We start from the raw sequence: 47,027 nt of genomic DNA, 5'->3' as shown, positions 1-47,027 counted from the left end.
CGTCATGGACGGTGATGCGGTACGCGCCGGTATGCAGCTCGACCGCGCCGGATCCTAAAAATATCCCCTCCGCCGGGGCGGGCAGGAAGGCGACCTCCAGATAGCTCTTGCCATGGGCGGGGTGATAGGGTGCGCCCGGAAAGGCCACATCGTCGGATTGATAGGCCTGAAGCCGCGCGTCCAGCGCCGCCTGAATTTTGCGATAGCTCATTGGTAGCTCACCTCATAGAGAATGCCTGCGCCGGTATCGACCGCGACCGCCTGCAACAGGGTGAATGTTTCCGCGCCGATGATCAGGTCATCGTCAGCCTTCGGCGTTACATCCTCGCATTCGATCAGCGCGTGATGCAGCGACGGGTTAATCGGCGTGCCGGTGGCGTTGTGGGCCTCGCTCAGGCTTTTTTCCGTCCGAACCAGCCGGATCGAGGTATCGCTCGTCGTCTCCGCCGCCCCGCTGCCGGGCTCATAATCGCCTTGTGTCTTCTGGCGGAGCGTGGCGCTCAGTGCCACCTCGCCGATGGTATCGAAGAGATCGCGCACCATCTGCCGGATTGTGTCATTGCGCATGGCTCACCCCCGGATCATCTGGCTGTCGGCGACGCGCGCGCCGATCTGTTGCAGCAGGCGGAAGATAAAGCTCATGCGCTTCTTTCCCTCCTCGTAAGACACCTCAATCGGGCCGATCTTCTGGCGCGCAATGCGCCGTTCATCAAGGCCCGCCGGGTCACGCAGGAAAATATCGGCAAGCTCCAACGCGGCGGTCCGAAGCGCGTGGGGGATCCCCGTCATGGCCCGCCCGTCCCGGTCATAGGCACTGCTCCTCGGCCATTTGAGGCCCTGATCCCAGTCCAGCACCATCCCGGGATAGAGATAGCTGTCGATATGCAGGGCCGCCCGGATCAGCGCCTGTTCGCGCTGTCCTTCCGGGGCGCTGGTCCAGTCGTCATTGGCGAGCGCGGTGAAATGGCTGTCCGCCTCAGCCAGCGAGACATATGTCGTCGCGCCCGCCACGCCGCTGCCGGTTTCGGTTATCAAGGTCATGGATGTGTTCCTGCTAATGCGTTTAGAAAAAGGGGAGCGGCGACAGTTCGCACCGCTCCCCGGTCCGGTCAGCCAGCGAGACGGACCGCCAGTTCCGGGCGGACCAGCGCGACACCCCAGAGGATGTCGAACTCCCAGACCACCTGCTTGTACTGGCGCGAGACTTCCAGGCGCAGCGAGATGCCCGTCGCCGGATCGGTCATCGACAGGATCTGGCTGCCGAGCCCCATGTCCTGCGTACTGTGGGCCAGCGGCCGGTTGGCGAAGGCGAAGGCGTCACGGTTGAACACCAGATTGACCACATGATCATCGACGAAGGTCATTGCCGCGTTATCCGCAGGGGCGGAGGTAATCGCCGGGGAGATGGTGAGGGTCGATTCCGTACTCGAGAGCTCCGTCGCCGCCAGCACCGCATATTGCTGGGTATCGCCGTCGATGGTGAAGATATCACCGACGGACGGCTTGGTGGTGAAACCGTCGGCGATGAGCGTCGAGCCCGTCTGCGATCCGCCGTCCACCAGCGGGGTGCCTTCCGCCCCGGTGACATGGGTGGCGACATGATCATCGCTGTACCAGTCGATGCCGTATTTGCGACCGATCTCGCCTTCGATCTTGGCGGAGCTGCTGCCTGCCCGGTCCGCATCGGCAAAGGCCGCGAGATCGAGCGCGTTCGATTCCGCATCGAAATCGAGCACGCCATAGCGGAATTCCTTGGGCGCCTTCTGCTCCATCAGAAGCTTGCGCGCCGCCGTCGCGGAACTGGCATCGCTCGCAAAAGGCGTCACGCCCGCCGTGCCGACGAGGCCGAAAATGCCGGTATATTTGGCATGGATCGACTGGTTGACGGCATTCGCCAGCGCGCGGATGGCGGCACTCGCCTGCACGGGCATGAAGTTTTCGCGTGCCTCGACCTCCATCATCTCCTTATCGGTGAGATAGAAATCGGCCTTCTTCCAGTTGGAAAGCTCGATCTGCACTTTCTCCAGGGTCGAGCTGGTGGGCGTTGGTGGGGTGGTGCCCGGCGTCACGTCATCCGCCGTGAGATCCGAGGGCAGGATCACATCGATGGTGTCGCCCTTCTGCGCCGCGTCGGCGCTGAAATCACCATTGACAAGGCGGGGCATCACGGTCTGCTCGCGCAGGGCCATCAGGCCACGCGCCAGAATTTTCGGCATGGCGGCCGAGATATCATTTGCCATTTTCGTAGTCTCCAAAATGAGGGGTTATGAGTTCGAAGAAGCCCATCCCGGGCCTTTGCCGCCTCGCGCGGACTTGGGACTTTACAGGGAGACCGACACCTTCCCGGCGGCGATATCCTCGATCCGGGCATTCAGCGCCCATTGGTTCTGTCCATTGATGGTGGCGAGATTGACGGGAACCCCGCTCGGGTCCATGCCGCTCCCCTTGCTGCCGGTCGGGTTGAAGGCGCGGGCAAAAACGGGGGAGCTCCGCATCTCCGCCACCAGATCTTCCACCGTCATGGCCACCCCTTCCGCCGTCTCCCGGAAGGAGCCATCGGTATCCATTATTCGCAAGACCGGTGCGCCCTCTTCCTCAATCAAGGTGACGGCCGCGCGGATATGCGGCATCAGCAATTCGACACTGCCCCCCGCCTTGAACAGGGCCTCCGTCGCGCGGGTCGTGATCAGGAAGTCGGCGTTCAGCTCTTTAAGGCGGGCAATCTCAGCGTCTTTCGCGGTCAGGAGCGTGTCAAACTGTTCGGTAAATTCCGCGGTAAGCGCCTTCTGCCTGTCGGCCCAGGCGGTCTCGGGATCGGGACCGAGCGCCTGCCAGGCTTTCAGCTCTTTTTCAAAGGCTTGCGCATTGCCGCGCTCCTTCTCCAGCGCCGAGAGCAGGCCGGACACATCCAGCTTCTCGGCAAGCACGGGATTGAGCGTGAAACCCTCCTCCCCCGGTTGGTAGAGCCCGCGATACGGCTCCGGCACCGCGTTTAGATCGGTCACGTCATTGGGAAAATCAAACATGGAAAACCTCAATAAAAAAGCCCCGAAACGGGGCCCTGATGGATGACATAAAATTTCGAAACAGTTATTTTGCGGCGGCGTTCACCTTGAGACTGTCGGAGAGAAGCCCGCGCGCCTTCGCTTCGCGGATCAGCTCCTCCCCGCTCACATCGCCGAGGCGCCGCGCCTCCAGAAGGAAATCAAGATCGCGCGCGCTATTTTGCGCCGCGCCCGATTTGGTGCTGACGCCGATACTGCCGGTGAGCGGCATTTCCAGCCAGCCCGCAAACAGCGACAGCATGGCGTTGAGGCTATCCTCCAGATTCATCGCCATGGCGGATAGCGGAGAGAGCGCATCGGCGGCATCCAGCGCCCGACCCGTTGCCGTCTCCCTCTCTTTTGGCGTTTCAAATTGCAGGCCGAACAAGAGCATGGCTTTCTCCAATGCCTCCAACTCCCGCGCGCCCGCCTCCAGCGCCGCGCCGGAGCTTTCCACATAGTAATATTTGCCCTCGCTCTCGCTGGTGGTCAGCACCTTGTTGGGGCCGACCTCGATCGGGCCGTCGATCTCCGGATTATAACCGCTCGCCGCCAAAATCGGGAAGGACGCGACATTGAGGGCGTTGCGCTGATCCGATCTGATCTGGTAATGCTCCAGATTGAGGAAGGCCAAATCCTCAAGCGGCGGCTCGGCTTGCAAAAAGCCCGTCCGCGCGGTGTACAGGGTGACGAGCGGGATGCGGCCGAGGGTATTCTCCCCCGCCTCCACCTCCTGCCAGACGCCTTTTTTATCCTGCCGGTAGAGACGCCAGCGGTCGGGCTCGATCACCCGGATCTGCTCTTCCTCCCGCTCCTCAAACCCGTGATAGCGGAGCGCTTTCTCGCGGATGCGGATCTGGGTCAACACCTTGTCGCCGCCCCGGCTGTCCCATTGCGCCGCAATCAGCTGATCGGCGCGGATATGCACCGCATAGGGCCGCGCGCCGCGCTCGCGTTCCTCGGCCAGGGACTGACCGCCCGCCGCCGCCGGGAAATCCACCAGCACATGGGACAGGCCGGAAACCATCGCATCCTCGAACCAGTCGCGGGCGAAGACATTCAGGCCCCGCCCCACAAGATCGATATTGCGCAAAATTGCCACCAGTTCGCCCGGCATATCCTCGGATATAATCAAGGGTTCCGCAAAGATGCGGCCCACAAGCTTTGTTACCGTGCGGCGGAAATGATTGCGCAGCACCGAGCGGCTCGCCCGCTCCGTATAGATGGCGCTGTTTTCCGCCGGGTGGCGCGGCAGATAGCGCGTGCCCGCCGCCCGCATGGCCAGCGTCCCGCCCATCAGCGCTTTGGGCAGCGCCCAGCGCGTCGCCATCGCATCATACAGCTGGGAGGAAGTGGAAGGATCGATCATGAGTACATATCCCGTTGTGATTTCTGTGAAACTTGGGTGAGCGCATTAAACGCCTCGCACACCGCATCGACCTGATCGTCATGGCGGCCGGTGGGGAAATTCTCCAGCTCAGTGAGAAATGCCGCGTTCCACGGCCCCTCGACCAGCTTGACATTCCCCGCCTCGGCCTGCGACGAAAAAGGCATGGCCCGGACGATCTTGCTGCCCGTCACCGGCTGGCTTTTCACCCGGAAGCCCGCCAGCAGCCGGACGAGCGCCAGTTTTTGCGCCTTGCCCGCCTGCCCCGGATCCTGCGGCAGCGCAATCTCCGTCTCCCGCCCGTCACTGCCCGCGAGATTATAGATGGTGCGATCGACCTCGTTCGGCGTGCCCTGCAACCGCTCCACATGCTCGACATAGAAGACCCCGCCCGTGTCCCGGGCAAGCCGCGCCCCAACGGTCCAGTCGGGCGAGACCCCGGCTTCTTTTTGGCTCGCCGCCAGATCCCAGCCGCGCACCCGTCGCGCCTCCAGCGGCGCGGCCGTGACAACCGGAAACCAGCTCCGGCGAAAATAGGCGCCCGCGGCGGGGCGGATTTTCCAGTTGCCCTTCAACAGCCGTTCGCGATCCACCGTGGAAAGCGCGGCGAGATTGGCGCGATAGCCCGGATCCCGCTCCATCAGCACCCGGTTATCCTCGATCGAGGCGGCGATAAAGGTCACCGACTTCGCGACTTGTCCCGGATGTGCCGCCTCCAACGCTGCCTTGTCATCGCCCCAGACGAGATTGTCCTCGCTGCGGACGAACCAGCGGAGCTGGCCCGACCGCGCCGGAATCGGATAGCCCGTCTCCGGGTCGAGCCACCAGCGGATAAAATCGGCGACCCAGCTGTCCGCATCGGGGTTGCAGGTTCCCCGCACATAGGGCCGCGCCCGCCCGGTGGAGCGGTTACGGCTCAACAGATAGAAGAACTGGCTCTCGGTGAAATGGGTCAGCTCGTCAAAGCCGATGAAGGCAAGTTCCGATCCCTGCCAGTCATATTTGTTCTTCTCATGCTCCAGATGGCCAAAGCTGATCGACGCCCCGCTCGGGAATTTCCAGGCAAGCTCGCTCTCCTTCGCCTGCCCGCCGAGGGTGCCGTAAAGCGCGGCGGACGCATCCCAGAGCCCGCCCTCATTCTTCACCTGCTTCGAGGTGCGGCGGAAGATGACGGCCTTGAATTCCCCCTGCACCACATGACGGAGCGGCTCCATCAGCAGGGCAAAGCTCTTGCCGCCGCCCGCCGCGCCGCCATAGATGGCGATATCGGCAGCGGTGCCAAGGAACATTTCCTGCGGGCCCGGTTGGGGTTTAATCACGGCCATTTTCCGGCAAATACAGACGCGGCGGCAGGAAGCTGCGCTTGCCCTTGTCATTGGCCGCGCCGTCGCCATATTGCGCGGGCGCGAAATGCGCCATCAGCCATTTGCGCGTATCGATCCGCAGCTTGGAGCGGGCGATGTCCTCCTTTGGCTCCGCTTCCTCTCCGTTGTCATTGGCGCCATCGGCGATTTCGAGAATTTCCCCGGCAAACACATCGGCGACGAAGCGGCGGATGGTCTCCTCCTCCTTCTTCTGGAAGACCGATCCCAGCAGCGCGACGATATCGTTGATCCGCCCCGCCTGCTTGATATCCTCCAGCAGTGGCAGGGCGGCATTGCGGCGCCAGATTTTGTTATGAAGGGCCGATTTCAGCAGATCGATGGTCGTCATTCCAGAAGCCTCAAATTTTTGATAAATACGATGTATTTCTATCATTAGGTGTTTTTACACCCGGATCAAATTCGCCATTGAGGCGTTTCAGCCAGAAAAGATTTCCTCCTCTCAGGATTTATATCCCGGATTCATGAATTTATCTGTTGTTTTTGTTGGAAAATTTACAAAAAGAAAGGCCCACAGAAATACTTTCATTTCCATGGACCCATTTTCCGACTATGGCAATTAGAATAAAGTAATGTTCCCGTACAGTCAAGTATTTTCTATCAGTAAGTGTTTTTAGATTTTCCCGTAGAGTTCCAGGGCGTCCAGAATTTGCGCGCGCGCATATCCGTTTCGCTTGCGCCGCGCCCGGTCCACAGCCCGGCAACTCTGCCCGAAAACAATCACATCAAGCACAGCGGCGAGAGATAGCCCCGCCTCCTGCACCGCCACTGCCCAGCGCGTAAAGCGGCGCATCACATCGAACAACCAGTCCTCCGTATTGCCGGTGCCCGGCGGTTGCCAGCAATAGGTCTGCGTTCGCATGCCGAGGCCCGCCGTGCGCAAATGAAAGCCCCGCGCGATCAGTTCCGCGACCCGGATCTGATCGTCCGTCAGCATGGAAAACAGGCGTGGTTCCCGCGCCTTGTTCTCTGTCTTTCTAAGTCTGCCCGAAGGATTGGCACAGGGCCGGGGTCGTATTCTTGCCCTCCTGTCACCGGGGGCCGGCATGACGTTGTGATCCGTCGATTGCGGCACCAAAGGAGTTTCCTGCACCGTGCGAACATCAGTCTGTTTGGATGTCATTGTTCCTCTCCATCATATAATGCTGATTTGTTGCGTTACTCGTAATCCAGCCACGGAGGGCATTCTGCCGTTCCTGTGGTGCCGTGGAAGTAGTCGGAAATGCAAATGCGCAAATATATGCTTCGGAGACCGACGCGCCGCGCGTAAAAAGAATGGTATGGTTGGTTGGGAAAAAATGAAGAAACAGTACGAACTCACATATCATAATAATTACAAATGCGGCTTTGTCATAATATTAATTCTATTTATAGTGTAAAACATTCTATTTATTTCGTCAATAGTTAGAATTCAAACTGCGTCGGCAGGGTGCAAATCCCGCCCGGCAAAGGGTCCGGAATTTATTTCCCCGACAACGCTTGACGCTTCCAAGGTAAATTGCCAGATTAACAGTAATACAATGGTAATAACAAAGAACTACAGAGCACCTCATGGAAATCCGCAAAGACTTTATCGACAGCATCGGCAATACGCCGCTTATCCGCCTGACCGCCGCCTCGGAGGCAACAGGCTGTGACATCTACGGCAAGGCTGAATTCCTCAATCCCGGCGGATCGGTGAAGGACCGCGCGGCGCTCGCCATTGTGAAAGACGCCGAGGCGAAGGGCCTGCTGAAACCCGGCGGGCTGATCGTCGAGGGGACGGCGGGAAACACGGGGATCGGCCTCGCGCTCGTGGCCAACGCCAAGGGCTACAAGACCGTCATCGTCATGCCCGAAACCCAGACCGACGAGAAAAAAGCCCTGCTCAGATACTGCGGTGCGGATCTGCGTCTCGTCCCGGCGAAGCCCTACAAGGACCCGGATAATTATATCAAATACTCCGGCCGGCTGGCGGAAGAGCTGGCGAAAACCCATCCCGGCGGCGCCATCTGGGCCAACCAGTTCGACAATGTCGCCAACCGCCAGGGGCATATCGACACCACGGGCCCGGAAATCTGGGATCAGACAGACGGCAAAATCGACGGCTTTATCTGCGCGGTCGGCAGCGGCGGCACGCTTGCCGGGGTGGCGACGGCGCTCCGGGCGAAAAACCCCGGCGTCAAGATCGGCCTCGCCGATCCCATGGGCGCGGCGCTCTATAACTACTACAAGAATGGCGAAATGAAATCCGAGGGCAGCTCGATCACCGAAGGCATCGGTCAGGGCCGCATCACCGCCAATCTGGAGGGTCTCGATATCGACATGCCGTTCCAGATCGACGATGTCGAGGCGCTCGACGTGCTCTATGACCTTAACATCCATGAAGGGTTGCAGATGGGCCTTTCCACCGGCATCAATGTCGCCGGTGCCATCCGCATGGCGAAGGAAATGGGCCCCGGTCACACGATTGTCACCGTTCTCTGCGATACCGCGCAAAAATACTTTAGCAAATTGATGGACATTGATATGCTGAAAGAAAAGAACCTGCCGGTCGCCCCCTGGCTTACCGGCAAAAGCTGACAACCCGAGCCGGAGCCTGCCATGACGTTACCCCTCTTTCGCGACGACGCTTACCTCACCCGAACGTCGGCGGTGGTGACCGGCGTCAATGAGCGGGGCGGCATAATTCTCGACCAGACCAACTTCTATCCCACCGGCGGCGGACAGCCCGGCGATTCCGGTCGCCTGATCCTCGCGGACGGGACGACGATTGAAATCGCGACAACCGTCAAGGGGGAGACCCCGGACGAGATTGTCCATGTCCCCGCCGAGGGAAGCCCCCGCCCCGATGTTGGCGCAGGTGTCACCGCCGAGATTGACTGGGACGTCCGCCATCGCCTCATGCGCATGCATAGCTGCCTGCATCTTCTGTCCGCCGTGCTGCCCTATCCGGTGACCGGCGGACAGGTCTCCGACGGCAAGGGGCGGCTCGATTTCGATCTGCCCGAAGCCACGCTGGACAAGGACGAAATCACGACGGAACTCAACCGGATCATCAATGAGAACCACGCGCTGACCAGCGACTGGATTTCCGAAGAAGAGCTCGACGCCAAGCCCGAGCTTGTCAAAACCATGTCCGTACAGCCGCCGCGCGGCGCCGGGCGCATCCGCCTGATCAAGGTCGATGGGGTGGATTTGCAGCCCTGCGGCGGGACCCATGTCCGCAACACGTCGGAAATCGGCGCGGTCCGGGTCAGAAAAATTGAAAAGAAGGGTCGGCAAAACCGGCGGGTATCGTTAGTATTTGCGGAATAAAATCACACTATAGCCACAAAAGAAATGTGAAAATAGAAATATGTCCTATGTAAATTCATCCTCTCTTGTCTCCACTGAATGGCTGGCGAAGCATGCCGACGCCCCCGATGTGCGCATCGTCGATGCCTCCTGGCATATGCCGGCCACCAACCGCGATCCGCGGGCGGAATATGACGCGGAACATATCCCCGGCGCCATCTTCTTCGATATTGACGAGATTTCCGACACCGACAACCCGCTCCCCCATATGGTGCCAAGCCCGGAAAAATTTTCAAGCCGAATGCGCAAACTCGGCCTTGGGGATGGCAACCGGATCGTCGTTTATGACACTCTCGGCATGGTCAGCGCCGCCCGCGCCTGGTGGCTGCTCCGCCTGTTCGGTCATCAGGATGTCGCCATTCTCGACGGGGGCCTGCCCAAATGGAAGGCGGAGGGACGCCCCGTCGATGACATGCCGGTCAAGCCCGCCGAGCGGCATTTCACCTCCCGCATCAACAGCTTCATGCTGCGCGAGAAGGAGCAGGTCGCCCGCAATATCGGCCAGAGCCGCGAGCAGGTCCTCGATGCCCGCTCCGCCGGGCGGTTCGACGGGACGGAACCGGAACCGCGCGAGGGGTTGCGCAGCGGCCATATTCCAGGCTCGAAAAACCTGCCCTACACGCAGCTGCTCCATGACGAGGACAGGACCTTCCGTCCGGCCGCCGAACTTTCTGCATCTTTCGAGGGTGCCGGTATTGACTTAAAGAAACCGGTGATTACATCCTGTGGATCGGGAATTACCGCTTGCGTCCTGGCGTTCGGCCTGCATCTTCTGGGTCACCATCGCGTCGCCGTCTTTGACGGATCCTGGACCGAATGGGCTCTCGATGAGGAGTTACCCGTCGATACCGGAAAGTAGGCATGCCCCTTAAACGACCCCCGACCCCGACCCACACGGGCAAATGGCCTGTGACCATCACCTTCCTGGAAATGACGGAGCGCCAGCATACCGCCCCGCCGCTGCCGCCCGCCATCCCCCATGCGATCATCCGCGCGGAGAAGCCGACGGTCTCTTTCTATCGCTATCTCTATGATACGGTCGGGCGCGACTGGGGCTGGATTGATCGCCGCCTTGTTTCCGATGCGGAGCTTGAAGAAATCCTGCAGGCGGAAACAACCGAAGTCTATGTGCTCTATATCCGGGGGGTGCCTGCGGGCTTTGTCGAGCTGAATGCCGCCGACCTGCCGGCGGCTGTCGATGTCGCCTATTTCGGCATCATGCCGGACTTTATCGGAATGAAGCTCGGCCCCTGGTTCCTGAACTGGGCGCTGGAGGAGGCCTGGGTGAAGGAACCGGAAAAAGTCACCGTCAATACCTGCACGCTCGACCATCCGAAGGCCCTGCCCATGTATCAGCGCACCGGGTTTGAGCCCGTCCGCCGCCGCGAGATAGAGATCGACCCCATCGAAGACCTCTGATCGCGAAGACGTGACCGCGCAGATGCGTTGACCGGCGCGCCGTATCAGTTTATCCTGATATATATGCTGGTTTGACATGCGCGGAGGTTTTCCAATGGCGCCCTTGAACAAAAAACTACGCTTTCCCCTTTTTACCGCGGCGTCACTTGCCGGAGCCATGGCCGCCCTGCCCGCGCTTGCCGCGCCGCAGATCCTCGCCGTCGCCGCAACGGACCTGAAACTCCCAGTGATTTGCGACGCGGGCGAATGCACCGTTGAGCTGACCACCATCTGTTTGCAGGAGCATCGCGCCTCCCCCAATATCGGGGCGGGCTATTATGTGCATGGCGAGAAATTCTTCGACCTTAAAGGCCGCAACGCCGCCGGACAGGAAATCTCCCTCGCCCATCTGCCGCTTGAGATTACCGCGACGCGCGGCCATAACGCGGTCCGCCTCGCCTTTCGCGAAAGCCAGCTGACCAAATACGGCCCGCTGGAGGTGAGCATCTCCGTGCCGGAAAACCTCTCCCTCGTGCCGCTGCCCGTCGCGGGGGATGTAAAGCCACAGACGGAGGAGGATATCCTGCTCGCCACCGGACCGCTTCGGGCGGCAGCGACGCAGCTCGTCGATCTGGATAGCAACAAGCGCGACGCGGCGGAACTGATCAGCCAGGCGATCAACCGCCTGCCCTGGCGCGGCCGCGCCAGCGATGCGGAACGCGCCACCGTCCGCGCGACCCATCAGGAAATTACCGAGAGCTCCGGCTTTGCGAGCGGCGCAAAAGATAACGCGGGCGCCGTCGTCAAGGAATGCTACGACCGCACCATCGCCGGCAGCCTCAGCTTTCGGGGCTGTTTGGGCAGCTGGCACGACCGGATGATCGGCAAGCTCAATACAAAATACTGGAAATCGCTCAACGCGGGGAGCTAGACGCCCTTCCCATAGAAAAAAGCCCGGGGATTTCTCACCGGGATTTTTCTTTTGTTTAAAGGGCTTATCAGCCGTTGTGGAGGATCTGACTGAGGAACAGCTGGGTCCGTTCGCTTTGCGGGTTTTCGAAGAATTCCTGCGGCGGGGCCTGCTCGATAATTTCCCCGGCGTCCATGAACAGCACCCGGTCGGCGACGGTCTTGGCGAAGCCCATTTCATGGGTCACGCAGATCATCGTCATCCCCTCCTCGGCGAGGCTGATCATGGTGTCCAGCACCTCCGAGATCATTTCCGGGTCGAGCGCCGATGTCGGCTCATCGAACAGCATGATGCGCGGGTTCATGCAGAGCGAGCGGGCAATCGCCACGCGCTGCTGCTGGCCGCCGGAAAGCTGCCCCGGATATTTCATCGCCTGCTCGGGGATTTTCACCCTCTCAAGGAACTTCATCGCCGTTGCCTCGGCCTCCGCCTTCGGGGTCTTGCGGACCCAGATCGGCGCCAGCGTGCAGTTTTCCAGAACCGTCAGATGCGGGAACAGGTTGAAATGCTGGAAGACCATCCCCACCTCGCGGCGGATCTCGTCGATCTTCTTCACATCATTGGTCAGCTCGATCCCGTCGACGATGATCTGGCCCTGCTGATGCTCCTCCAGCCGGTTGATACAGCGAATCATCGTTGACTTGCCGGAACCGGACGGTCCGCAGACAACGATTTTTTCTCCCCGCTCCACCGTCAGGTTGATGTCTTTCAGGACATGGAATTCCCCATACCATTTATGCATCCCGATCAGCTGGATCGCGACATCGATATCAGTCTGGGTCATGGCAGCTTCACTCATCTTTCCGCCCTCCTATCTTTTGTGACCGGTATGGAGCTTGTTCTCCAACCAGATGCTATAACGTGACATACTGAAGCAGAAGACCCAGAAGACAGCCGCAACGAAGACATAGCCTTCGGTCGCCATCCCGACCCATTCCTTATCAGTGGTTCCTGCCTTGACGATGCTGAGCAAGTCCAGCAGTCCAATAATCAACACCAGCGTCGTGTCCTTGAACAGGCCGATGAAGGTGTTGACGATGGACGGAATGGAAATCTTCAGCGCCTGTGGCAACACGATCAGTCCCATCGCCTTCCAGTATCCGAGACCGAGCGAACTTGCCGCCTCTGTCTGGCCTTTGGGGATCGCCTGCAAGCCGCCGCGCACCACCTCCGCCATATAGGCCGCGGAGAAGAGCGACATGCCGACGAGCGCCCGGATAAGCTTGTCGAAGTTCATGCCCTCCGGCAGGAACAACGGCAGCATGACCGAGGCCATGAACAGCACCGTAATCAGCGGCACTCCGCGCACAAACTCGATAAAACCGACGCAGAGCATGCGCACAATCGGCATGGTCGATCGCCGGCCGAGCGCAAGGACAATGCCGAGCGGCAGGGCGACAAAGATCGACACCGACGCCAGCACCAGGGTCAGGAACAATCCGCCCCACTGGGAGGTTTCCACGACTTCCAGGCCGAAAGAACCGCCGTAAAACAGGAAGTAACAGACAATCGGTACGACAACAAAGGTATAGATCGCCGGCCATTTCTTGTTCTTCACGAAATCGGACAAAACCAGGAACAGGCCAATCGCCGCGAGGATATACCCGACATCGACCCGCCAGCGTTCCTCAACCGGGTAAAAGCCGTACATGATCTGGCCAAAGCGGGCCTTGATAAAGACCCAGCAGGCCCCCGTGCCCGTGCAATCCTCCCGGGTTTCTCCGACGAAATTGGCATTGATGAAGGCGTAGGAAATGATCGAACTCAATGCCCCCCAGATTACATAAATCGACACCACCGTCAGAAGCGCGTTCAGCGGGCTGGAGAATAAATTCTCCCGCATCCAGCCGATCACACCGGTCTGGCTGACCGGAGGCGGCAGATCTTCGTGGCGTTCTGTTTTGACTATAGCCATCTTATCTCTCCACCAATGCAATGCGTTTATTGTACCAGTTCATAAACATCGAAATCAGGAGGCTTATGGACAGGTAGAACAACATCGTGATCATAATGCACTCAATCGCCTGACCCGTCTGGTTGAGCGAGGTTCCGGCGAAAAGCGCCGTAATGTCCGCATAGCCGATGGCCGTGGCGAGGGAAGAGTTTTTCGTCAGGTTCAGATACTGGCTCGTCAGCGGCGGGACAATCACCCGGAGCGCCTGCGGCAGGATCACCAGCCGCGTCGTCAGCCCCGGACGGATGCCCAGCGAATGGGCGGCCTCCGTCTGGCCATGGCTCACCGCGTTGATGCCCGAGCGGACGATTTCCGCGATAAAGGCGCCGGTATAGATCGACAGCCCCAGCAGGAGCGCCAGGAATTCCGGCTCCAGCGACCAGCCCCCCGTGATGCTGAACCGGCCGAATTCCGGATAGCTCATGGTGAACGGGTTGCCCATGATCAGCGAGGCGATCACCGGCAGGACGATGATCAGGCCGAGGCACACCCAGAACACAGGGAATATCTGCCCGGTCAAATCCTGCCGTTTATGGGCCCAGTTCCGCACGAGGACGGAGGCCACAATGGCCACCAGCAACGCCACGGGAATGAGCCAGAACCCGGTTGACGGAATCATGGCCGGGAAGTTAACCCCGCGGTTGTTGACAAAGAAATTGTTGCCGATTGACATACTGTCGCCGACAAGCGGCAGCACGGACAGAACCGCGAAATACCAGAACATCAGCTGCACCAGCAGCGGAATATTGCGGATCACCTCGATATAGACGGCGGCGATCTTGTTGACGACCCAGTTCTTGGACAGCCGCAGGACACCGAAGATAAAACCGATGATCGTCGCGAGGAAAATGCCGGAGATCGATACAGCAAGGGTATTGATAATACCGATAAGAAGAACATCAAGATGGGTTGATGTCTGGCTGTCGAAGTCCATCAAAAGGACGATGCCGATACCGAAGCCCGCAGGCTGGCTCAGGAAATTAAACCCGGACGCAATGCCGCGCTTTTCCAGATTTACAGCGGTATTATGTCCAACATAGGCAACGAAGCCGACGATGAGGACAATAACGAGAATCTGATAGAAGATCGCCCGAATTCTTGGGTCGCGAAACTTGTTGATCTTGGCAACTTCAAGATCTGCTGCTTCTGCCGTCATAAACTACACCTCCCCAGGGATTGTTAAGATTACGGCTGCCGAAAGACGAAAGGAGCGCATGTCCGGTCGAAACAGGTCATGCGCTCCTTTCATTTCACATAATCAACTACCCTTAGCGCAGTGGCGGTGCGTAAAGAATGCCCCCCTTGTTCCACTGTGCGTTCAGACCGCGGGCAATGTTGAGGGCGGTTCCTTCACCAAGGTTGCGGGCAAAGCTTTCGCCATAGTTGCCGACATTCTTGATAATGTTATAGGCCCATTCGTTGCTGAGGCCGAGCTGCTGCCCGAGATCACCGGAGGTGCCGAGGATACGCTGGATACTCGGGTTCTTGGTATCCGCCTTCAACGTGTCAACATTCGCAGAGGAAATGTTCAGCTCTTCCGCTTCAACCATGGCATTCAACGTCCAGCGGGCAATATCACCCCACTGGTTGTCGCCGTGACGAACGAGCGGGCCGAGCGGCTCTTTCGAGATCACTTCCGGCAGAACGATATGCGCTTCAGGATCGGCAATCACCGAACGCTGTGCATAGAGGCCGGACTGGTCCGTCGTGTAAACGTCGCAGGTATCTTTCAGATACGCTTCGCGAACTTCGTCTGCCGTGTCGAAAACGACTGAGTCGTATTTCATGCCATTGGCGGTGAAATAGTCGGCGAGGTTCAGTTCGGTCGTTGTACCGGACTGCACACAAACCCGGGCACCATCAAGCTCAAGCGCGGATTTCACGCCGAGAGCCTTTTTGACCATGAAGCCCTGACCGTCATAGTAGTTAACACCGACAAATTCGAAGCCGAGGTTAACGTCGCGGCTGAAGGTCCAGGTCGTGTTCCGGGCCAGCACGTCGATTTCACCGGACTGCAGGGCGGTAAAACGCTCTTTTGCGGTTGTCGGTGTGTATTTGACTTTTTCCGGATCCCCGAAGATGGCGGCAGACATCGCGCGGCAGAAGTCCACGTCGAAGCCTTCCCATTTACCATCATTGTTTGGCGCGGCAAAACCCGCGAGACCGGTTGTGACGCCACATTGAATGAAGCCTTTGGCTTTCACATCATCCAAAGTCGCTGCGGTTGCCGCCGTCGCCATAAAAGTAGCTGCTGTAGCGACAGCAATAAAACTCGCTTTTTTCATGAAATGACCTTCCTGTCCATTGATAAGTCTCAATATTCTTTCTGGTAAATCACATACTTCCATTAAGTACCGCACCCTTATCCTGAGCACTTGAGTGAATTACATCTGAAGATCACAATCTGTGTTATCATGATCTCCTAAGTCTTTGACGATAATATTTTTGTATCATGCGTCAATGTAAAAATTTGCTGCAAGTGCGAAAAAAAATACTTTACGCTGCGTCATTGCCGAAAAAATTTGCACTTTTAACTTGATCGCCCATCCTATATGCAAATAGCAATCGCAAAAATAAATCAGCAGGCTGATCCTTCCCATGAAAGACGAAACAAAAATTGTTACCGCCGGACGCGACCCGGAGTCCAATTTCGGCATTGTAAACGTACCGGTCTATCACGCCTCGACCGTTCTCTTTCCGACCTTGAAGGCGCGACAGGAGGCCCATGCCGCCCGCGCCGCGGGCGAACGAATTGTCTCTTACGGTCGCATTGGCACGCCGACAACCTGGTCGCTGGAGGATGCGGTGGCGGAACTGGAAGGCGGCTATCGCGCGCAGGTTTTCCCCTCCGGCATGGCGGCTTGCGCCAATGCGATCCTCGCGTTCGTCGAAGCCGGGGATCATATCCTGATGCTCGATACCGTCTACAGCCCTGTCCGCTCTTTCTGTGAGGGATATCTGAAACGTTTCGGGGTGGAGACGACCTATTACGATCCGAAAATCGGCGCCGGGATTGCCGAGCTGATGCGCCCCAACACGCGCCTTATCTATGTCGAGGCGCCGGGCTCCCTCACCTTCGAGATGCAGGATATCCCCGCCATCGCGGACGTAGCGCATTCAAGGGATGCCCTGGTGGTGATGGACAATACCTGGGCCTCTCCGCTGTTCTTCAAACCGTTCGAGCATGGCGTCGATGTCTCGGTTCAGGCGGGCACGAAATATATCGTCGGTCACAGCGATGTGATGATCGGCCTTGTCACAACGACACAGGATTGCTGGCCGACCTTGCAGAAGGGGGCGAATCTGCTCGGGCAGACGACCGGCCCGGACGATGTCTATCTGGCGCAGCGCGGCATCCGCACACTCTCTGTGCGCCTGAAACAGCATATGGAAAACGGCATCGCCATCGCCGAATGGCTGAAGGGCCGCAAGGAAGTCGTGGAAGTGTTCCATCCCGCCCTGCCGGATGATCCGGGCCATGCCCTTTGGAAGCGCGACTTCCTGGGTGCCTCCGGACTGTTCTCATTCCGGCTTCATGAGGTTTCGAACGACGCCCTCGCGGCCTTTCTCGATCATCTGGAGCTTTTCGGCATGGGCTCCTCCTGGGGCGGATATGAAAGCCTGATCCTTCCCGCCGACCCGACGGGCGTCCGGACGGCCACCAAATGGGACAATACAAATCAGTTGATCCGGGTTCATGTCGGACTGGAGTCAGTCGATGACCTGATTGCAGATTTAAAGAGCGGGTTTGATCGGCTAAACGCGGCAAAATAGTAAAATATGACGAATCGGTGAGCGATTCGATAAATTTAGGTGAAGTTTTCACATGGACAGCGACATTCTGGACAGAATTACCTTTGACGCGAACGGCCTCGTCCCTGCGATTGCGCAGCAGCATGATACGGGCGAAGTCCTGATGATGGCGTGGATGAACCGGGATGCGGTTCAGGAAACCCTCGAAAAGCGGCAGGTCTGCTACTGGTCGCGTTCGCGCGCAAAACTCTGGCGCAAGGGCGAAACCTCCGGCCATGTGCAGCGGCTCATCGATTTTCGCATCGATTGCGACGGCGACACGCTTCTCCTGCTGGTCGATCAGACCGGCGTGGCCTGCCATACGGGCCGCCATAACTGCTTTTTCACCAGCGTGCGGGACGGCAAGGCGGAGATTATCAGCGAGGTGGAGATTTCCCCCGAGGAAATCTATGGGGATAAGACCCCCACGACATGAGTATCTCCCCGGCAGAGCTGGACGTGATCCTGCTTTCCCTGAAAGTCGCGCTCTGGTGCGTCGGCATTTCATTGCTCCCTGCCCTGCTGATAGCGTGGCTGTTGGCGCGGCGGGAATTTTACGGCAAGACGGCGCTTAATGTGCTGGTGCATCTGCCGATCGTGCTGCCGCCGGTGGTCGTCGGTTATTTCCTGCTGGTCCTGCTTGGCAATCGCGGGCCGGTCGGCGGCTGGCTGCTGGAACATTTCGGCATTTCCCTCATCTTCAACTGGAAGGGCGTGGTCGCGGCCACCGCCGTGATGGCCTTCCCCTTTATCACCCGCGCCATCCGTCAGGCGATCGAAGCGGTGGATAAAAATCTGGAGGTTGCGGCCCTCACCCTCGGCCGCCCGCCGTTCATGGTGTTCCTCACGATCACGCTGCCGCTCATCCTGCCCGGTATTCTCGCGGGCATGACCTTGGGCTTCGCCCGTGCACTTGGGGAGTTTGGCGCGACAATTACCTTTGTCGCCAATATCCCGGGGGAGACGCAGACCCTGCCGCTCGCCATCTATTCCCTGTTGCAGACGCCGAACGCGGAAACGGCGGTCTGGCGGCTGGTCATTATCTCGGTCGTGCTCGCCTTCGCCGCCATCGCCCTTTCCGAATGGCTGACACGGCGTTCCATTCGCCGGTTGGGAGGAAATTTCTGATGGCCGATATCCGCCTCAAGAAATCCCTCGGCCGGTTCCATTTAAGCGCGGAATTCAACGCCGAGGCCGGGCTGACCGCCCTGTTCGGCCCCTCCGGCGCGGGCAAGACATTGCTCTCGCAGATGCTGGCCGGGCTGATCACCCCCGATGAAGGCCATATCGAGATTGCCGGACGGACGCTGTTCAGCAGCGCGAAAAACATCAATGTCCCGGTGCACAAGCGGCATATCGGCTTTGTCTTTCAGGAGCATCGCCTGTTCCCGCATTATTCCGTGCGCAGCAACCTCACCTATGGCAGCGGTCGGCGCGCCGGGAAAGCCACCCCCGTTTCCTTCGACATGGTGGTCAATATCCTCGGCCTCAATACGCTACTCGATCGCAAGCCCGCCTCCCTGTCGGGCGGGGAGCGTCAGCGGGTCGCCATCGGCCGGGCGCTGCTCAGCAATCCGAAAATCCTGATCATGGACGAGCCGCTTTCCAGCCTCGATGACGCACGAAAAGCGGAAATCCTGCCTCTGATCGAGGAGCTGAAATCGGAATTCAACCTCACCACGCTTTATATTTCCCACTCGATTGAGGAGATTACCCGCCTCGCCGATTCTCTTCTGCTGCTCGACAAGGGGGAGATGAAAGCCGCCGGTCCGGTGGGGGATATCCTGAGCCGGCTTGATCTCGTCCCCTACGCCGGGGGCTATGACGCGGGCACGTTGGTTGAGGCGCGGGTCGCCGCCTATGAGCCCGGCCATCATATGCTCACCCTGGAGACGGAAAGCGGCGGCAGGCTCTATATCACGGGCAGCGCGAAAGAGATCGGCGCGGCAGTCCGCCTGCGTATCCGCGCGCGCGATGTCGCCCTCGCCAAGACGGAGCCGAAATCCCTCTCCATCCTCAACCGCTTCGAGGGACGCCTGGTCGATCATTGCAGCGGCGCACAAGGGATGGAGGAACTGCTCCTCAATGTGGGCTTCCCGCTCACCGCGCGGATCACCCGCAAATCCTTCGAGGAAATGAAACTCACCAAGGACACACCCGTCTGGGCGCTGGTGAAAGCGGTCACGATCAGCCGGTCGTAGCGGCGATTATCGGCTGGCCTGACTCGGCGTCATGGCGAGGGTCTTGATATAGTCCTCGATCGCGCCCTTGTCCTTCAAATACAGCGTCTTGCCTTTTTTGAGGACCATCCCCTCATGGCCGAGCTGGCCGAGGACGCGCGCCACGGTCTCCCGCGTCGTGGAAACACGGCTCGCGATCACGCTCTGGGTCGGCATCGGGTAGATCAGCCAACTATTCGCTGTCACCGGGTCCGCCTCCGCCATGCGCAAGAGTTCCTGACAGACCCGTTGCACCGCGCCCAATGTCGATAGATCAAGGATACGGTCGTCATTGATGCGGATAATCCGCGCGAGCCGCTGCAGCACCGCCATCATGATTTTCGGGTTGCGCATCAACAGATCGCGGAACAGCTCCGGGCTCAGGCTCGCCAGCAAGCAGCGCGAACTCGCCACCACATTGGCCGAGCGCGCGCGCCCGTCAATCGCCGACAGCTCGCCGAAATACTGCCCCTCCCCTACGGTGGCATAGGTCACCTCCCGCCCGGAGACGCCGTAATTGACGATATTGACACTTCCCGTCACCACGAAATACATATCCCGGCTGTCCGTGGACCGCTCCAGGATCTGTTCATTCGCGCCATAGGTTCGCCAGACGCATTTGGCGGCAATGTCCGCCCGCTCCTGAGCCGTGAGTCCGCTCAGCAGGTCTATCTTGTCAAGATTTTGCATGGCCGCTGGACCGTCGCCCCTCTTGTCGCTTAGGATCGGAACAGACTATAAAGGATAAATTGGAAAATCAAAACAAGAAGCTAAGGGTGTAAATTGGCGCAATCACGCAGCAGCAAGAACCGGTATTTCCATCCCGGGCGCATGGGAGCCGCATGAGCAGGCCGCCGACCAGTGATCCACTGATCGCGCCGCTCTTCCAAAGGCTGGACCTCAAGGCGAAATCCCTGCTCGTCACCGTCTGGGGCGATGCGGTCGCGCCCCATGGCGGCACCGTCTGGCTCGGCAGCCTGATCAATCTCGTGGCGCCGCTTGGCCTGAATGATCGGGCGGTGCGCACCAATGTCTTCCGCCTGCAAAAGGAAGGGCTGCTCGCCTCCAACCAGGTCGGGCGGCGCAGCTTCTATCGCCTGACGGAGACCGGCGCGCATCGCTTCGCCGAGGCAACCACGCGCATCTATGCCGCGGGCGATATCCGTTGGGACGGCAACTGGCTGTTCCTCTTCGCGCTCCGGCGGGACCTTGCCGAGAAAGAGCGCCGCAAGCTGGAGACAGAGCTTGGCTGGCTCGGTTTTGGCAATCTCGGCGGCGGGATATATGCCCATCCAACGGCCAGCGCCGCGAGCGTCGATAGCCTGCTCACTGATCTCGACCTCGCCGGGAAAGTGACCATCCTGAAGGCGACCGGCAGCGGAAATACCCCCTTCGATACGCCGGAAATACTCGTGGCCAAGGGCTGGACCCTCAAAGACCTCGAAGCTGACTACGCCCGCTTCATCCGCCATTTCAGCGGCTTTGCCGAATTCACGGAACCGGCGGCAAGCCTCGATGAAAAAAAATGTTTTATCATTCGCAGCCTCTTGGTGCATGATTACCGGCGGGTGCTGCTCAGGGACCCGATGTTACCGGCAGAACTCCTGCCGCCGGGATGGAACGGAAACCAGGCGAGAGACCTGTTCCGCACCATCTATAATCTGGTCTGGGAGGACGCAGAGACATATCTGATGACGATACTTGAAAATGAAACAGGAAGACTGCCGCCAGCGTCAGAGGAGTTTTACCGGCGCTTTGGTGAACTGAAGAGACGCTAGTTCCGTACAAACAACAGTTCAAGAACAAGAATGAGCCAGGGGAAAATGTCTGCAGGGAAACTAACAATATGTATCGTCGGCTCCGGTCCGGCGGGTATGTACACGGCGGGCGCCATCGTCAAGAAAAACCCCGAAAGCCAGATCGATATCATCGACAAGCTGGCCACGCCCTACGGGCTGGTGCGCGCCGGCGTCGCCCCGGATCACCAGACCACCAAGAATGTCACCCGCGCCTATGACAAGATCATGGAAAACGGCAATGTCCGCTTCGTCGGCAATGTCGGCCTTTCCGCCGACATCCCGCTCGATAAGCTGAGGGAGCTTTATGACGTGGTGGTGATCGCGACCGGCACGCCGAAGGACCGCAACCTCGGCATCCCCGGCGAGGACAAGGAAGGCGTCTTCGGCGCGCAGACTTTTGTCTATTGGTACAACGGCCATCCGGAATTTCGCGACGCGGTGCCCAATCTCGACATCGAGACGGCGGTCGTCATCGGCAACGGCAATGTCGCCCTTGATGTCGCGCGCATCCTGATGCGGACGGAGGATGAAATGGTCACCTCCGACCTGGCCGAACATGCCGCCAGCGAAATATTCAGAAGCCCGCTTGAATGCGTGCATGTGGTCGGTCGGCGGGCGCCGGAGAATGCGCAATTCTCCTCCAAGGAGCTGGGCGAATTCGCCGAGCTGACCTCCGCCAAGACCTATACGGACAAGACCGCCCTGCCCGAGGAATTCACCTCCGAGGATAAAAAGGAGGAGAAAGTCGTCAACACCAATCTCGACCTCCTCCGCAGTTTTGAGCAGATCCGCCCCGGCATCGAAGGCCGCTCCATCCATCTTGATTTTCTGGCGAGCCCGGTCGAAATTCTGGGAGATGAGGCGATCAGCGGCGTCCGGTTCGAACGTAACAAGATCATCGATGGCAAGGCCGTCGGCACCGGGGAGACCTACGAAATCGACTGCCAGCTGCTTGTCTCCTGCATCGGCTATGAGATGGGGATACTGGAAGGGCTGCCCGTCGAAAAAGGCATCATCAAGAATGACGAGGGCTACGTCGCCGAGGGGCTCTATGTGGTCGGCTGGGCGAAGCGCGGCCCCTCCGGCACCATCGGCACCAACCGTATCGACAGCCAGAATGTGGTCGAGAAAATGCTCACCGATTTCGAGGGCGGCGGCGATCCCGCGAAGCTGGGCCCTGCCGGGCTTGACGCCTGGTGCCGGGAGAAAAATATCCATGCCGTCTCCTTCGATGACTGGAAGAAAATCGATCAGGCCGAAGTCGCGCGCGGCGGCGGCACCTCTCCACGGAAGAAATTTGTCCGCACCCGTGATATGCTCTCTATCGTACAGGAAGAAGGATAGGCCATGCTGATCGCGCAGCTGAGTGATTGCCATATCGCCGTTCCGGAGGACGAGTTCGCCAAGCTCTATCATCCGACCGCGAAACTGCGCGACGCCGCGCGGCATGTCAATACGAGCGCCAACCGCCCCGATATCGTGTTCCTGACCGGCGATCTGGTGAATACCGCCCTGCGGGAGGAATATGACATCCTCCGCGAGGTGATCCGGGAATTCGAGATGCCGGTCTATCTCCTCCCCGGCAATCATGATGACTGCGGGCTCCTGCGGGAGATGTTCCCCGAGCATGACTATCTGCCGAAAGAGGGCAAGCTCAACTTCACGGTGGAGGGCTGGCCGCTCAAACTCATCTGCCTCGACACCAATATCCACGGCAAGCCGCAAGGTCACCTCGGCCCGGAGCAACTGGGCTGGCTGGATCAGGAACTAAAGGCCGAAACGGCGCGGCCCGTGGTTATCCTGCTCCATCACCCGCCGTTCAAGACCGGACTTACCAGTATGGATGAGATGGGCCTGCTCGATATGGCGGATTTCGCCGAGGTGGTGAGCCGCCATGATCATATCGAGCGCATTCTCTGCGGTCATCTGCACCGGGCCATCCAGGCGCGGGTCGGCGGCACGGTTGCGCAGACATGCCCCTCCACCTCCCATCAGGTACGGCTGTTGCTGGGCGAAAATAACGCCCTCGGCACCACGTTCGAGCCGCCGGAATATCTCCTGCATTACTGGACGGAAGAGAGCGGCCTCGTCACCCATAGCGACTATGTGAAGGATTATGACGTCGCCTGGACCTTCGACGGCGAGATGTAGGCAACGATCGCCTACCCCGCGCTCAGGCCCATCTGCCAGAAATCCGCTTCCAGCCGGGTGGCCACGCCGAAGGTTTTGGAGAGGTCGGGGAAGCGGGCCTTGGTAAAGCGCTTGACCGCGAGCGTATCAATCTCCGCCGTCATATCCGCGACCAGCGCCTGATATTCCTCGCCCGCATACATCTCGATCCAGGTGAGATAGGGGTTGCCCTCGATCTTTGTCTCCCGCGATTTCGAGAGCCGCGCGCCGATCTCCCCATAGCCAATGGCGCAAGGGGCCAGCGCGACCATCAGATCGAGCAGATCGCCCGCCATGCCGCGTTCCAGCACGAAGCGGGTATAGGCGATATTCTCGGGCGCCTCCTCCAGCGTTTCAAGTTCCGCAGCCTCAATGCCCCAGTCGGCGCAATAGCCCACATGGAGGTCCATCTCCATCTCAAGAATGGCCTTCACCCCGGCCAGCGCCGAGCGCATCTCGGTCAGGTTATCGGCCTTGTAGATCGCCAGCGCATAGGCCCGCGCAAACTGTATGAGGAAGAGATAATCCTGCTTCAGGTAATGCTGAAACGCCGTCTTGGGGAGTTCCCCGCTCTGCATGCCGACAACAAAGTCATGATGGGTATAGGCCTGCCACGCGTCGGCGTTATCGGCCTTTAACTGATCGAAAAGAGGCGCGGCCATTATACCATCATATTGTTCGATCCGCCGGGTAAGGACACCACGAGATCGTCAAGTTCCTCGGTGATCTCAATCTGGCAGCCAAGGCGCGAGGTGCGGGTCAGGCCATAGGCGAGATCGAGCATGTCTTCCTCATCCTCGGTCGGGTCGGGCAGCCGCTCGAAATCCTCCTCCGAGACGATGATATGGCAGGTCGAACAGGCAAGGCTCCCCTCGCAGGCGCCTTCAAGATCGATGTTATTCTGATGCGCAATTTCCAGAATTGTCCGGCCAAGCGGCGCATCGACTTCCTGACGGGTGCCATCGGGCTTGATAAAAGTCATTTTCGGCATACGGGCGTGAACTCCTGAATACTCTTCCTGTTTTACCTATCCTGCCCGCGGTGTCCTGTCCAGAGGTTAGGCGGCATATTTCGGCGATTTCCGCCGGTAGAGCCTTGCCCAGCTCTCGACAAGCCGGTCGATGTCATCGGGCGTTGTGGACCAGCCGAGGCTGATACGGATGGCGGCGCCCGCCTCCTCCGCGCTGGCGCCCATGGCGGTAAGCACATGGCTGGCCTTCACCTTGCCCGACGAACAGGCCGAGCCTGCGCTCACTGCAATGCCATCGAGATCGAGGGACATAACCTGAAGCTCGGAGGCGACGCCCGGCATCGAAATAGTCGTGGTGTTGGGTAATCTTGGCGCATTGCGGCCATAAATATGGCTTTCGGGTGAGATTTCGAGCAACCGCGCCTCCATGGAATCGCGCAAATTGGCGATTGCCGTATAACCCTCAAGACCCTCCATCGCCGACCGCGCGGCCGTGCCCATGCCGACAATTCCGGCGACATTCTCCGTGCCCGCGCGGCGGCCCAGCTCCTGCCCGCCGCCTTTGAGCAGCGGCGGCACGGCAAGGCCATCGCGTATAACCAGCGCGCCGATCCCCTGCGGCCCACCGAATTTATGGGCCGAGACGGACATCATATCCACGCCCAGCGCCGCAAAATCGAGAGGGATTTTGCCGACCGCCTGAATGGCGTCACAATGAAAAATTCCGCCTTTCCCCTGCACCAGGGCGGCAATCTCGGCAATCGGCTGGATCACACCAGTCTCGTTATTGGCAAGCATGATAGAGACAAGCGCGCCCTGTCCCGCCTCGCTCAATTGCGTCTCAAGCGCCGCCAGATCGAGCAGGCCATCGCTTTTAAGCGGAAGCCGGATTGCGGGGCCTGCCGCGGCAAGGACCGAATCATGTTCCCCGGCGGAGATAAAGAGCGGCCTGTCCGGGAAGGCGGAAAGCGCGAAGTTATTCGCCTCCGTCCCGCCGGAGGTAAAGACAATCTCGGGCGCTTTACAGCCCAGAAGATGGGCGAGCAGGCTGCGCGCCTCCTCCACCCGGTTGCGCGCTGTGCGCCCCGCCTGATGGACGGAGGACGGATTGCCGCCCTGCTCCATCATGGCAACCATGGCGGTCACCACCTCGGGCCGGATTGGGGCGGTCGCGTTAAAATCGAGATAAACGGGTTTCGCCATAAGCACAATCAGGCCCGCCGGGGCGGTCATTCGTTGAGATCAAGTATCCGTTTTCGCCTTGCTGGCGGCGCGGGCGGTGGGTTTCTTCTTCGGCTTCAGGGCAATCGGCGCGTCTGCCGTGGTGCGGCGCTCATTTTCCAGCTCTTCCACGCGCATGGACAGCGACTGCACCTTGTCGAGCAGACCATCCATCACCTTGAACACCGGATCGGGCAGGTCGTGATTCCCGACACCATAGGCGGCGAATCTCTCATCCAGGCGGTCTTTCTTGCTGGCGCTCACCGCACGCGCAGGAACACCGACAACCGTCGTATGGTCCGGCACGTCTTTCAGCACAACCGAGTTTGCGCCGACGCGGGCACATTTGCCGACCGTGATCGGGCCGATGATCTGCGCACCGGAGGCAATGATCACACCGTCCTGCAATGTCGGATGGCGCTTCACGCCGCGCTGCGCATCGGAATCGATTGACGGGGCAACGCCGCCCAGGGTCACATCATGATAAAGGGTCACATTATCGCCGATTTCCGAGGTTTCCCCGACCACGACGCCCATGCCATGGTCGATAAAGAACTTGCGGCCGATCTGCGCGCCGGGATGAATTTCAATGCCGGTAAGGAAGCGGCTGAACTGCGAAAACAGCCGCGCAAGCAGACGCCATTTATGGCCCCACAGCCAATGGGCGAGGCGGTGCAGGACGATGGCGTGGAAGCCCTGATACAGCAGCGCAACCTCCAATCGGCTCCGTGCGGCGGGGTCGCGCTCCATCACGCAACTAATTTCTTCGCTAATATGCTTGAACATTTGCCCTTACCTTCTGTATTGTGCCGCTCTTGTAGCGGAATTCACCTGAGGTTTAAAGCGCCCATAATTAACAGATATATGCATATCGGGAGGACCGTCAAGGATACCATTGGTATTCATTTGACAAGTCGTTCGCCGGGGCAGGCTGAAAAATGGGTCATATCCCGAGTGTATCCGGCTCGAAATAGAAGCTGTTGTAGGAATTAGAAAAGAAATGCCCGACGTTATTTTTAATGGACCCGAAGGACGCCTTGAGGGGCGCTATCACCATTCCGATGATCCGAATGCCCCGCTCGCCCTGATCCTCCACCCGCATCCGCAATATGGCGGCGCGATGAATAACAAGGTCGTCTACAATCTCTTTACCACCTTCAAGAAGCGCGGCTTCTCGGTGCTGCGCTTCAATTTCCGGGGCGTCGGCCGCAGCCAGGGCGATTATGATCATGGCGTGGGCGAACTCTCCGATGCCGCCGCCGCGCTCGACTGGATGCAAACCCATAACCCGAACGCGCCCGCTGTCTGGATCGGCGGCTTTTCCTTCGGCGCCTGGATTTCCATGCAGTTGCTGATGCGGCGTCCGGAAGTGGCCGGATTCATCTCCGTAGCGCCGCCCGCCAATATGTATGATTTCTCCTTCCTCGCCCCCTGCCCGTCATCCGGCATCATCATTCATGGCGACAAGGACGTTCTGGTGCCGCGAAAAGATATCAAGAAGCTGGTCGAGAAGCTGAAGGCGCAGAAGGGCATTACCATTCACTATGATGAAATCCCCGACGCCGATCATTTCTTCGAGAACAGCCTCGACAGGCTGATGGTTTCCGTCAATGACTATCTCGATATGCGGCTGAACGGCGACGACGAAGAGGAAGATTGACCCCTTACGCCGAGACCCGTTTTTTGGACGGCGCAGGATAAAATTGCCCGCCCGTCATCGGCTCCGGTACGCCTGTCGTCGTTGGCAGGCTTAAGGGAAGGCCGCGTACCGACCGCACGGCGAGGAAGGCGAAGGCCTCCGCCTCCAGATCATCGCCGCGCCAGCCGACCGCCTCCACCGGTTCGACCGGGACTTGCACCACCGCCTCAATCGCCTGCACCAGCGCCGGGTTCTTGCGCCCGCCGCCGGTCAGCAGCCAGCGCGCGGGCTTTCCGGGCAGATGGGCCAGCGCGCGGCGGAGGCTCTCGCTCGTGAAATGCAGCAAGGTCGCCGCCCCTTCCTCCAGCCCGAGGCCATTGATCGCCGCCGCCACCGGGAATTCATCCCGGTCAAGGCTTTTGGGCGGCCTCTGGTCGAAATAGGGGTTATCGAGAAGTGTCGCGAGAACAACCTCATTCACCAGACCGGCGGCGGCGATCTTGCCGCCTTCATCAAAGGGCTGGCCCGTATGGGTCAATACCCAGTCATCAAGGAGCGCGTTCGCGGGCCCGGTATCGAAGGCCAGCACCGTCTCCCCGTCAATATAGGTGACATTGCCGACCCCGCCGAGATTAAGCACGGCGAGCGGCCCTTCGAGTTCCGTTGCCAGCGCCCGGTGATAGAGCGGCGCAAAGGGCGCCCCCTCCCCGCCCGCAGCGACATCCGCGTGGCGGAATTCAGCGACCGTATCGATCCCCGTCAGTTCCGCCATCAGCGCGCCATCGCCCATCTGTACGGTCAGGCGGTTGGCGGGATCATGAAAAATCGTCTGCCCGTGAAAACCGATCAGGTCGATATCGGCGGGGGAGAGGTTATTCGCCGCCAGCAATGCGAGGACAAACTCCGCCTGCGCCTTGGTGAAGTCGGTGATCAGGCCATCGGGCGCCGCGTCTTTGCCCAGAACCTCGCGCAGCTGCGCCCGGAATTCCGGCTCATAAGGGGTGGAGCGAACGGGACCATGGGTAAAAACCTCAATCCCGTCGGTCTCGATAATCGCGGCATCGATGCCGTCGAGCGACGTGCCGCTCATCAATCCAAGGGCGCGAAGCGGCGTGTTTTCACCCTGATTTTGCTTAATTGACGTCATATGCTATCCCGCACTTTTAAAATGCGCCTCATATGTGCTAAACGATGGCGCTCTTGAACCTCAATAGAACAGAATTACGTCCCATGACCGAATTACGCTCCGACTTCCTGAAAGTCTTCACTGAACGCGGCTACCTGCATCAATGTACAGATTTAGACGCGCTGGATAAAGCTTTTGCTGACGAGATCGTGACCGCCTATATCGGTTTTGACTGTACGGCGAAAAGCCTTCATGCGGGCAGCTTGATGCAGATCATGATCCTGCGGCGCCTGCAACAGGCCGGGCATAAGCCGATCGTGCTGATGGGCGGCGGGACGACGAAGGTCGGCGACCCGACGGGGCGCGACGAAAGCCGCCCGCTGGTGACCGATGAAGTTATTCAGGAAAACATGGACGGCATCAAGAAGGTGTTCGAGAAGTTCCTCACCTTCGGGGATGGCCCGACGGACGCGATCATGGTCAATAACGCGGACTGGCTCGACAAGATCGAGTACATCCCGTTCTTACGCGAATACGGGCCGCATTTCTCGATCAACCGGATGCTGTCGTTTGACAGCGTGAAGCTCCGGCTGGAACGCGAGGAATCGATGACCTTCCTCGAATTCAACTACATGATCCTGCAGGCCTATGATTTCGTTGAGCTCAAGAAGAACTACAATTGCAGCCTGCAACTTGGCGGCTCCGATCAGTGGGGCAATATCGTCAACGGCGTCGAGTTGGGCCGCCGGACCAACGGCTTCTCGCTGTTCGGGATGACCTCGCCCTTGCTCACCACCTCCTCGGGCGCGAAGATGGGCAAGACGGCGGGCGGCGCCATCTGGCTCAATGAGGAGATGCTCTCGGCCTATGACTACTGGCAGTTCTGGCGCAACACCGAAGACGCCGATGTCGGCAAGTTCCTCCGGCTGTTCACTGAAATCCCGATGGATGAGGTGGCGCGTCTGGAAAGTCTCGACGGGGCGGAGCTGAACGAGGCGAAGAAAATCCTCGCCGATGCCTGCACCGAGATGGCCCATGGCAAGCAGGCCGCCGAGGCCGCCGCCGAAACCGCGCGCCAGACCTTTGAGATGGGGCAGACCGCGGAAGGCCTGCCGACACTGGAAATCCCGAAGGCGGAGCTGGCGGAGGGTATTCCCGCCGCGACATTATTTCAGCGGACGGGCCTGGCGCAGTCAAATTCCGAAGCGCGGAAATTGATCAAGGGCGGCGGCGCCCGCGTGAATGACGAGAAAATTGCCGATGAGAAAGCTGTCCTCACTCTCGACGCCCTCGACGCGGACGGGCGGATCAAGCTTTCGGCGGGCAAGAAGCGGCATTACCTGATCCAGCCGGTCTGACGCCCGCCTCTGGGCGCGGGCCGGGGTCTAGGGACTCGGGCGGCTGCCCGGTTTATTGGTGGACGGCGGCTCGATATCATCCTGGTCCCAGGGCTCGAAGAACATCCGCCGGAGAATACCGGGCGCCAGTGCCGAGACGGCGTTGACGTCTATGTCCGGATCTTTCAGCCCGCCCGTCACCTTGTAGGAAAAGCCGAAAATCCCCTCCCCCTTCTTGCCGACGAGCAGGGTGCCGAGGATAGGTATATTCCCAAGCATGGAATTCAGCGTGTAGGACGGGATCACCGTCCCGAACATATCGATTTTGTTGGCCGGTTGATCCACGCTACCGGTCAGCGTGATGCCGATAGAGCCGATGGCGCGAAAATCCCTTGTCTCGAAAATCCCGTTCTCGTAAGAAAACGGCCCCTCCACCGTCGCGAAAACCATCCCCTCCCCGCGCAGCAAATCGACAATCCCGCCAAGGGAGCCGAGGGTCAATATCTTGCCGAGCACCGGCGCATTCACGACGCGCACATCCTTGATCTCGATCGTTCCCGTGGCCGGGCGGGAGGGCAGGCTATCGTCAATCTCGGCGGTCAGTTTCAGCTTGCCGTCGCGAAAATCATCAAAAAGATCCAGCCCGCGAAAGAGCGACCCCGCATCATCGGAGAAAAAGCTGACCTGCCGACCCTTGGGGGACGGGTTGATCTTGAATTCGAAACTCTTGTCGCCCGCGAACCGGCCCGTGGTCATGCCGGTCTTGATCAGGTTTCCGTCGATCTTCATGTCCGAAATGACGTTGTTCAGGGTCAAATCCTGATCGAGCAGCATCCGCTCCAGTTCAAGATGGATATCGATCAGGCGGTCCTGTTTCGGGCCGTCGATAACCGCCTCGTTCAAATCATAGGTCGCCACCACGAAGGGTTTTAAATCAAACTGCGCGCCATGCACCTCGATCTTCATCTCCCCCGCCGCCCGCTGGGTGAAATCGACATTGAAGTCATTCTCCCCATAGCGAACGGTCGGCAGGGTAAGCTCGGTCAGCAGATCCTTCTTCATCACCGCCGTGCCCGCCGCCGTCAGATCCCCCGCCGTCACAGCGATATTCGACAGCGTCGTCACCGCCGCCGCGGTGGAGCTGATATCCGCCGTGAACAGCCCGGCCACGCCCGCGGGCTTGGACCAGTGCAGCGTATCGGCAAGCACGGTGGTTTCGGTCAGGTCAATCCGGACATTACCGGTCGCGCTGCCATCGGGCACGGTTTCCAGCGTAATATCCGTCGTCATCGGTCCTTGCAGAAACGGCGTCGCGACATGAAGCGCCTTGCGATCCGCATCATCCGGCACCGCGTTCAGGACATAGCGGCGATGGCCTTCCTTCGCCCCGGAGAACCAGCTTTCCGCCTCAATCTTAGCGGCCACGCCATTGAGCGCGGCGTTGCCCGTCACCTGCACCCCCTTCGGATCGACCGCAACCTTCAGCGCGCCCTCGGTAAGGGTAACATCCTCCGCCACGTCGGGGATGGTCGCCTCGGTGAAATCGCCCGTCGCGGCATACTCGACATTCTCAAGCTTCAAATCGAAGCGCAGCGGAAATTTAAACGACGCATCGACCGCCCCCGTCCCCGTCATCGCGGAAGGGACAATGCCATAGGGGGACGCGAGGCCGAGCGGCTCCAGATCAAGAAAGGTGAAGATTTCCCGGCTGCTGCCGGTCACGCGAATGACGATATCGGCGAGTTGATCATATTTATCAAATTCATCGATAATCACCTTGTCAGACGTTACTTCGAGACTGCCCAGCTTGCCGGTCATGCCGCTGATCGTGACCCCGGTTTCCGTCAGCACCGCACGTCCGTCGATATCGGTCACCTTCGGCAGCGGCGAGAAATAATTCGCCGAGGTGCCGTCGATGTTAAAGCTCAGGTTCACCGCGCCTTTCGGGATATCTCCGCTCGAAAGCGCACCGGCGGGCAGATCGATCTCGAACTCCGCCTTCGGCACCATGCCGCCGCGAATATTCTGCGTCACCCAGTCATAGCCGTTACTCGCCATGGAATAGGGCCAGAACCGCCCGAGATCATCGACCTTGAGATTGGCAAGACCGCCTTTCAGCGAGAGGCCCATGCCTGCCTCCGCGATATCGACGGCACCCGCGAGCTGCAGCGCCACGCCCAGGGTCTTGGCCGTCACACTGTCGAGGGTGACCTTGCTGAAATCGCCGGTCACCTCCCCGGAAACATCAATGCTGTCAATCGCCAGCGGTTGCTTATACAACTCCGGCAAATCGATGTTGCCGGCCCCCGCCGATACATCAAAACCGAGGGAATCGAAGCTGAATTTCTCATCGAGATCGACATTAACATGCCCGGAGAGGGATAAATCGATGCCTTTCAGCATCTCCAGCTCCTTGACCTGCTCCCCCACCAGAGGAAGCGGCAGGTCATTGAACTGCCCGTCAATCAGTGTGCGCTTGAGCTCCCGGTCATAATCGCCGAGGGCCACCACGGAGACATTCTCATTGCCGACCTTGATGTTCCCGCTGGCCTGCCCGCGCAATCCCCGCTCTTCGCGCCAGACAAAGACATCCGCGCCAGTCACCCGCCAGAACCGGCCGAGAATCTCATCCTCGATAAAGACCCCGGAATCATAAAGCTCCACCCGCTGAAGATAGCCGGTCAGGCTCGAAGGGTCCGGCTCCCGGCTCAACTCCTTCAGGATATCAAGATAGCCATCCTCCATCGCGACCTCGTCCGGGCTCTTTTCGGTCTCGATCGCGTTGTCTCCGCTGGTTCCGGCCTCAGCCATCAGGCTATGCTCATAGCCGAACTTGATCTCGCCGGTTTTGTTCCGGTTCAGGCGGATTTTAAGCCCGGTGAATTCCAGCTCCGCCGGGGCGATCCGACCCCGGAGCAGCGCCGCGCCGCTGAACACCATGGTCACATCGGGGATGGAGGCAACCCGCCGTTTCTCCTCCGCTATCACAAGGTCATCGATCGCCACCATCAGGTTCTTGTCGCGGGCGTTCCATTCCAGTTCCAGCTTCTGAAAGGAAAAATCGACATCCGGATATTGCGCCTCCAGTATCTGCACCACATAGGGTTCGATAAAGGACAGCGACATCGGTCCGCGCGACAGCCCCGCGACCAGCGCGAGCGCAACGATAAAGACCAGCACGACGACCCCCATCAGGGTCCGGTACAATAATCTGGAAGTAGTTCTGACCAACTGAAAATTTCGCTTTTAATAAGGCTTGTATAAAAAAAGTCTGTCCCGATAATTGATCTTCGTATCGTAAACCATGCAACCCGGATTAGGAATGCAGGATATCGCAGAAATAGAAAAAATTCCCTTCCCCGACGTGATGGCGGATCTTCCCGCGCCCGGCGACGCGGAGCTGCTGGTGGTCGGCCTTGAAAGCTGGCAGGAGGTTACCGCCGCCGACCCGGAGCTGGCCGCCTTCGCCGGGCGGCTTGCAGAAATCGACGAGGGCCCGCAAATCCTCGCCAGCATCTTTGGCAACAGCCCGTTTCTCTCAAGCTGCCTGCTGGCCGAGCCGCATCTCCTCCGGTATCTGGTGGAAGACGGCACGGAGCGGACGCTCCAATGGATATATAATGCGCTCCATGCGGATTGCGAGCTGGAGGCGGAGCGAGAGACGGTGATGGCGGCGCTGCGCATCGCAAAAAGGCGCATTGCCCTGCTGACGGCGCTCTCGGACATGGGGAAAGTCTGGGAGTTGATGAAGATCACCGGCGTCCTCTCCACCTTTGCCGACACGGCGGTGGAAATCTGCTGCCGCCATCTCCTCAAAGCCGCGAGCGACAAGGGCGAATTGACCCTGCCCCACCCGGACGATCCGACGAAGGACAGCGGCCTGATCATCATCGGCATGGGCAAGCTGGGCGCGGGGGAGCTTAATTATTCCTCCGATATCGATCTTGTCATCCTCTTCGATGCGGCGAAGACGAGCTATACCGGTCGCCGTTCGGTGCAGGACTGCTTCGTCCGCATTGCCCGCAACCTCGTCACCATGATGCAGGAACGCACCCGCGACGGCTATGTCTTCCGCACCGATCTGCGGCTGCGGCCTGATCCCGGCGCGACGCCCATCGCGCTGTCCATCGGCGCGGCCCATGTCTATTACGAAAGCCAGGGCCAGAACTGGGAACGCGCCGCCATGATCAAGGCCCGCGCCATCGCCGGAGACCTTGACGCAGGAGCGGAGTTTGTCTCCTTCCTCACCCCCTTTATCTGGCGCAAATCCATGGATTTCGCGGCGATTGAGGATATTCAGGCGATCAAGTCGCAAATCCACACCCATAAGGGATTTTCGAAAATCTCGCTGGAGGGGCATAATATCAAGATCGGTCGGGGCGGCATCCGCGAGATCGAGTTTTTCTGCCAGACCCAGCAGCTGATCGAGGGCGGGCGCAACCCGTTCTTGCGGGAGGTGACGACGCTCGGCACCCTCTCCCAGCTGGCCGCCGCGGGCAAAATCAGTCCGGCCGTGCGGGGGGAGCTACAGGACGCCTATATATATCTGCGCGAGCTGGAACATCGCCTGCAGATGATCCATGACGAGCAGACCCAGCTCCTGCCCGACGATGCGGAGGATTTCCGCAAACTCGGCGTTTTCTTCGGCTATGACGAGGTGCAGGAATTCCGCGCGAGTTTGCGCGCCACCCTTGAAACCGTGCAGCGCCATTACGACGCCCTCTTCGCCTTTGAGGAAACGACAGACCGCAAAGCGGGCCGCCTGGTCTTCACCGGGGCGGAGGATGACCCCGAAACGCTTAAATCGCTCGCCGAGCTGGGTTTTGAGGAAACCAGCGCCATCTCCCAGAAAGTCCGGGAATGGCATCATGGCCGCTACCGCGCAACCCGGACGGTGCGCGCGCAGCAGATCCTGACCGAGCTGATCCCGCAACTGCTCGAAGCGCTTGGCGATACCAGCAACCCGGACGCCGCCTTCACCCGCTTCGATGTCTTCTTGCAGAAGCTGCCCGCCGGGATACAGCTTTTCACCATGTTCAAGGCGCACCCGAGCTTGCTCAAGCTGCTCGCGAAGATCATGGGGATGGCACCGGAGCTGGCCGAGACGCTCGCGCGGAATACCATGCTGCTCGACGGCGTGCTGGATACGGAGTTCATGGCGCCGCTGCTCCCGAAGACCTTCCTGGAGGCTGATCTCGAAATGATTCTCGCAACCGCGCGGGATTTTCAGGACGTGCTCGACTACACCCGCCGCTGGGCGAATGATCGCAAATTCCGCCTCGGCGTGCAGATCCTCGATAATGTCGACCATGGCACCGGCCTCGGGGCGACGGTCGCCGCCGGTCCCGCCTTTTCCGACGTGACCGAGGTGATCCTGGAGGCGATCCTGTTCAAGACGCGCGAAGAATTCGCCCGCACCCATGGCGTCGTGCCGGGCGGGGAGTTCGCCGTTATCGGCATGGGCAAGCTCGGCAGCCGGCAGATGACCCCGGCCTCCGACGCGGACCTGATCTTCCTGTTCGAGACACCGGAGGAGGATATGGTGACCGACGGCCAAAAGCCGATCTCCGCCGGTCTTTATTACACCCGCTTTTGCCAGCGCTATATCAATGCGCTCAGCGTCCACACCGGGGAAGGGCAGCTCTATGAGGTCGATATGCGGCTGCGCCCCCATGGCAAGTCCGGCCCCATCGCCCTGAAGCTGGCCAGCGCCCGGAAATATTATGAGGAGGAAGCCTGGACATGGGAGCATCTCGCCCTCACCCGCGCGCGGGTTGTCGCGGGCGACCCTGCCCTCTGCGGGAGAGCCGAGAAAATGCTGCGCGAGATTGCCCTCACCAGGCGCGATCCGGAGAAAATCCGTACCGAGACCCTCAACATGCGCCGGCGGGTATTGAAGCAGCACGGCACCGACAACCCCCTCACCGTCAAGCATGCGCGCGGCGGCCTGATGGACCTTGAATTCCTCTGCCAGTATCTCCGCCTGAAGCATGGCCCGGACCATCCGGATATCCTTCGGCCCAATTCCATGGACAGCCTGAAGGTCATGAAGGCGGAAGGCATTCTCCCGGCGGAGACGGCCGACCGGCTCGTCGATATCCTGAAGCTCTATCTCAATATCAGCGGGCTGAAACAGCTCTGCCTCGGCGACCGGAAAATCGACGAGACGATCCCCCTCGCCCTCAAAAAAGCCCTCGCGGAGGCCGGGGAGGTTGACACTTTCGACGCGCTCGCGAAAAAGCTGAAAGCCGCACAAAGCGATGTCGACCGGCTGCTCAATGACTATCTTGGAAAGGGCGCGACGGCGGAATAGGCCGCGAGCGGCTTTATCTCAGCATTGAAGATACGGGGCGTTTGGCAGGCGGATGGTGACGCGGCTGCCCTTGCCGAGTTCGCTGATAAACTCCATGGTGCCGCCATGCAGCTCCACCAGGGTGCGCGACAGCGACAGGCCGAGGCCGGTCCCGTCCTTCGTGGTGAGATGGGATTCCGTCGCCTGCACGAACGGCTCGAAAATCGTCGGCAGGTCTTTCTCCGCCACGCCAACCCCCGTGTCATCCACCGACAGGATCACCTCATCATCATGTTGGGCGCATGTCATGGAGATCACGCCGCCTTTCAGCGTGAATTTGATGCTGTTGCTGAGGATATTGAGCAAAATCTGCCGCACCCGCCGGGCATCGGCGAAAATCGAGAAGTCGAAATCTCCCTTGTTATACCGCACCGTCACGCCGTTTTCATTGGCCTGCTGCATGATCATTTTCAGCGACTCATTGACGATCTCGGCAAGGTCGAAAAACTCCTTCTCCAGCTGGAGCTTGCCTTCCTCAATCGCGCCAAGGTCGAGTAGATCGGAGATAATCGCCAGCAGATGCTTCCCCGAGCCGTTGATATCGGCGGCATATTCGCGATATTTCTCCGACGGCAGTTTACCGAATGTCTCCATCAGCATCATGTCGGAATAGCCGATTATGGCATTGAGCGGCGTTCTCAGCTCATGGTTCATATTGGCGATGAACAGGTTTTTCGCCTTATGCGCATCGATCGCGCTCTTCATCGTGTTGATCAGCATCTCCTCGGATTTCTTCTGCTCCGTTATATCGCGGATAATGCTCACATAGGTCTTCTTGCCGTCGAAATTATAGGCGGCCGTGTGGGACTCGATCGGGAACGAGCTGCCATCCTTGCGCCAGGCATTCAGGCCGAGGGAGACATTCTCCTCCACCCCGGCCGTCTGTGCGGGCTGGCTGAAGAAAGTGTCCATCTCGGCGCGATCCGTCGGCGGCAATAAAATCGATACTTCATGCCCGACGACCTCGTCTTCCGTATAACCGAAGAACCGTTCCGCCGCGCGATTAAAAACCTCGATCTGGCCGGATTTGTTCGTCGTGATGATGGCGTCCGCGCTGTTGGAAATGATCTGGCGGAACTTGGTCTCGCTGGCGCGCAGCAGGCGCAGCGTCTGCAACCATGCACTCTCGTATTTTATGATCCACCAGAAAAGCGCGAGAGCAAACAGGATGAACCCGGCGATTGTCAGCTGGACAATGACAATTTCCCGCTCTTCCATCGCCATCATCTCATCCAGGAAGGCAAACCGATCCGCAAAGCTCTTGTCCCAGACGCCGTTGAGCACCGCCAGCGCCGCCACGGCGTTTGTATCATCCACGCGGACCAGCCGGTCAATCTCCTTCACGGTCATTCCTCCCGCGATAAAGGCCGCTGCCCGGTCCAGATTTACGCGATATTCGCGGAGCGTCACCAGGACATCCTCTATCGCCTGATGCTCCTCGTCGCTCAGGGGCAACTCACGATAAGCGGCAAGCGCCTGACTGATTTCATCGAATTTTTTCTCCGCCGTCAGTTGGTAGACGGGATCATGGCGAAGGACAAAATTCTTGAAATTATGGATGAAGCCGCCATAGCCGAAGGCATTTTCGAGAGTATTATTCAACCGGGTTTTCTCGACCAGGTCCTGCTCGAACTCAATAAGGCGATTGCGTTCCTCACCATATTGCTGGGCGAGGTTTATCGAGTATAACCCCCCCGCGACACTGACCAGCAGCATGATACCGAGAACGGCGAAGCCTATACGCTTGTACCCCTTGGCGTTCATAAATTCCCAAATACCTACTATTGCCTGAACCAAGATTATTCTAATTTAGTTATTCGTTCCTGAACTTTCAGCATAGGGGCAAATGAAAGCATCTCCAAACGGGTTTTCAGATACTTATTTTATATTTTCAGGAATTCCTCATGCAACGTCGAAACCCTGCGGCGGCGGCGTCCGGATTTTGCCGCTGAAAAGTTCCCTCGGGACTTGCGCGCGCGTCGCTCTGCTGCTAGTCAAATTGCCTGCAAAACGATGCACCAAAGGAGAGAGCCATGCCCGACGTTGGAGAGAAAGCCCCGGACTTTAACATGCCCACCGATGGCGGGGAGGATGTGAGCCTTGACTCCCTGAAAGGCACGCCCTTCGTGCTTTATTTCTACCCCAAGGACAACACGCCCGGCTGCACGACGGAGGCCATCGAATTTTCGGAAAAGCTCACGGAGTTCGACAGGCTCGGCGTGAAAATCATCGGGGTGTCGAAGGATTCTCTTAAAAAACATGCGAATTTTCGCGAAAAACACGCGCTCAAGGTGATCCTGGCCGCCGATGAGGAGGGCGAAGCTTGCGAGGCCTTCGGCGTCTGGGTCATGAAGAAGAATTACGGGCGCGAATATATGGGGATCGAACGCTCCACCTTCCTGATCGATGGCGAAGGCCTCATCCGCAATGTCTGGCGCAAGGTGCGGGTGAAGGGCCATGTGGACGCCGTGCTGGAGGCGGCAACCGCGCTTCAAACGTGACAACACTCTCCGATCTTGCCGTCGCCATCCTGGCCGAGCCGGACGCCGCCCGGAAGGCCGCAAAAAGCCGGGACGCGGCAATCGCTTGGCGCGCCTCGAACGGGAGGATGGAGATCGGCGGCACCCTGCCTCCCGGCCGGCCCGCAAGACCGGCGCGGCCGGAACTCCTGCCGCCCGCCGAGATGCCGCGCCGGCGCGGGCAGTCCGATGCGGCGCGCGCGACCTTGCTCCATGCGGTCCAGCATATCGAGCTAAACGCCATTGATCTCGCCTGGGACATGGTGGCGCGCTTCACGAACGAGACCCTCCCCCGTGACTTCTATGATGACTGGGTCCGCGTCGGCGAAGAGGAGGCCAGGCATTTTACCCTGCTTGCCGACCGGATCGCCGAGCTCGGGTTCGCTTACGGTGATTTTCCCGCCCATGATGGCCTGTGGGAGGCGGCGATAGCGACGCGCGAGAACCTCGCCGCCCGCCTCGCGGTGGTGCCGATGGTGCTGGAGGCGCGCGGCCTTGATGTGACACCCGCGATGATCACCCGATTCGGCAAGATCGGCGATGAAAAGAGCGTCAACGTGCTTAATGTCATCTTAAAGGATGAAATTGGTCACGTCGCCATCGGCAGCCGCTGGTTCCACCATTTTTGCGAAAAAAACGACCTCGATGCGGAAAAGACCTGGCAGGAACTGGTGCAGAAATTCTTCAAAGGCCTTTTAAAACCCCCGTTTAACGACACCGCGCGCGCGGTTGCAGGATTACCGTCGGAATACTATCTTCCCCTGTCGTCGCCCCTGCCGCAAAAACAGACAAAAAATGGCAAATTTTAACGGCCCCGGTGAGCGGTTGAAGTTTGCGGAAAAATCGGTTCTATTATCCGGCACTCCCGTACCTATTAATACGCAGCGAAGAAGCAGGATGAACAAATGAGGCTGAAGGCCGTCATAGATAAACTCTTTACGGACCGTCAGGTTATCATCTCCACCCGGGGGCAGCTCAAATATCTCCGGCTTTCCGTTGCGACGCAGGCGATGGGGTTCGCCGCCGTCGTCGGCCTTGGCGGTGTATTCGCCTATCTGATGGTCTCCGGCGCGTTGCAGTACCGCGAAATAACGCAGGCGCAGGCCAACCTTCTCTCGCTTCAGTCCGACTTCAGCGCCGTTTCGGCGGATTTCGAGCTGGCGCAATCAAAGATCATCGCCACCCAGGCCGAGCTGGACCAGCAATATGCCCGCCTCGAAGATGTGCTGGCCGATCGCCATGTCGTTGAGCAGGCCCTGGAATTCGCAGCAATCACCCCGGGCGACAAGAAGCAGGAGAAATCCGTCGAGGATCGCATCCGCACCCTTGGCGAGAGCCTGCACAGCACCAACGCCCGGCGCGAGCAGCTCGAAATGGAGATCACGCAGCTCAACAAGGCGCTGTTCCAGACCACCCGCGCCCGCGATGAGGCGGCCTCTAACCGGGAGAAAACCGAAAAACGGCTGGCCTCGTTACGCGGGCTGGTCAATCTCTATGCCTCGACCAAGGACGAGATTTACAAGGAACTGGAGCAGACCCGTGCCCAGTTCGCCAGCCTGAAACAGGAATTCAGCGGCCATCTTCACAAGGAGGACGCGCTCAATTCCGAGGTGGGCGAGCTGCGCTCCCGCCTGACGAAAATGTCAACCGACAACAAGGACCTGATCTCCCGCATCCATGACCGCACCAATGAAAGCGTGGCGGCGCTGCGCGAGATTATTGTCCTGACCGGCCTCGATCCGGAGAAGCTCCTCGGCTCCTCTGATGCGGAGGCGGGCCTTGGCGGACCGTTCGTTGCCGCTGTGCCCGGCGCAAACCTGATGGAGACGGAGCAGGATTTCTACGCCCAGACCCAGAAGATGGAGGCGAGCCTCACCCGCTGGGAGAACCTGCAGACATTGCTCAAGCAGATCCCCCTCGCCCGGCCCGTGGATGTCGGCTATATCACGTCGAGCTTCGGCAAGCGGCGGGACCCGATCACCAAGCGGACCGCCTTTCATTCCGGCGTCGATATCGCGGGACCGAAAAATTCGAAAATCCTGGCCACCGCGCCGGGGGTCGTTACCTTCGTGGGCAAGAACGGCGCCTATGGCACCATGGTCACCATCGATCATGGCCGGGGATTCAAGACGCGCTATGGCCATCTGAAGAAAGCGCTTGTCAAGAAGGGCGCCAAGATCGAGTACCGAACCGAAATTGGCGTGATGGGATCAACCGGTCGAAGCACCGGCCGTCATGTCCATTATGAAGTCATCTATGAAGGCGAGCATCAAAACCCGGCGAACTTTATCAAGGCCGGTCGATATGCGTTCAAAGCAACGCCGAAGCTTGAGAAAGCCGCCGCCGACTAAATCTGCGAAAGAGGTTATTCCATGTTTTCCGGTAACAGCAAAACCGAACCGAAATCCGCCAAGTCCAACGCCATGCCCTCGATCATTGCGGAAAACCTCAATATTGAGGGGAACCTCCTGTCGGAGGGGGAAATCCAGATCGACGGCGCGGTCCATGGCGACGTGCGGGCAAAAATCCTGACCATCGGCCAGAATGCCGTGATCACGGGCGATATCAATGCGGGCACCCTGATCATCCGCGGCGCGGTGAATGGCAACCTGCGCGGCGAGGAAATCACGGTCACCTCCAGCGCGACGGTAAACGGCGATATCGTCCACGCCTCCCTCAGTATCGAGCCCGGCGCGAAGATCGATGGCCATCTCAAGCATAGCGACAACCCCCGCGATCTCCCCGACACGGTCACCTTCTTTGAAAAATCCGAGGCCGTGAGCGGCGAGAAATAACCCACCCTGAGCAAGACATTAAACTTGACATGGCAATGCAAATGCATTACCTAATAAGTCAAATTAAGTAATGCAGAGGCAAGAGGTGGTGATGACTGTGCTTACACAAGAACTTTCGAAACTCACTGACCGCTACCAGACAACGGTGCCGAGCGGCGTGCGCAAGCAGTTGAAGCTCAATAAGGGTGATCAAATTCGCTATTCCACTGAACCCAACGGTCGAATTTACATTGAGCCCGTTCGGACACCGGAAAGTGATCCGGCACTTGACGCCTTCCTCGAGCTGATCGAAACGGATATCGAGGCGCATCCGGAGCGCCTGCAGGCATTTGACGGCGGCCTGCGTGACCGTCTCAAAGCGCTGGTTGGAGGTATCGAGATTGACCTTGAGGCATCATTGTCTTCAGATGACGAATGACGAAACCCGTTGCGCCCCTTGTCGTCAACGGTTGGTCGATATTTGCGCATTCCGTCTTCCTTGAACAAATTGACGGGCTTATCGAGGAGGTTGAAACTCGGAAAATCCGTGACCCAAAAAACTGGAAGAAGAAGAACTGCACCAAGCGATTGGCGGCAATTCTTAAACTGGTGACCGAGGTCATCCCCACCGATCCGACGTCCGATCAGTTTCGGCAAGGCCATACACTCGGTTCAGCCCGGAAACACTGGTTCCGGGCAAAATTTTTCCAACAATATCGCCTGTTCTTTCGGTTTGATAGTACCAGCAAGATCATCGTTTTGGCCTGGGTGAATGATGAAAAGTCTTTGCGGGCTTACGGTAGCAAGACAGACGCTTACAAGATATTTAAAGAGATGCTGGACAAGAAGAACCCGCCAGATGATTTTGATATGCTGCTGAAGGACGCCGCGAAATCGGCTGAACAATTTGCGGCAGCCCTGAAAACGGAACCGTTATCAGATCCTGCCGGGAAATAGGCCCCTTGCCAGCTACGCTGCAGTTGCTATTTTTTATTGGATGACACGACAGACACAAAAAAGGCCCGCGCAAATGGCGGGCCTTTTTATTGGGTCTTGAGCGCCTAGCCGTGGATTTCGGAGCCGGAGAAGAAATAGGCAATCTCGATTGCGGCGTTGGCCTGGCTGTCGGAACCATGCACGGAGTTGGCCTCGATGCTTTCGGCGAATTCCTTGCGGATCGTGCCTTCATCGGCATCGGCCGGGTTCGTCGCGCCCATGACTTCGCGGTTCTTCATGATGGCGTTTTCCCCTTCCAGGACCTGCACGATAACCGGGCCGGACACCATGAAATCGCACAGCTCCCCAAAGAACGGGCGTTCCTTGTGAACGCTGTAGAAAGTCTCGGCATTTTCGCGGGTCATCTGGATGCGCTTCTGCGCGACGATCTTGAGGCCAGCGTCTTCCAGCTTGGCATTGATCTTGCCGGTCAGGTTGCGGCGGGTCGCGTCGGGTTTGATGATGGAGAAAGTACGTTCAAGAGCCATTGGGTCACTCACCTTAAATATAGGGGACAAAGGAATATTTCCGCGCCTTATAGCCCCCCCGTCCGCCCACGGCAAGGCGTTTGATCCCAATTTATCCCGCTGTTTCCTTTTTGGGGCCGGTTTAGCCCGCCCAAGCCCTGATTTTCCCATATTGTTCCAGATAACCGCAAAGCCGACGGATCTCGTGACGGGAGGAAATTTATATCAGGTCTTTCTTTTTCAGTTCCTTGCTCTGGAGCGAAATCTTCCACAGATACCCGCAGCCGAGAAAGAACACGCCAATCCCGCCGAAAAATATTCCTAAATTCGCCAAATTTGCCATCTGCCGCCCCCTTTAATGCAATGATAAACCCAATATACCGCAGGAGGGAAGCGGCGCCAAATTAAGGGTGCGTGACAATCGCGCGGAGGGAAGGTTTTGCCGTATTTACCTGTCCGGCGGGGTCCAGTCGCTTTCCACGGAATTGCGCCGGCTAAACCGCAGGGCAAGGCCGATGGAGACCCCGGCGCCAATAGCCACGGTCAAATCGACGATGACAGTCAGGATAAGGGTCAGCAACAGAAGGAAGATGTCACTTTTCCGTCCGCGCAAATACTCCCCCCATTTATGCGGCTCGGTCATGTTCCAGGCGGTGACGATCAGAAGCGCGGCAAGCGCCGGCATGGCGAGATAGCTTGCAAGCGGCGCGGCAAGCAGCATCACCAGCAGAATGACAACGGCATGGACAATTCCCGCCACCGGCGTTTTTCCGCCCGCCTTGACGTTGGTTGCCGTCCGCGCAATCGCGCCGGTTGCCGGAAGGCCCGTGAACAGCGCCGAGGCGATATTGGCCATCCCTTGCGCGGAGAGTTCGGCATTCGGTCTGTGACGCCCCTCGATCATTTTATCCGCAACCATGGCGGAGAGCAGCGATTCAACGGCCGCCAGAAAGGCAATGATAAAGGCGGAGGGAAGCAGCTCAATAATCCGCGAGACGGAAAAGTCCGGCAGTTCCGGCCAGGGGAGCTGGCTTGGCAATTCCCCAAAGCGGGAGCCGAGCGTCTCCACCGGTAAATTCATGAACACCACCAGCGCCGAGCCAACGCCCACGGCAACGATCAGTCCCGGGAAACGGGGCGCAACCCGGCGCAGGACAACAATCAGAACCAGCGTGATAATCGCAACCGCGAATGTCGCCAGACTGAATGTCTCGCGGACATCCCAAAGGGCGGGGATTTTCTCAAGAAAATCGGCGGGCAAATTCGCCACGCTCAGACCCAGAAAGTCCTTCAGCTGGCTCGTGGCGATAATAACGCCGATCCCGATGGTGAAGCCGTTCACCACCGCCTCCGGTACGAACGCGATCAGGTTCCCGGCGCGAAAATACCCCGCAATGAGCAGAATAATGCCCGCCATGAAGGTTGCCAGAACAAGACCGTCATAGCCATGCTCGGCAATCACGCCAAAAACCACGACGATAAAGGCACCTGTCGGACCGCCGATCTGCACCCGGCTCCCGCCGAGCAGGGAGATCAGGAAGCCCGCGACGATAGCCGTCACGATGCCCTTCGCCGGATCGGCCCCGGACGCAATCGCAATGGCAAGACTGAGCGGCAGGGCAACCATGGCAACGGTCGCGCCCGCCAGCAAATCGGATATAAACAAGGACCAGCTATAGGACTGGATTGTCGTCAGGATCTTCGGTTGGCGCATCAGGAGAACTTATGGACGGAGTGGCACGATGTGCTTTATTTATAGACACAATTCCAGCCGGTCGTACAGTAAATAGAGATAACCGGACGGGATTCCCTCTCCCGCCCGGCCCTGATGGCAGCGCGATGGCGTCACGCCGCGGCACCGGTGGCGCAGGGCTCCGCGAAAACATCAATCGCCTCGTCCGTCTCCAGATAGGATTTGAGGCTTGAGAGTACGAGCGGCCAGCCTTTCGAGATGCCGATCGCCATGCCGCTGCCCGCCTCCAGTTCGTCATGGGTGACGGTCAGCCGTACCATATCCTCATACGGCACAAGGTCAAACGTCACCCGGCTATGCTTGTCGCGGTTGTCATAGTCGGACTGGTTCGCCCAGCTAATAACCAGCTTTTTCGGTGGATCAATCTCCACCACGTCACCGGCCAACTTCACCTCCCGCTCTGCATCGGCGCGGATATGCTCCCAGCGCGATCCCACCTTCCAGTCGGAGACATTCTCATGCCCCCAGTAGCGCGCCGCGACCTCGGGCCGGGTAATCGCCTCGAATATCTTTTCCGGCGTCGCGCGAATGAAGGTCACATACACAAAAGTCGTCTTTTCCTTACTCATCATTCTCTCCTTCCAGTTCGGTTTTCAAATCATGCAGCAGGCTCAATCGCTGCTGCTCGAATTTTCGTATCCAGCGTTCATAGATGGTCTGCAGCGGCACCGGGTTGAGGAAATGCAACTTCTCCCGCCCCCTTTTTACCGTTGAGACCAGATTGGCCTCCTCCAGCAGGCCGATATGCTGCGTCACGGACTGGCGTTTCATGTCCATATGCTCGCATAACTGCCCCAGCGTCTGGCCGTTCTTCTCACACAGCAGATCCAGCAGTTTCCTGCGGGTCGGATCGCCGAGCGCCTTGAATGTCTTGTCATCGTCCATACTCTACCTCTTGGCGTGGATAATATGCAGGCATTTACCTGCATGTCAACAGAATTGTTCTGAATTCACGTGCAAGTCCCATTTTCCGGCTTTCGGGCCGCCGCGCTTTCTGTTAGAGAGTGCCCCATGCTGCAAATCAAGGATCTGACATACCGCATCGCGGGCCGTACGCTGCTGGAAAATGCCTCGCTGCATATTCCGGTCGGGCATAAATTTGGCCTGATCGGGCGCAACGGCACGGGCAAGTCAACGCTGCTCAAGCTGATCACCCATGAAATCCAGCAGGATGGCGGCACGATCGAGCTGCGCAATGGCGCACGCCTTGGCGTTCTCCCGCAGGAGGCGCCGGGCGGGCCGGAAAGCCTGATCGAGGCGGTGCTCGCCGCCGATGTGGAGCGCGCGGAGCTCATGCAGGAGGCGGAGACCGCCACCGACGGCATGAGGATTGCCGAGATCCATACCCGCCTGGCCGATATCGACGCCCATACGGCGGAAGCGCGGGCGGCGAAAATCCTCGCCGGTCTTGGCTTCGACCATGCGGCGCAGCAGCGCTCCTGCTCCTCCTTCTCCGGTGGCTGGCGGACCCGTGTCGCGCTTGCGGGCACGCTCTTCGCCGAGCCTGACCTCCTCCTCCTCGATGAGCCGAGCAATTATCTCGATCTCGAAGCGACGCTGTGGCTGGAGAATTTCCTCCGCGGGTATCAGCGCACCCTCGTCATCATCAGCCATGACAAGGACCTGCTCAACAATGTGGTGACGGAAATTGCCCATCTCGACCAGATGAAGCTGGTTAAATATACCGGCAACTATGATTTCTTCGAGAAGACCCGCCGCGAGCAGATGGAGCTTCTCGCCGGCATGGCCCGCAAGCAGGAAACCCAGAGGAAGCATCTGCAGAGCTTCGTCGATCGCTTCCGCGCCAAGGCCTCGAAAGCTCGTCAGGCCCAGAGCCGGGTGAAGATGCTCGAAAAGATGAAGCCGGTCGTCGGCATTGTCGATGAGCATACGGCGAGCCTGACCTTTCACGCGCCGGAGCCGCTCTCCTCCCCCATCATCACGATGGAGCATTGCGCCGTCGGCTATGAGCCGGGCAAGCCGGTCCTGCGCGGGCTTGACCTTCGCATCGATATGGATGACCGCATCGCGCTTCTGGGCTCCAACGGCAACGGAAAATCGACTTTCGCGAAACTGCTCGCCAACCGGCTCGCGCCCGAAACCGGCCGGATGCAGAAATCGAACAAGCTGAAAATCGGCTTCTTCGCGCAGCATCAGCTTGACGAGATGCACCCCGAGGAAACCGCCTATCAGCATCTCGCCTCGAAGATGGAAAACGCGCAAGAGTCAAAAGTGCGCGCCCGTCTCGGCCAGTTCGGCTTTTCCCGCCAGAAGACCGACACGGCGGTAAAGCAGCTTTCGGGCGGCGAAAAAGCGCGGCTCAATTTCTGCCTGATCGCGGAGGAAAAACCGCATCTGCTCATCCTTGACGAGCCGACCAACCATCTCGATGTGGATAGTCGCGAGGCGCTCATTCAGGGCCT

At 59.0% G+C, this 47,027-nt stretch carries 47 protein-coding genes; 22 read left to right on the top strand and 25 right to left on the bottom strand.

What is annotated here, in order from left to right:
• The 9 genes from P1U71_RS09495 to P1U71_RS09455 all read right to left on the bottom strand — a co-directional run.
• Positions 1-211, bottom strand: a 211-nt coding sequence (locus P1U71_RS09495) for a phage tail terminator-like protein (protein WP_301105353.1), incomplete at its 3' end; no start/stop codon positions are given.
• Complete coding sequence (locus P1U71_RS09490) at positions 208-567, bottom strand: hypothetical protein (protein WP_301105352.1); 360 nt, start codon at positions 565-567, stop codon at positions 208-210. The genes P1U71_RS09490 and P1U71_RS09495, both read right to left, overlap by 4 nt.
• A 3-nt stretch (positions 568-570) precedes the next feature.
• Entirely contained in the window at positions 571-1,041 is a 471-nt protein-coding gene (locus tag P1U71_RS09485) for a DnaT-like ssDNA-binding protein (RefSeq protein ID WP_301105351.1), read from the bottom strand.
• Between the two features lie 68 nt (positions 1,042-1,109).
• Entirely contained in the window at positions 1,110-2,255 is a 1,146-nt protein-coding gene (locus P1U71_RS09480; RefSeq protein ID WP_301105350.1) for a P22 phage major capsid protein family protein, read from the bottom strand.
• Positions 2,256-2,321: 66 nt separating this feature from the next.
• Positions 2,322-3,026: a hypothetical protein gene (locus tag P1U71_RS09475; RefSeq protein ID WP_301105349.1), complete on the bottom strand. Its 705-nt coding sequence runs from the start codon at positions 3,024-3,026 to the stop codon at positions 2,322-2,324.
• A 64-nt stretch (positions 3,027-3,090) separates the two neighbouring features.
• A complete protein-coding gene (locus tag P1U71_RS09470) occupies positions 3,091-4,413 on the bottom strand; it encodes a DUF4055 domain-containing protein (protein WP_301105348.1) in 1,323 nt (440 codons plus the stop codon).
• A complete protein-coding gene (gene terL, locus P1U71_RS09465; protein ID WP_301105347.1) occupies positions 4,410-5,750 on the bottom strand; it encodes a phage terminase large subunit in 1,341 nt (446 codons plus the stop codon). Before terL ends, P1U71_RS09470 begins: the two co-directional genes overlap by 4 nt.
• The gene (locus P1U71_RS09460; RefSeq protein WP_301105345.1) at positions 5,743-6,144 is read right to left on the bottom strand and encodes a hypothetical protein; all 402 of its coding nucleotides are present in this window, start codon (positions 6,142-6,144) and stop codon (positions 5,743-5,745) included. Before P1U71_RS09460 ends, terL begins: the two co-directional genes overlap by 8 nt.
• A 282-nt stretch (positions 6,145-6,426) precedes the next feature.
• Positions 6,427-6,936, bottom strand: coding sequence for a hypothetical protein (locus P1U71_RS09455; RefSeq protein WP_301105344.1), 510 nt, complete (start codon positions 6,934-6,936; stop codon positions 6,427-6,429).
• A 428-nt stretch (positions 6,937-7,364) separates the two neighbouring features.
• Between P1U71_RS09455 and P1U71_RS09450 the strand changes: the two genes are divergently transcribed.
• The 5 genes from P1U71_RS09450 (at position 7,365) to P1U71_RS09430 (ending at position 11,478) form a co-directional block, all read left to right on the top strand.
• Entirely contained in the window at positions 7,365-8,375 is a 1,011-nt protein-coding gene (locus P1U71_RS09450) for a cysteine synthase A (RefSeq protein ID WP_301105343.1), read from the top strand.
• A 21-nt stretch (positions 8,376-8,396) separates the two neighbouring features.
• Positions 8,397-9,110, top strand: coding sequence for an alanyl-tRNA editing protein (locus P1U71_RS09445; protein ID WP_301105342.1), 714 nt, complete (start codon positions 8,397-8,399; stop codon positions 9,108-9,110).
• A gap of 40 nt (positions 9,111-9,150) precedes the next feature.
• Positions 9,151-10,008: a 3-mercaptopyruvate sulfurtransferase gene (sseA, locus tag P1U71_RS09440; protein ID WP_301105341.1), complete on the top strand. Its 858-nt coding sequence runs from the start codon at positions 9,151-9,153 to the stop codon at positions 10,006-10,008.
• Positions 10,009-10,010: 2 nt separating this feature from the next.
• On the top strand, positions 10,011-10,568 hold the full coding sequence (locus P1U71_RS09435) for a GNAT family N-acetyltransferase (RefSeq protein ID WP_301105340.1): 558 nt from the start codon (positions 10,011-10,013) through the stop codon (positions 10,566-10,568).
• 94 nt (positions 10,569-10,662) lie between these two features.
• Complete coding sequence (locus tag P1U71_RS09430) at positions 10,663-11,478, top strand: hypothetical protein (protein ID WP_301105339.1); 816 nt, start codon at positions 10,663-10,665, stop codon at positions 11,476-11,478.
• Positions 11,479-11,545: 67 nt separating this feature from the next.
• On the opposite strand, the gene P1U71_RS09425 is transcribed toward P1U71_RS09430, so the two are convergent.
• The 4 genes from P1U71_RS09425 to P1U71_RS09410 all read right to left on the bottom strand — a co-directional run bounded on the left by P1U71_RS09425 (position 11,546) and on the right by P1U71_RS09410 (position 15,756).
• Positions 11,546-12,301, bottom strand: coding sequence for an amino acid ABC transporter ATP-binding protein (locus tag P1U71_RS09425; RefSeq protein ID WP_367281161.1), 756 nt, complete (start codon positions 12,299-12,301; stop codon positions 11,546-11,548).
• 27 nt (positions 12,302-12,328) lie between these two features.
• Positions 12,329-13,432, bottom strand: coding sequence for an amino acid ABC transporter permease (locus P1U71_RS09420; protein ID WP_301105337.1), 1,104 nt, complete (start codon positions 13,430-13,432; stop codon positions 12,329-12,331).
• Between the two features lies 1 nt (position 13,433).
• Positions 13,434-14,627, bottom strand: a complete 1,194-nt coding sequence (locus P1U71_RS09415; protein ID WP_301105336.1) for an amino acid ABC transporter permease — start codon at positions 14,625-14,627, stop codon at positions 13,434-13,436.
• A gap of 112 nt (positions 14,628-14,739) precedes the next feature.
• Positions 14,740-15,756, bottom strand: a complete 1,017-nt coding sequence (locus tag P1U71_RS09410) for an amino acid ABC transporter substrate-binding protein (RefSeq protein ID WP_301105335.1) — start codon at positions 15,754-15,756, stop codon at positions 14,740-14,742.
• Between the two features lie 313 nt (positions 15,757-16,069).
• On the opposite strand from P1U71_RS09410, the gene metC reads away from it, so the two are divergent.
• Genes metC through modC form a run of 4 tightly spaced genes read left to right on the top strand, consistent with a single transcriptional unit; the run spans position 16,070 to position 19,464 of the window.
• On the top strand, positions 16,070-17,245 hold the full coding sequence (gene metC, locus P1U71_RS09405; RefSeq protein WP_301105334.1) for a cystathionine beta-lyase: 1,176 nt from the start codon (positions 16,070-16,072) through the stop codon (positions 17,243-17,245).
• A 52-nt stretch (positions 17,246-17,297) separates the two neighbouring features.
• Positions 17,298-17,699, top strand: coding sequence for a phosphoribosyl-AMP cyclohydrolase (hisI, locus tag P1U71_RS09400; protein ID WP_301105333.1), 402 nt, complete (start codon positions 17,298-17,300; stop codon positions 17,697-17,699).
• On the top strand, positions 17,696-18,391 hold the full coding sequence (modB, locus tag P1U71_RS09395) for a molybdate ABC transporter permease subunit (protein ID WP_301105332.1): 696 nt from the start codon (positions 17,696-17,698) through the stop codon (positions 18,389-18,391). The genes hisI and modB overlap by 4 nt, the downstream gene beginning before the upstream one ends.
• A complete protein-coding gene (gene modC / locus P1U71_RS09390; protein ID WP_301105331.1) occupies positions 18,391-19,464 on the top strand; it encodes a molybdenum ABC transporter ATP-binding protein in 1,074 nt (357 codons plus the stop codon). Before modB ends, modC begins: the two co-directional genes overlap by 1 nt.
• 6 nt (positions 19,465-19,470) lie before the next feature.
• Here modC and P1U71_RS09385 read toward each other — a convergent pair whose 3' ends face one another.
• Entirely contained in the window at positions 19,471-20,172 is a 702-nt protein-coding gene (locus P1U71_RS09385) for a Crp/Fnr family transcriptional regulator (protein ID WP_301105330.1), read from the bottom strand.
• 152 nt (positions 20,173-20,324) lie between these two features.
• Here P1U71_RS09385 and paaX point away from each other — a divergent pair, with 152 nt between their 5' ends.
• From paaX to P1U71_RS09370, 3 genes are read left to right on the top strand one after another with little or no spacing between them, the layout of a single operon-like run.
• Positions 20,325-21,260, top strand: a complete 936-nt coding sequence (paaX, locus tag P1U71_RS09380; protein ID WP_301105329.1) for a phenylacetic acid degradation operon negative regulatory protein PaaX — start codon at positions 20,325-20,327, stop codon at positions 21,258-21,260.
• 30 nt (positions 21,261-21,290) lie between these two features.
• Entirely contained in the window at positions 21,291-22,625 is a 1,335-nt protein-coding gene (locus P1U71_RS09375) for an FAD-dependent oxidoreductase (RefSeq protein WP_301105328.1), read from the top strand.
• A gap of 3 nt (positions 22,626-22,628) precedes the next feature.
• Positions 22,629-23,432 (top strand): phosphodiesterase, encoded by an 804-nt coding sequence (locus tag P1U71_RS09370; RefSeq protein ID WP_301105327.1) that lies wholly within the window; start codon positions 22,629-22,631, stop codon positions 23,430-23,432.
• 11 nt (positions 23,433-23,443) lie between these two features.
• Here P1U71_RS09370 and tenA read toward each other — a convergent pair whose 3' ends face one another.
• The 4 genes from tenA to epsC all read right to left on the bottom strand — a co-directional run bounded on the left by tenA (position 23,444) and on the right by epsC (position 26,427).
• A complete protein-coding gene (gene tenA, locus P1U71_RS09365) occupies positions 23,444-24,112 on the bottom strand; it encodes a thiaminase II (RefSeq protein WP_301105326.1) in 669 nt (222 codons plus the stop codon).
• Positions 24,112-24,441, bottom strand: a complete 330-nt coding sequence (locus tag P1U71_RS09360; protein ID WP_301105325.1) for a ferredoxin family 2Fe-2S iron-sulfur cluster binding protein — start codon at positions 24,439-24,441, stop codon at positions 24,112-24,114. The genes tenA and P1U71_RS09360 overlap by 1 nt, the downstream gene beginning before the upstream one ends.
• A gap of 66 nt (positions 24,442-24,507) precedes the next feature.
• Positions 24,508-25,653, bottom strand: coding sequence for a cysteine desulfurase family protein (locus P1U71_RS09355; protein ID WP_301105324.1), 1,146 nt, complete (start codon positions 25,651-25,653; stop codon positions 24,508-24,510).
• Between the two features lie 9 nt (positions 25,654-25,662).
• On the bottom strand, positions 25,663-26,427 hold the full coding sequence (gene epsC, locus P1U71_RS09350; protein WP_301105323.1) for a serine O-acetyltransferase EpsC: 765 nt from the start codon (positions 26,425-26,427) through the stop codon (positions 25,663-25,665).
• Positions 26,428-26,641: 214 nt separating this feature from the next.
• Here epsC and P1U71_RS09345 point away from each other — a divergent pair, with 214 nt between their 5' ends.
• The gene (locus P1U71_RS09345; RefSeq protein ID WP_301105322.1) at positions 26,642-27,301 is read left to right on the top strand and encodes an alpha/beta hydrolase; all 660 of its coding nucleotides are present in this window, start codon (positions 26,642-26,644) and stop codon (positions 27,299-27,301) included.
• A 4-nt stretch (positions 27,302-27,305) separates the two neighbouring features.
• Here P1U71_RS09345 and P1U71_RS09340 read toward each other — a convergent pair whose 3' ends face one another.
• Positions 27,306-28,427 (bottom strand): anhydro-N-acetylmuramic acid kinase, encoded by a 1,122-nt coding sequence (locus P1U71_RS09340; RefSeq protein WP_301105321.1) that lies wholly within the window; start codon positions 28,425-28,427, stop codon positions 27,306-27,308.
• Between the two features lie 83 nt (positions 28,428-28,510).
• On the opposite strand from P1U71_RS09340, the gene tyrS reads away from it, so the two are divergent.
• Positions 28,511-29,764, top strand: a complete 1,254-nt coding sequence (gene tyrS / locus P1U71_RS09335; protein ID WP_301105320.1) for a tyrosine--tRNA ligase — start codon at positions 28,511-28,513, stop codon at positions 29,762-29,764.
• Between the two features lie 27 nt (positions 29,765-29,791).
• Here the strand turns inward: tyrS and P1U71_RS09330 are convergent, their stop codons facing one another.
• Positions 29,792-32,974 carry an AsmA-like C-terminal domain-containing protein gene (locus tag P1U71_RS09330; protein ID WP_301105319.1) on the bottom strand — a complete coding sequence of 1,061 codons (3,183 nt, stop codon included), beginning with the start codon at positions 32,972-32,974 and terminating at the stop codon, positions 29,792-29,794.
• Between the two features lie 91 nt (positions 32,975-33,065).
• On the opposite strand from P1U71_RS09330, the gene P1U71_RS09325 reads away from it, so the two are divergent.
• Positions 33,066-36,056 carry a bifunctional [glutamine synthetase] adenylyltransferase/[glutamine synthetase]-adenylyl-L-tyrosine phosphorylase gene (locus P1U71_RS09325; RefSeq protein WP_301105318.1) on the top strand — a complete coding sequence of 997 codons (2,991 nt, stop codon included), beginning with the start codon at positions 33,066-33,068 and terminating at the stop codon, positions 36,054-36,056.
• Positions 36,057-36,074: 18 nt separating this feature from the next.
• Here the strand turns inward: P1U71_RS09325 and P1U71_RS09320 are convergent, their stop codons facing one another.
• Positions 36,075-37,859 (bottom strand): PAS domain-containing sensor histidine kinase, encoded by a 1,785-nt coding sequence (locus P1U71_RS09320; RefSeq protein WP_301105317.1) that lies wholly within the window; start codon positions 37,857-37,859, stop codon positions 36,075-36,077.
• A gap of 269 nt (positions 37,860-38,128) precedes the next feature.
• Between P1U71_RS09320 and bcp the strand changes: the two genes are divergently transcribed.
• From bcp to P1U71_RS09290, 6 genes are all read left to right on the top strand, one after another.
• Positions 38,129-38,596 (top strand): thioredoxin-dependent thiol peroxidase, encoded by a 468-nt coding sequence (gene bcp / locus P1U71_RS09315; protein WP_301105315.1) that lies wholly within the window; start codon positions 38,129-38,131, stop codon positions 38,594-38,596.
• Entirely contained in the window at positions 38,593-39,423 is an 831-nt protein-coding gene (locus P1U71_RS09310) for a ferritin-like domain-containing protein (RefSeq protein ID WP_301105314.1), read from the top strand. The genes bcp and P1U71_RS09310 overlap by 4 nt, the downstream gene beginning before the upstream one ends.
• Before the next feature lie 96 nt (positions 39,424-39,519).
• Positions 39,520-40,965, top strand: a complete 1,446-nt coding sequence (locus P1U71_RS09305) for a M23 family metallopeptidase (protein ID WP_301105313.1) — start codon at positions 39,520-39,522, stop codon at positions 40,963-40,965.
• A gap of 21 nt (positions 40,966-40,986) precedes the next feature.
• Complete coding sequence (locus P1U71_RS09300; RefSeq protein WP_301105312.1) at positions 40,987-41,409, top strand: polymer-forming cytoskeletal protein; 423 nt, start codon at positions 40,987-40,989, stop codon at positions 41,407-41,409.
• A 91-nt stretch (positions 41,410-41,500) separates the two neighbouring features.
• Positions 41,501-41,827: a type II toxin-antitoxin system PrlF family antitoxin gene (locus tag P1U71_RS09295; RefSeq protein WP_301105310.1), complete on the top strand. Its 327-nt coding sequence runs from the start codon at positions 41,501-41,503 to the stop codon at positions 41,825-41,827.
• On the top strand, positions 41,824-42,345 hold the full coding sequence (locus tag P1U71_RS09290) for a type II toxin-antitoxin system YhaV family toxin (protein ID WP_301105309.1): 522 nt from the start codon (positions 41,824-41,826) through the stop codon (positions 42,343-42,345). The genes P1U71_RS09295 and P1U71_RS09290 overlap by 4 nt, the downstream gene beginning before the upstream one ends.
• Positions 42,346-42,449: 104 nt before the next feature.
• Here P1U71_RS09290 and ndk read toward each other — a convergent pair whose 3' ends face one another.
• The 4 genes from ndk to P1U71_RS09270 all read right to left on the bottom strand — a co-directional run bounded on the left by ndk (position 42,450) and on the right by P1U71_RS09270 (position 45,489).
• Positions 42,450-42,872 carry a nucleoside-diphosphate kinase gene (gene ndk / locus P1U71_RS09285; protein ID WP_301105308.1) on the bottom strand — a complete coding sequence of 141 codons (423 nt, stop codon included), beginning with the start codon at positions 42,870-42,872 and terminating at the stop codon, positions 42,450-42,452.
• A 427-nt stretch (positions 42,873-43,299) separates the two neighbouring features.
• Positions 43,300-44,565 carry a SulP family inorganic anion transporter gene (locus P1U71_RS09280; RefSeq protein WP_301105307.1) on the bottom strand — a complete coding sequence of 422 codons (1,266 nt, stop codon included), beginning with the start codon at positions 44,563-44,565 and terminating at the stop codon, positions 43,300-43,302.
• 131 nt (positions 44,566-44,696) lie between these two features.
• Positions 44,697-45,173 carry an SRPBCC family protein gene (locus P1U71_RS09275; protein WP_301105306.1) on the bottom strand — a complete coding sequence of 159 codons (477 nt, stop codon included), beginning with the start codon at positions 45,171-45,173 and terminating at the stop codon, positions 44,697-44,699.
• On the bottom strand, positions 45,166-45,489 hold the full coding sequence (locus P1U71_RS09270; RefSeq protein WP_301105305.1) for a helix-turn-helix domain-containing protein: 324 nt from the start codon (positions 45,487-45,489) through the stop codon (positions 45,166-45,168). The genes P1U71_RS09275 and P1U71_RS09270 overlap by 8 nt, the downstream gene beginning before the upstream one ends.
• Positions 45,490-45,615: 126 nt before the next feature.
• On the opposite strand from P1U71_RS09270, the gene P1U71_RS09265 reads away from it, so the two are divergent.
• Positions 45,616-47,027: ABC-F family ATP-binding cassette domain-containing protein (locus tag P1U71_RS09265; protein ID WP_301105304.1), on the top strand; the 1,412-nt coding region annotated here is incomplete at its 3' end.

The organism is Sneathiella sp. (assembly GCF_029233945.1).
GTDB lineage: Bacteria > Pseudomonadota > Alphaproteobacteria > Sneathiellales > Sneathiellaceae > Sneathiella.
This window is presented reverse-complemented; position numbering and strand designations above follow the sequence as displayed.

Coding starts and splice junctions, on each gene's coding strand:
- P1U71_RS09345 (WP_301105322.1), top strand. CDS start 26,642: ATGCCCGACGTTATTTTTAATGGACCCGAAGGACGCCTTGAGGGGCGC.
- P1U71_RS09320 (WP_301105317.1), bottom strand. CDS start 37,859: ATGAACGCCAAGGGGTACAAGCGTATAGGCTTCGCCGTTCTCGGTATC.
- P1U71_RS09300 (WP_301105312.1), top strand. CDS start 40,987: ATGTTTTCCGGTAACAGCAAAACCGAACCGAAATCCGCCAAGTCCAAC.
- bcp (WP_301105315.1), top strand. CDS start 38,129: ATGCCCGACGTTGGAGAGAAAGCCCCGGACTTTAACATGCCCACCGAT.
- P1U71_RS09435 (WP_301105340.1), top strand. CDS start 10,011: ATGCCCCTTAAACGACCCCCGACCCCGACCCACACGGGCAAATGGCCT.
- hisI (WP_301105333.1), top strand. CDS start 17,298: ATGGACAGCGACATTCTGGACAGAATTACCTTTGACGCGAACGGCCTC.
- P1U71_RS09455 (WP_301105344.1), bottom strand. CDS start 6,936: ATGACATCCAAACAGACTGATGTTCGCACGGTGCAGGAAACTCCTTTG.
- P1U71_RS09475 (WP_301105349.1), bottom strand. CDS start 3,026: ATGTTTGATTTTCCCAATGACGTGACCGATCTAAACGCGGTGCCGGAG.
- tenA (WP_301105326.1), bottom strand. CDS start 24,112: ATGGCCGCGCCTCTTTTCGATCAGTTAAAGGCCGATAACGCCGACGCG.
- P1U71_RS09415 (WP_301105336.1), bottom strand. CDS start 14,627: ATGACGGCAGAAGCAGCAGATCTTGAAGTTGCCAAGATCAACAAGTTT.
- sseA (WP_301105341.1), top strand. CDS start 9,151: ATGTCCTATGTAAATTCATCCTCTCTTGTCTCCACTGAATGGCTGGCG.
- P1U71_RS09355 (WP_301105324.1), bottom strand. CDS start 25,653: ATGACCGCCCCGGCGGGCCTGATTGTGCTTATGGCGAAACCCGTTTAT.
- tyrS (WP_301105320.1), top strand. CDS start 28,511: ATGACCGAATTACGCTCCGACTTCCTGAAAGTCTTCACTGAACGCGGC.
- modC (WP_301105331.1), top strand. CDS start 18,391: ATGGCCGATATCCGCCTCAAGAAATCCCTCGGCCGGTTCCATTTAAGC.
- P1U71_RS09430 (WP_301105339.1), top strand. CDS start 10,663: ATGGCGCCCTTGAACAAAAAACTACGCTTTCCCCTTTTTACCGCGGCG.
- P1U71_RS09410 (WP_301105335.1), bottom strand. CDS start 15,756: ATGAAAAAAGCGAGTTTTATTGCTGTCGCTACAGCAGCTACTTTTATG.
- P1U71_RS09460 (WP_301105345.1), bottom strand. CDS start 6,144: ATGACGACCATCGATCTGCTGAAATCGGCCCTTCATAACAAAATCTGG.
- P1U71_RS09425 (WP_367281161.1), bottom strand. CDS start 12,301: ATGACCCAGACTGATATCGATGTCGCGATCCAGCTGATCGGGATGCAT.
- P1U71_RS09420 (WP_301105337.1), bottom strand. CDS start 13,432: ATGGCTATAGTCAAAACAGAACGCCACGAAGATCTGCCGCCTCCGGTC.
- P1U71_RS09470 (WP_301105348.1), bottom strand. CDS start 4,413: ATGATCGATCCTTCCACTTCCTCCCAGCTGTATGATGCGATGGCGACG.
- P1U71_RS09290 (WP_301105309.1), top strand. CDS start 41,824: ATGACGAAACCCGTTGCGCCCCTTGTCGTCAACGGTTGGTCGATATTT.
- P1U71_RS09370 (WP_301105327.1), top strand. CDS start 22,629: ATGCTGATCGCGCAGCTGAGTGATTGCCATATCGCCGTTCCGGAGGAC.
- P1U71_RS09275 (WP_301105306.1), bottom strand. CDS start 45,173: ATGAGTAAGGAAAAGACGACTTTTGTGTATGTGACCTTCATTCGCGCG.
- P1U71_RS09325 (WP_301105318.1), top strand. CDS start 33,066: ATGCAGGATATCGCAGAAATAGAAAAAATTCCCTTCCCCGACGTGATG.
- P1U71_RS09450 (WP_301105343.1), top strand. CDS start 7,365: ATGGAAATCCGCAAAGACTTTATCGACAGCATCGGCAATACGCCGCTT.
- paaX (WP_301105329.1), top strand. CDS start 20,325: ATGAGCAGGCCGCCGACCAGTGATCCACTGATCGCGCCGCTCTTCCAA.
- P1U71_RS09445 (WP_301105342.1), top strand. CDS start 8,397: ATGACGTTACCCCTCTTTCGCGACGACGCTTACCTCACCCGAACGTCG.
- epsC (WP_301105323.1), bottom strand. CDS start 26,427: ATGTTCAAGCATATTAGCGAAGAAATTAGTTGCGTGATGGAGCGCGAC.
- P1U71_RS09360 (WP_301105325.1), bottom strand. CDS start 24,441: ATGCCGAAAATGACTTTTATCAAGCCCGATGGCACCCGTCAGGAAGTC.
- P1U71_RS09270 (WP_301105305.1), bottom strand. CDS start 45,489: ATGGACGATGACAAGACATTCAAGGCGCTCGGCGATCCGACCCGCAGG.
- P1U71_RS09305 (WP_301105313.1), top strand. CDS start 39,520: ATGAGGCTGAAGGCCGTCATAGATAAACTCTTTACGGACCGTCAGGTT.
- ndk (WP_301105308.1), bottom strand. CDS start 42,872: ATGGCTCTTGAACGTACTTTCTCCATCATCAAACCCGACGCGACCCGC.
- P1U71_RS09485 (WP_301105351.1), bottom strand. CDS start 1,041: ATGACCTTGATAACCGAAACCGGCAGCGGCGTGGCGGGCGCGACGACA.
- P1U71_RS09280 (WP_301105307.1), bottom strand. CDS start 44,565: ATGCGCCAACCGAAGATCCTGACGACAATCCAGTCCTATAGCTGGTCC.
- modB (WP_301105332.1), top strand. CDS start 17,696: ATGAGTATCTCCCCGGCAGAGCTGGACGTGATCCTGCTTTCCCTGAAA.
- P1U71_RS09490 (WP_301105352.1), bottom strand. CDS start 567: ATGCGCAATGACACAATCCGGCAGATGGTGCGCGATCTCTTCGATACC.
- metC (WP_301105334.1), top strand. CDS start 16,070: ATGAAAGACGAAACAAAAATTGTTACCGCCGGACGCGACCCGGAGTCC.
- P1U71_RS09340 (WP_301105321.1), bottom strand. CDS start 28,427: ATGACGTCAATTAAGCAAAATCAGGGTGAAAACACGCCGCTTCGCGCC.
- P1U71_RS09295 (WP_301105310.1), top strand. CDS start 41,501: ATGACTGTGCTTACACAAGAACTTTCGAAACTCACTGACCGCTACCAG.
- P1U71_RS09375 (WP_301105328.1), top strand. CDS start 21,291: ATGAGCCAGGGGAAAATGTCTGCAGGGAAACTAACAATATGTATCGTC.
- P1U71_RS09385 (WP_301105330.1), bottom strand. CDS start 20,172: ATGCAAAATCTTGACAAGATAGACCTGCTGAGCGGACTCACGGCTCAG.